Here is a 57,671-nt window from a genome sequence, read left to right on the forward strand (position 1 = left end):
CGGAACCGCCGCCGGACCCTGCGCCCGTACGGCATCGCGGCCGCCTCGGTCCCCCGGCCCGGCGCGTCCCACAGCCCCGCCTCGCGCACCCCGACGACGTTCCCCGGAAGCGGAACCCGGCCCGCCTGCTCCTGACGCCGGCTGCGGCTGAGCGCGTAGACCTCGAACTCGTGGCTGTGCAGCCCGCGCAGCAGCCGGTCGCACCAGCCGGCGACCTCACCCTGCACGTAGGGGTAACCACCCTCGGTGAGCACTGCGACGCGCACGGGCACCCCGTCCCTCTCCTCGGCGAGCCACTGCGCCGAAAGCACCAGTGGCGTGACGGCGAAGACGCTATGCGCGGCGGGAGAAGGCGGTGGACGGTTGTCCGCCGCACCACCGGAAGGGGTGAACCCCCGTGACTTTCCCGGGGGTTGGGCGTTGACGTGCGCCTAGTCGCGCGGGTACGGCCAGGCGTTGGGCCGGCACGTGGCACCGTCGGTGCTGAGGAACTTCGTCTGCTGCATCATCACGGGAGCGAGCGCACCCTGCTCGGGGCAGCCCACATGGCCGTGGCCGAGGCGGTGCCCGACCTCGTGGTTGATGAGCATCTGCCGGTACGCGAAAAGGTGTTCGTCGCCGAAGGTCTTCGCACCCTGCGCCCAGCGGTAGGCGTTGATCACCACGCGCTCGGTGGCCGCCGAGTCGCAGGAGACCTTCTGCTCGCTGGTGTCGAGCCCGGACTTGGCGCACCACACGTCGGTCGTGCGCGGACTGGCGAGGCTGATCACGAAGTCGGCGCGCTCCGAGGAGACGCGCTCGAAGCTGCGCTCGCCGCCGTGCGCCCAACTCCGGTCGTCGTTGAGGGTCTTGTGGACCGCCTCGGTGAAGAGATCCGTGTCCAGCGGCAGCCCCTTCTCGACGTCCACCCGGTACCGCACGACGTTGGCACCGCCGGGCCCCTTCTCGTGGCCGCCGACCGTGCGGAAGCTGCCCGAGCCGGCGAAGTCGGCCGCCAGGGGCACGGGGGCCGCCATCTTCTCCGCGTACGTCGTGGGAGCTGCCCCCTTGGTGTCGCCGGCTCGGGCGGCGCCCGAGCGCGCGGCCTCGTCGACCGTCTCGTCGCTGCGCTGCCCCACGCCTGCGTCGCCGTTGTCGCTCCCGGAGGCGTCGTCGGAGACCTGGCCCGCGACGGTGACGGCGAGGACCGTCGTCACGGCGGCCGCCGCGATGCCGGTGATCGTCCGGCCGCGGGAGGCCCGCCGGGGCGGCGGCACGATCGGTGCGAGCGGCGCCGGCGGCTCCGCGCCCTCGGCGGACGGCTCGGGCTCGTGCCTCGGCGCCGGCGTACGCGGGGGCTGCGGCGCCCTGGGCGGTGCGCCCTGCTGCACGCCGCGGGGCGCACCCGCCGCGAAGACGTCGTCCTGCGGGTCGTCGAAGGCGTCGAGGTACTCCTGCCGCGGGCCCTGCTGGGGCGGGGGATGCGCCGGCGCACCGAGATACGGGCGCACCCGCGGGCGCGGGACGGACTCGTCGTGCTCGGTGTGGTCGCCGCGCACCTGCCCCTGTCCCGGGGTGCCGAAGGCAGGCGAACCGTGCGCCGGGGTCCCCTGCGGTGGGGGCACTTGGGGCACGCCGGCGGGCGGCGTGAACGCCCCGGGGGGCGCGACCCGCGGCGTGCCGGCGGGCGGGGTGACGTCAGCACGCGGCACCCCGTGGGGCGGGGTGCCGGAGACGGGGCGGCCGTAGGTCTGAGGTGCTCTGGGCTGCGGGGCGCCGGCCGCGGTCTCCTCGGACGCCCGGGACTGCTGCCCGGCGCCCGACTGCGGCGTGCCCTTGCGGCTATGGCGTCCCACTAGTCACCTTTCGGGGGTACATGCGTTGACTCCGCAGCCTCGCGGGCGGCGGTACTCGCCGTCAACCGAGCCTGATCCGCGACGAGTTCACGGAAAGCGGCGCCGACGGCCTCGGGGTACTCCATCATGGCGACGTGCCCGGCCTCGGGGAGCTCCAGCAACCGCGAGTCGCGGAAGGCGGCGCTCGCACGGCGCGCCATCCGGAACCCGACGAGCTGGTCGCGGCCTCCGTAGACGAGCAGCGTCGGCGCGAGCACGCGCTCCGCCTGCCGCCACAGCGAGTGCTGCCCACCGAGCGTGTAGGCGTCGACGAGCCCCCTCGTCGAGCGGACCATCGCGTCCCAGAAGTAGGGAAGCCGCTGCCGGCTGCGGTATTCCTCGACCGCGGCGCCGAACGCCCTCGCGTCCACGCGCGACGGGTCGCCGTAGCAGAGCGCGAGGACGTTGCCGACCCGGCGCTCCGGCGTCCAGTCGCGCGAGAGGCGGGCGAAGAGCCCCGCAACGCCCGGCACCGCGAGCAGCGCCGTCGGCAGGGCGCTGCGCTGCGGCGGGAGCTCCGGCAGCGCGGGCGATATCAGCGTCAGGGTGCGCACCAGGTCGGGCCGGAGCGCGGCGACCCTCGTGGCGACGGCGCCGCCGAGGGAGTTGCCGACGAGGTGGACGGGACCGCGCGCCGGCCGCTCCGCGGAGTCGAGGTACCGGACGAGCGCGCGGGCGTGGCCGGAGACCGAGTAGTCGCCGTCGTCGGGCGGCGGCGAGAAACCGAACCCGGGGAGGTCGACGGCCTCGCCCGCGACGGTGCCCGAGACCTCGCCCAGGAGCGCGGACCAGTTGAGCGACGAACCGCCGAGCCCGTGCACGAGGAGCGCGGGCGGCAGCTTCCCGTCGAAGGCACGGGACCGCCGGACGGCCAGGCTGTACCCCGGGAGCCGCACCGTGTGGACGGTCTCGGCCGTGCGCTCGGTGACCGGCGAGGGGATGGGCGCCGACGGTGGCAGCGCGCTGCTCTCCCCGGCCTCTTCGGTTGAGGACATGCGGCAATGTTACGAGAGGGTCACACCTCCTCCCCTCCGGCTCCCCGAACTCGGCACCTCCCTCCCGGCGCCGGGAGGGAGGGCATGCGGATCACGCCGGGCGCTCCTACGCTCGGTGTGCAGGGCGCAGGCCCTGGAAAGGGGAGGTGACATGGCTGTCGATCCGACGGACCCGGACTTCGAGGACATCTACGAGGACGAGAGCGAGGAGGAGATGGACATCGAGGCGCCCGAGGCCGACGCCGCCGAGCAGGCCGCCGAGCTGCTCCGCCAGCGGCAGGAGCCGATCACCGAGCGCGGCGTGACCGAGGCGGACCCGGCCGACGCGGCCGAGCAGGCGGAGGTCGTCGAGGAGACCGACGAGGAGGAGTACCGCTAGCGCGGGGCGTACCCACAAGACGGAGAGCGGCCGGGATGGTCCCGAAAAGGGCAGGTCGGAAGGGGGTCCGAGGGTGCGCGGAGGGAAATTCTCCGCTCGCGACGCACACACTTCGGTTACCCAAAAGTACGATGGCGAGGCGCGCACCCCCGCGCGCAGAGACCAAGGAGGCCGCGTGACAGCCATGGAGCAGACCGAGGCGCGTCCGCGAGGGACGCGTCTGCCCCGACGGGCCAGGCGCACCCAGCTTCTGGGCGCCGCCCAGGAGGTCTTCGTGGCGCACGGATACCACGCGGCGGCCATGGACGACATCGCCGAACGCGCCGGGGTCAGCAAGCCGGTCCTGTACCAGCATTTCCCCGGCAAGCTCGACCTCTACCTCGCGCTTCTCGACCAGCACTGCGAGTCCCTGCTCAACGCCGTACGCACGGCGCTCGCCTCCACTTCGGACAACAAGCAGCGCGTCCTCGCCACGATGGACGCCTACTTCGCGTACGTCGAGGACGAGGGCGGCGCCTTCCGCCTCGTCTTCGAGTCGGACCTCACCAACGAGCCCGCCGTGCGCGAGCGCGTCGACAAGGTGAGCGAGGACTGCGCGAAGGCCGTCAGCGAGGTGATCGGGGAGGACACCAAGCTCCCCGAGGAGCAGGCGATGCTGCTCGCGATGGGGCTCTGCGGTATGGCGCAGATCACCGCGAGGTACTGGCTCAGCGCCGGCCAGCAGCTCCCGCGCGACGCCGCGGCGAAGCTGATCGCCTCCCTCTCGTGGCGCGGCATCGCGGGCTTCCCCATGCAGTAGGCCCCCGCGGGCTCCGCGCCCCGCTCCCGGCCAAGCGCCGTCGGAGCGGGGCGTGTTCGCTGCCGGCGTGCGGGTGCACGCAGCACCCCGGCGCCGCACCGGGCTAATGTTGCCCCGTACGGCGCGGTCAGCCGCGCACACACTGCCCCCAGGGGACCCCAGAGAGTCGGAGGGACATAGCCGTGGAGGTCAAGATCGGCGTGCAGCACGCGCCGCGGGAGATCGTCGTCGAGACCAAGAAGGCTGCTGACGAGGTCGAGAGCGCGGTCACCGCTGCCCTCTCGGGGGACGTCAAGGTGCTCACCCTCGTCGACGAGCACGACCGCAAGGTCCTGGTCCCTTCCGACCGGGTCGCCTACGTCGAGCTCGGCGAGCCGACGGGCCGGAAGGTCGGCTTCGGCACCATCTGAGCACCGTGCCCGCAGGCGCCCCACGTCGAGGCGCAGCCGACGGCGGCGGCCCCGGAATTCACCGGGGCCGCCGCCGTTTCACGTGCGCGCGTCGCGGGGAGGACCCGGGCGACCTGACAGCACGCAGTCCCCCGGGGAGGCCCCACATGTTCTGGGAGGCACTCGGCTCCGCACTGCTCGGAGCAGCAGTCGCCTGTGCGGCGCTGCGCAGGTTCCCGACGCATCTGCCGCAGCCGGCGCTCGTCCTCGCGACGGGCGGCGTCTCCGGCCTCATCGGCGGCCTGATCACCAGGATCGTGCTCGGCTCCGGACACACGCCGTCCGTGCTCGTGGCCGCGCTCGGCGTCTGTGCGGCGCTGCTCTCGCTGCTGCTGAGCGACGGGGAGAGCGGCAGGCGCCCGCGCCGCCCGGCGCAGCGGCAGCCGCTCAGGCAGCCAGGCCCAGCGCAGCCATCCGCTTCGTATGGGCCTCGGTGATCCGCGAGAACATCCGCCCGACCTCGGCGAGGTCGAAGCCGTCGGCGATCCCGCCGACGAGCATGGTGGAGAGCGCGTCCCGCTCGGCGACCACCCGCTGCGCCTGCGAGAGCGCCTCGCCCATGAGCCGCCGCGCCCAGAGCGCGAGGCGTCCGCCCACCCGCGGGTCGGCCTCGATCGCGGCACGCACCTTCTCGACGGCGAAGCTGGAGTGACCCGTGTCGTCGAGGACGGAGAGGACGAGGCCGCGGGTGTCCGAGTCGAGGCGCGCGGCGACCTCCCGGTAGAAGTCGCTGGCGATGGAGTCGCCGACGTACGCCTTGATGAGGCCCTCCAACCAGTCCGAGGGCGCCGTCTGCCGGTGGAACTCGTCGAGCGCGGCGGCGAAGGGCTCCATGGCCGCCGTCGGCTCCGCATCGATCGCCGCCAGGCGCTTCTTGAGCTGCTCGAAGTGGTGGAACTCGGCCGAGGCCATCGACGCGAGTGCCGCCTTGTCCCCGAGCGACGGGGCGAGCTTGGCGTCCTCGGCGAGGCGCTCGAAGGCGGCGAGCTCGCCGTAGGCGAGGGCACCGAGCAGGTCGATCACGGCCGCGCGGTACGTCGGATCGGCGGAGGCGCTCGCCCAGTCCTGGGCGGCGATGCCGGTGGGCGCGGGTTCCGCAGCAGCCGCGGATTGCTCTGCGGTGGTCTTGTCGGACGTCTCCATACCGCGCACGATAGCCCGATACCCTGGGCGCCGAACCCCCGGCCGCCGCCCCGCAGTTCCGGGCCGAGCCACCCGGCACCGCGGCAACCGTGCACACAGCAGGCGTCGTACACAACAGTCGCCCCGGTACACATGCGCGGATTCGCGGTACAGTGATATACGGCTCGCCGTATCGGTGAGCTTCCTTATGAACGCGGATGCCCGGTCGGTGGCACGATCGGCTCCGACCTGACAGCCCTCCGCTGGCTCGCGCTCCCCGCGCGGACCGCGATGGAGGGACCGCTCGCGCGGGAAGGGCGCCTGAGCGAGGGGGCCAGTGGTCCCGCACCGACGACCGTACGCGTACGGCAGCCGACATGCGGTACGACCCTCCTCCCGCTCCACAGGGGACCGCCCCACGTGCCCCGTCCCGCGCGTCACACAGAAGAGGCAACCATCCTGTCCGCCACCTTTCGCGATCTCGGAATCCTTCCCGAGTCGGCCGAGGCCCTCGAGGCCGTCGGCATCACCACACCGTTTCCCATCCAGGAGATGACGCTCCCCGTCGCGCTCGCCGGCAAGGACGTCATCGGCCAGGCGAAGACCGGCACGGGCAAGACGCTCGGGTTCGGGCTGCCGCTGCTGGAGGCCGTCTCCGTCCCCGCCGACGTCGAGTCCGGCCGTGTCGCCGCGGAGAAGCTGTCCGACGCGCCGCAGGCGCTCGTGGTCGTGCCCACCCGCGAGCTGTGCACCCAGGTCACCAACGACCTCCTCACCGCGGGCAAGGCGCGCGATGTCCGGGTCGTCCCGATCTACGGCGGCCGTGCCTACGAGCCGCAGGTCGAGGCGCTCCAGAAGGGCGTCGACATCGTCGTCGGCACCCCCGGGCGGCTGCTCGACCTCGCCGGGCAGCGGAAGCTGCGCCTCTCCGAGGTGCGCGCGCTCGTCCTCGACGAGGCCGACGAAATGCTCGACCTCGGGTTCCTCCCCGACGTCGAACGGATCATCGAGATGCTGCCGACGCGGCGGCAGACGATGCTCTTCTCGGCGACGATGCCGGGGCAGGTCGTCTCGCTCGCCCGCCGCTACATGAGCCAGCCGACGCACATCAGCGCCTCCGAGCCCGACGACGTCGGCAAGACCGTCGCCAACACCGAGCAGCACGTCTTCCGTGCGCACTCGCTCGACAAGGTCGAGATGGTCTCGCGCATCCTCCAGGCCGAGAGCCGCGGACTCGCGATGATCTTCTGCCGTACCAAGCGCACTGCGGCCGACGTCGCAGAGCAGCTCACCCGACGCGGCTTCGCGTCCGGCGCGGTCCACGGCGACCTCGGGCAGGGCGCCAGGGAGCAGGCGCTCCGCGCCTTCCGCAACGGCAAGGTCGACGTGCTCGTCTGCACCGACGTGGCGGCCCGCGGCATCGACGTGGACGGCGTCACGCACGTGATCAACTACCAGTCCCCCGACGACGAGAAGACCTACCTGCACCGCATCGGCCGCACCGGCCGCGCGGGCGCCTCGGGTACGGCCGTCACCCTCGTCGACTGGGACGACATCCCCCGCTGGCAGTTGATCAACAAGGCGTTGGAGCTCGACTTCAACGACCCGCAGGAGACGTACTCCACCTCGGCGCACCTCTACTCGGAGCTCGGCATCCCCGAGGAGACCAAGGGGATACTGCCGCGGACCGAGCGCACCCGCGCCGGGCTCTCCGCCGAGCAGGTCGAGGACCTCGGTGAAACCACGCACGGCAGGAGCGCCAAGCAGCAGGAGGAGCAGCGCCCCGCCCGCGCACGCACCCGGCAGCGCCGCCGCACCCGCAGCGGCGTCCAGGTCGACGAGGGCGGAGAGGCCGCTGCCGAGAGCGAGGGCTCCGGCGAGAGCACGCCGGCCCGCGCCCCCCGGCGCAGGCGGCGCACGCGCGGCGGCCAGCGCCCCGCGGCAGCGGGCTCCGACTCCGCGGCCTCCGCCCCCGACGCCTCCGCCGGCCAGGGCACCGAGGCCGCCTCGGACGCGTCGTCCGAGGGCCAGCCGCGGAAGCCGCGCAGGCGTCGGCGCACCCGGGGCGGTGCGGGCCGGGCGCAGAGCGCCGAGAGCTGACGTACGGGGGCGGGCCCCGGCCCGTCGCCCGCTCGCAAGGGGTGTGCGCGGACCGTGCGCACCCCGTGTGCGCGCCCGGTCACCGAGCGGGTAGCGTCCTGGGCATGAGCAGGCCCCCTTTCCTCGAACTCCCCCCGGGCGCCGAGTCGTTCCGTCTCAGCACTCCGCGCGGGGAGTTCGCCGTGTCGGCCGCCGGGCGGCCGCGGCTCGGCACCGCGCTCCTGGTGCCGGGGTTCACCGGCAGCAAGGAGGACTTCGTCGGGCTGCTGGCGCCGCTAGCCGATGCGGGGTTGCGTGTCGCCGCGCTCGACCAGCGCGGGCAGTACGAGACGCCGGGCCCCGCCGAGGAGACGGCGTACGCGCAGAGCGAGTTGGCTCGCGACGTCCACGCCGTCGCGGAGGCGTTCGGCGGCCCCCTGCATCTGCTGGGGCACTCGCTGGGCGGGCTCGTCTGCCGTGCCGCCGTCCTGGCGGACGCCGCTCCCTTCCGCTCGCTGACGCTGGTGAGCAGCGGGCCGGGGGCCGTGTGCGCCGCGCAGCAGAAGCGGATCGGCCTGCTTCTGGAAGCGCTGCCGGCGCTCGGCATGGCCGAGGTGTGGGACGCGATGGGCCGACTCGATCCGACGGAGGCGCCGTCCGCGGAGACGCCGCCGCGGACCGCCGAGTTCCTCCGTCGTCGCTGGCTCACCACCGTTCCGCAGCAACTCGTCGCCACGGCACGGCAGTTGCGCGACGAACCGGACCGCACGGCGGAGCTCGCCGCCGTCGGGCTACCGCTCCACGTGCTCTCGGGCGAGGAGGACGAGGTCTGGCCCGTCCCCTGGATCGACGCGATGGCCGAGCGGCTCGGCGCCCGCCGGACCGTCGTCGCGGGGACGGGGCACTCGCCCAACGCGGAGCGCCCCCGCGAGACGGCCCGCGCGCTGGCCGCGTTCTGGTCGGACGTCGCGGTCAGCCCTCACCGTTGATGAACCGCGTGATGCCGTTCGCGATCTGCTGCACGGCGATGGCGGAGAGGAGCATCCCGGAGAGCCGGGTGACGAGCACCACGCCGCCGTCCTTGATGACGCGGATGATCAGCAGCGAGTACCGCATCACCAGCCAGAGCACGAGGTGGATGGCGACGATCGCCGACCAGACGGAGAGCTGCCCGGCCCATCCCTCGGCCCGCTGCACCGCGAGGATGACGGAGACGATCGCACCGGGCCCGGCGAGGAGCGGCATGCCGAGGGGGACGAGGGCGACGTTCACCTCCTTCGTCTGCTTCGGCTCGTCGGTCTTGCCCGTGAGGAGGTCGAGCGCGACGAGGAGGAGTAGCAACCCGCCCGCGACCATCAACGCCGGGATCGAGACGTGCAGGTATCCGAGGATCTGCCGGCCGCAGATCCCGAAGAGCACGATGACGCCGAAGGCGACGGAGGCCGCCTGCAACGCGAGGCGGCGCTGCACCTTGACGGGGCGCCCCGAGGTGAGGGCGAGGAAGATCGGGGTGGTCCCGGGCGGGTCCATGATGACGAAAAGGGTGACAAAGACGGACCCGAAGAGGGCGAAGTCGAACACGGCGGTGCCTTGCAGGGTGAGCGGATCGAGCGATCCGGGTGGATCACGGGTGACGCGGCGCGTGCACCCGCGCGCGCCGGCGGCGCGCGAGAGGGAGTGGTCAGCCGGTGACGGGGGCGGTTCCTGAGCCTCGGGCGGCGATCTCGGCGTAGACGTCGGGCGCGGTCTCGAACTCGCCGAGGCGGACCGTCTTGCGGCTGCCGTGGTAGTCGCTGGACCCGGTGGCGAGGAGGCCCAACTCGCCCGCGAGGGCGTGGAGTCGGGCGCGCGTGCCGGGCGGGTGGTCGGCGTGGTCGGCCTCCAGGCCGTCGAGACCCGCCGCCGCCAGCTCTGCTATGGCCTCTTCCGAGACGCACTGTCCGCGCACCGCCGCGAGCGGGTGCGCGAAGACGGAGACACCGCCCGCGGCCTTGACCAGCCGGACGGCCTCGAAAGGGTCGAGCTCGTACTTGCCGACGTACGCGCGCCCGTCGTTGGCGAGCCACTCCGGCGTGAAGGCGTCGGAGACGGTCTCGACGACGCCGAGTTCGACCATGGCGGTGGCGATGTGCGGGCGTCCGACGCTGCCGTCGCCCGCGATCTCGGCGACCCGTTCCCAGGCGAGCGGCACGCCGAGTTCCTGGAGCTTGGAGACCATGCCTTGGGCGCGCGGAATGCGGTCGTCGCGGACGAGTGCGCGGGCGCGGGCGAACCGGGGCTCGGCCGGGTCGAAGAGGTAGGCGAGCAGGTGCAGGCTGATTCCGTCGAGCCGGCAGGAGATCTCGGCACCCGGCACGAGGGTGAGCCCCTCGGGGAGCGCGGCGGTGGCCTCGTCGTGCCCGGCGACGGTGTCGTGGTCGGTGAGCGCGACGACGTCGAGCCCGGCGGCCGCGGCTCCCGCGACGAGTTCGGCCGGGGTGTCCGTGCCGTCGCTCGCGGTGGAGTGCGTGTGCAGGTCGATACGCACGGTGCGGCTCCAACGGTGCTGACGGGACGGAAACTTGCCACCAGCCTAGTGCGCCGCCGACTGTGCCGGACAGCGAGGGTGCCGGCGGCTAGAGGAACCGGGGCGAGAGCGCACCGCAGGGCAGCAGGCCGACCTCGGCACCGGCGTCCCGCAGGTCGGTGAGGACCAGCTCGTCGTGGACGAGCAGCCCCGCGCGCTCCGGCCAGGCGATCGCCCACAGCCACAGCCCTCGCGCCTCGCCCGCGAAGACGGCGCGGTCTTCGGGCGCCTGCGGCAGGTGCCGCAGCAGCGCCGGCCGTCCCGCCGCCAGTACCGCGCCGGGTGCCGACCCCTCGTCGCCCTCCCCCGCCTCGGGGACGGGGACGCCCGCGTAGCCGGCACCCAGACCGACGTCCAACTCCTCGGCGACGAAGAGGAGTTCGGCCGTACCTCCGAGGGGCCCGGGGCCCGAGCAGGCGACGGCCGTCCCCCGCGCGCCGCTGTGGTCGTCGCCGGCAGTGGCGACGCCGGTGAAGAGCCAGCCGACCGGGAGCGGCCAGGGCATCCAGACGGGCACGCGCGCACGCTCGACCGCCACCGCGAGCGCCTCGACGCTCGGCGGGACGACAGGTTGCAGCGGATGCACGCTGCCGTGGGCTTCGCACTGCCAGGTGTCGGCGAAGAGACCGGGCGCCCGCACCCGGCTTCCGCACTTCGGGCAACTGGGTTCGCCCCTCATGGGCCATAACGGTCCTCCGGGGTCGGCACTGCGTCAAGGAGATCACCCGCACCCCTGCCGGGCTACGGGTGTTGTGGTATGCAGCCGTCGGCGGGGAGCCGATGTGCGGTGCTAGGCACGGGAGTTGGGCGTAGGCGGTCCGTCCGTCCGCCAGGTGACGGCGGCTTGCGGGCAGCCGTCCGCGAGGTCGTCGGCGGGGGCGTGCCCGGCCGAGAGCCAGGCGTCGAAGAAGCGTCGCGCACAGGTCGCCGTGGTCCTTCGGACGCTGGGGGCCTCCAGGGTGCCGAAGAGCCGGTCGCGCTCCTCCGGCGTCCAGGGCGCGTCCGCTCCGGAGGCGGCGAGGAGCAGCGCCAGGTCGGTGAAGCTGTAGTGGCCCGCACCGCGCACCTCGATGCGCCGGCCCCAGGCGCGGTGACGGTGCATGAAGGCGTCCCAGGACGGCATCGCGATCGCCTCGGTGATCAGGAGGAAAGGCCGGGTGAGGCCCGAGACCACGGCGGATCCGAAGAGCATCCCGTCGACGCTGGCGCCCGCCACGAAGCGGGGGTCGCCGTGCAGGGCCTCGGCGGCCGCCGAGCCGCCCAGGGAGTGGCCGAAGACGCCCGCGCGTACGGGGCCGCCCGCGCGCCGCAGGCGGGCGAGGGGCGAGGGGCCGCGCGTGCCGCCGAGTACATCGAGGACGAAGCTCAGGTCGGCCGCCCGCAGGTCGGAGTAGGCGCGCAGTTCCTCCGGGTCGCGTGTCATCGGGCCGCCCGGCACGACGCGGCCGTCGGGGAACTCGGCGGGGCTGTCGTGGGTGTGGTCGACGCCGACGACCACGTAGCCGTGGCTGGCGAGGTCCTCGGCGAGGGCGGTGCACAGCTCGGCGGGATCCTGCCGGCCTCCGCCGAAGAGCAGGAGCGGCGCGTCGGGCACCGCGGGGTCCGGCGGGGCGTCGCTCAGGGCGTGCGTCCGGATATCGCTGAGCACTCCGGGCGGCAGGGAGAACCGCTTCTCCGTCAACTGCGCCACGCCTTCCGCGAGGTAGCTGCCAGGGCAGCCGCCGTCGGGACGGGTGGTGGGGAACCATGCCCGGACCATCAACTCGCGCGGACTGGCGCCGTGCGGATCGACGCGCTCCTCGTCCACGAGGTGGTGGCGGCGGGTGCCGACGCAGGACGGTCCGGTCGGTGCGGGCAAGCGCGGTTCTTTGGTCATGCTTCTCCTGAGACGGGCCGGCTGCTCACGGCGGCTGGGTGCCGATCCGCCGGAGTCGGGGCGTAGCGCGCAGCTTCGGGGCCCGGGCGGCTGGGGGGCCGGCGACGCCGGGAGGAGGGCCGCAGGGTTCCGGCGGTGCGGGGTGCCGTGGTGGGGCTTTGCGGGGGCGGCAGTCGGGCGCCCGGCGGGCGGAGTGCGTCTTTCGGGGCGGCAGGGTGCGGCCGGCTTCACCGTCGGCGTCGCGGGGCCCTGCGATGCGACCCGAAGTGGCAGGGAAAAGCACGGGGCAAGGGCGACCCGTAATGTTTCACAAGAAATGAGAAGCCCCCCGAAATTCTCCTCCACGGAAAACTCCATTACCGTACACACGCCTCTTTAAGCCGGTCAAGAGTGAGGGTTCCCGCACGCGCTTACCATGAGGCCCGCATTCCGTTACGCCGACACGAGCACCGGCCGACACTCGGCGTGCGACGGCCAACAGAGAGCCCCGGCATACATCGACATTGACGACATTCCACCCCGCAGCGACGCCCGGAAACCGCTTGCGGCCTCCTTCTGTGTGGGCTAAATTCCCTCGAGTCGTCGCCGGATCAGGACCAACGAATCAGCGGTCCGCGTTCCCTGAGAGAAGCCGTGCGAAGCGGAATCTGCGGAAACTCATATTCCGGCTGCCGATCCGAGCGACTCCGGAAAAGGAGACCAGGATGACCGACGCGTGGGACGAGCAGTTCGAGGAAGCGCTGCGCTCCGTACTGCCCCACATGCCGCGGGACGAGCCGCTCCTCCCGGAGACCGACCTGGCCCGGGCGGGCCTGGACTCCATGACGACCGTCGAGCTCCTGCTCCTCCTGGAGGAGTCCTACCGCATCTCTGTCCCCGACGAGCTGCTCCGGGCCGCCACCTTCGCCACCGCAGGCAGCCTGTGGCAGGCCATAGCCGACGTGCTCGCGGGCGACGCGGCATGACGGACGCCCGGGGAGCCGCAGCCCCGACCTTCACGAACGACCTTTCGTCGCCTGCGAGTTGAGCGGTGCCCCGCTCACACCGCGGGGCCGAGCTGCTGCAGAGTACTCGCAGGTTTCTCCACCACGGCGCGCACCGCCGCCCCGAAGCTCCGGCACAGCGCCTCCGTCTCGTCCGGGGTGAGGACCGCGGGGTCGCACACCGACACCATGGAGAGCGAGTCCCCGAGGCGCACATCCGTGAGGAGCGTGGGACCGGCGTCGCGCGGCTTCGCCAGGCTGAAGCGCCCCTCGTCCCGGGGGATCTCCGCGGGCGCCGTCGTCGACGGCGTGTCCGCACGGAAGTTGAAGCCGCAGCTGAACCGCACGTCCGGCAGACCGTGCGCGGTGGCGGCCGCGGCGCGCTCCCTCGCATAGTCGTCGACGTCGTACGAGGCCAGCGAGTACGCACGCCGGGCGCGGGCGTCCAACGTCCGTGCGTACGCGGCGAATTCCGCCGCCCGGTCGGTCTCCACCAGCAGGGGGACGATCTGCGTCGTACTGCTCACCAGGGAGCGGAGGGCGGGCGAGACCCGGTTGGCCGCCACCAGGTTCACGGCGGAGCGCTCGATCCCCAGGATCGAGTGGAGGCAGAGGCCCCAGCAGGCGAGAAGGAGACTCTGCGGGGTGATCTCGAGCCTCTCGCAGACGGGCCGCACGTGATCGGCGTGGAGGGGCACTTCGAACATGGCGTTGGTCCGCTGCCCTCCCTTGCCCGCGCTGGCCGGTAGCGCACGCAGGTCGGCGGTGCTCAGCGCGTCGAAGAGCCGCCGCCGGTACCCGGCGGCCGCGCTCCGGCGGCCCTCGCCCGCCGGGGAGCGCTGCTCCTCCGCCAGCGTGCGGGGTTGCAGCACCCCGCCCGCAAGCCCGTCGGTGCCCTCCCGCAGGAGGAGGCCGAACTCCCGCGAGAGCAGGTCGAGTGCCCAGCCGTCGACCGTGAGGTGGTGGCCGACGAAGAGCACCCGCGCCGGGCCGCCGGCCGTCTCCTGGACGACGGCCCGCCAGGCGGGTTCCGCGCAGGGGTCGAAGGTGCGCCGGCGCCGCTCGCCCATCAGGTCGGCGGGCGCGCGGACCGACTCGCCGGAGACCGCGACGTGTTCGACCGGCAGGTCGGGCAGCTCCTCCAGGACGGTCTGCCCGGGGACCGCCCCGTCCACGTCCCGGTAGACGGTGCGCAGCGACTCGTGGCGGGCGACGAGGACGCGTAACACGGTGTGTACGCGGTCGCGCGAGGTGCCGGGGGGAAGATCCCAGGACTCGCCCAGGTTGGCCTCGTAGCGAAGCTGCGGCGGGATGCCCTCCATGGTGCGCCACGCGTGCAACTGGCCGTAGGAGAGCGGGGCTTCGGACACCTCGGCTGCCTCTCGTCGTGGGGTGGTCGCGGGCGGGGAGCCGTCACCGCCGGGCGAGGTGCAGGCGGTAGGTCCAGCGCCAGTCGCGCGGCGCGGAGAGCCTGCGGGCGGCGACCTCGCGCAGTGCGTCGAGGCCGATGTCGGCCTCGGTCGTTCCCGAGGCGAGCAGGTTCCCGGTGTCGCCGATGGTGAGCGCACACGTGATCAGCCGGGCCGCGTCGCCCGTCTCCTTCCGATGCAGCTCGCACTCCTGCACCTCCCGGAACAGGCCGGAGGCGGCGAGCAGTTCGTGTGTACCCGGACCGCGCGGGCGCGCGGAGGTGCGGCCCCGGGACCGCGCCTGCCGGACCCGGCGTCGGAACTCCACGAAGGCGTCGTCCACCTCGGGGTCCACCTGCGGCGGCCAGGACGGGTTGTAGACGGCGAGGAGACCGCCGGGGCGCACGATCCGGGCGATCTCGGGGAGTGCCCGAGCGGTGTCGCACCAGTGCAGGGACTGGGAGGCGGTGACGACGTCAGCGCAGGCGTCCGGGAGGCCGGTGGCCTCCGCTGTGGCGTCGCGGACCTCGACAGGTGTGCCGGCGAAACGCCCGGCCGTCACGTGCCGCGAGAGGACGGCCCGCATGTCGGCCGCCGGCTCCACGGCCACCACCCGGGAAGCACGGCCGGCCCACAGGAGCGTGGAGAGGCCGGTGCCCGCCCCCAGATCGACGACGGTGGGCGCCGGGGCGGCGCCTGTTTCGAACAGGAGGTCGACGATCTCGTGAGGGGGGCGGGGGCGGGCCGCGTCGTAGTCGTCGCCGAGTCCTGCGAAGAGGCCGGCTGCGCAGGCGTCCGCAGCCTTGTTCCGGTCAGGCATCGCGCTCCTCGAAAGCAGCGGTCGTCACCGGCCCGATCCGCCGTGGGCGGCGCCGGCCGGCCGTGGGCCGGCGGCCAGGGCGGGTCGTGAGGACAGATCGTACGGGAGCCCGCTCGGCGGCGCCACGATGCCCAACGGGCGCTCGTCGCCGCCGTGTTGGCGTCCGTCGGGGATGCCGGCCCCGTGGGGGCGGCCCGGGGGCCGAAGCGGCCTGCGCCGTGCCGACGCTCGATAGGGTGGAGCGCCTTGTGCAGCCCGTTGCGCGCCGGCTTCCCGCGCAGTCCCATCGCCCTGGAACGGGCCCCCGAGCCCGTGCTCGACGCTCCCGAACCCCTACCGTCCACTCTGCGCGGCCGGCGTCCCGGCACGGACGGCACCGAAGCAGCTCCGGCCTTCTCCCGCAGGACGACCGACGCAAAGAGGGGCAACCATGTTCGACTCGCAAGACTTCTTCGGCGAGGACTACCTGTACTTCCACGAGTACCAGGTCGGCGACGAGCTCACCGAACAGGAAATGCCCGTCATCGAGAGCCTGTTGGGCATCGAGCCGCCGATGCGCGTGCTCGATCTCGGCTGCGGGACCGGCCGCGTGGCCAATCGCCTCGCGCTGTCGGGGAACGACGTGGTCGGCGTCGACGCCAACGGCCACGCTCTCGGTCTGGCCGTCGAGGCCGCCAAGGAGTACGGCGTGCACGTCACGTACGAGCGCCTCGACATGAGGTCCCTCGACGAGGTCGAGGGGTTCGACCGGGCCCTGCTGTGGAGTGTCACCTTCGGCTATTTCTCGGACGCGGAGAACCTCGGTCTGCTGCGCCGGGTGAGACGCTCCCTGCGTCCGGGCGGCAGACTGCTGCTCGAGATCCGGAATCGCGACGCGCTCGTCGGCGACTTCCGCCCCGGCCGCGTGGTGGAGCGCGACGGCGACCTGCTGGTGGACCAGTGCCGCCTCGACCTCGTAACCGGCCGGATGAACTGCATCCGGTTCCTGCTGCGGGACGGCGAACTGAGCCGGCGTCCCTACTCCGTGCGGCTCTACTCGGCGTCGGAGCTCAGGTACTGGCTCGGCGACGCGGGGTTCTCCCATATCGATCTCCACGGCGACAACGGCGGTCCGCTGTCCCTGGAGAGCGACAAGATCCTCGCCGTCGCTCACGTGTGACGGGCGGCTCGGCTCCGACTGCCGTGCCGGATACGGGAGTCGGAGCCGGGCGGTGGACACGGGCCGCGTGCGGCCGTCAGCCGCGACGGCGCCGCCCCCGCGTCCCCGCCTGGCGGCGTTCCGCGCGCCGGCGACCCGCGAGGCGGCTCGTCCCTGTGTCGTCGGGGCTGCCTGTCCCGTTGGGCGCGGTCTCGGACACCAGGCCGTCGAGGAAGGCGGCGAGCGAGGCGACCGTCGGGTGCCGGAAGAGGTCGACCATCGAGAACTCCCGTTTCAGCCCCGCCTCCAGAAGGCTGTGGACGCGCGACATCTGGAGGGAGTGGCCGCCGAGGTCGAAGAAGTTCTCGTCGGTGCCGACCCGGTCGAGGCCGAGGACCTCGCACCAGACCCGCGCGACGAGGCGCTGCGTCCCTTCGGCCGGACCGGCCTCCTCGCGCGGGCGGTCGGCGTCGCGGAGCGCGGAGCGGTCCACCTCGCCGTCGGCCGTGCGCGGGAGGGCGTCGAGGTTTACCAGCCGGCAGTCGACGGGGACGCCGTAGCGGTCGGGCAGCGAGGCGGGGCGGTCGGTGCCGGGAGCGGACTCGGTGTAGGCCGTGAGGCGTTGAGCGGTCCTGGCCGGGGCGTCGAGGCGTCCGCGTATCCACGGCCGGGACGGGTCGAGGCCGACGAGAACGTGCGGCCGGTCATGACGCAGCGCGTGGACCAGCGACCGCAGCCCCTCAGCGCGGCCGAGCGGACGGTAGCCGCGTGCGCGTCCCGGCTCCGCGAGGCCCAGGCCGCGGCTCATCCCCAGCTCGTCCCACATGCTCCAGGCGAGGCTGCGGGCGGCGCCTCCCTTCGCGTACCGGTTGCGGACCAGCGCGTCGAGCGAGGCGTTGGCCGCCGCATAGGCGCTGACCATGGCGCCGCCGAAGGTGCCGTTGACGGAGGAGAAGCCGACGAAGGCGGCGTGCGGTGCGAGGGCGTCGAGGAGGACCCGGGCGCCCCTCGTCTTGGGCGCCATCGCCTCGGCGAGTTCGTCCACCGACTGTTCGAGGAAGGGGCGCTGCCCGAAGACCCCCGCGAGGTGAAGCACCGCCGCGGGTTCGAGGTTCCAGCGGTCGCGGGCCTGCCGCAGCGCCCTGCCCACCTCCTCCTCGCGGCAGACGTCCGCCGCAACGTAGAGGACGTGCTCGCTGCGGGTGCGCAGGGAGCGGTACGCCTGCGCACGCCGGTCGTCGGCGCCTTCGCCCTCCGGCGGCAGCGCGGTGCGGCCGAGGACGAGCAGACGCGCGTCGTACGCGTCCAGCAGGTGGGCGCAGACCTCCGCGCCGAGTCCTCCGAGTCCGCCGGTGACGACGTACAGCGCTCCGCGGGGAAGCGGAGCGGCCGACCGGGGTACGGCCGGCAGCGCGGCGATCCGGGGTACGAGTCTCCGTCCGCCGCGAACCGCCGCCTCCGACTCCCCGCGGCGGGCGCCGAGTTCGCGCAGTACGTGCGGCACCTGCTCCTCCGGCGGCGCCTCGGGCAAATCCAGATGGGAGAAGAGCAGCCAGGGCGCCTCCTGCGCGAAGGCGGCCATCAGCGCGAGCCGCGCCGCACGCCCGCAGTCCACCGCCTCGCCGTCCGCGACCTGCTGGGTGTGCCGGCCCACCACCCGAAGCGTCACCTGCTGTTCGGCACCGCGCCTGGCGGCGACCGCCTGGACGAGGTGGACCAGTGCCGCCGTCTCGACCGGGACGTCCGCACCGGTTTCGTCCCGAGGCGCGTAAGTGGTGAGGTCGACGATCTCGTCCGCCGCGAACCCGTCGGCAGCCAGCGCGTCGAGTAGCCTCTCGTGGTCCTCGGGCCGCTCACCGCGTATCCGGTAGTGGCCGCGGTATTCCCTGGCGTACCCCTCGCCCAGGTCCACCCGCGCGCACCGGCGGCCCTGCGCGGCCAGTCGGTCGGCGAGGGCGCCGGCGAGGCCGGCTGCGTCGGAGAGCAGCAGTACGGGGGCGCCTTCGGAAGCGGCGGGCCCCGGCATCGGCCGGGCGGGCCGCCAGACGCGCTCGTGGAACCAGTTGGGGAGGGTCCGCTCGTTGCCGAGCAGCAGGTCGGTGCGCGCCACGAGGTCGTCGAAGCCGCCTGTGTGGAAGCGCTCGCGCAGCCGGGCGCGCTGGATCTTTCCGATCTCCGTCTTGGGGATTTCCTCGCGGGCGACGGGGAGGACGTGGTGGGGGTTGAGCCCGGTGCGGCCGACCACCCGGGCGCGGACCTCGCGCAGCGCGTCCGCCACCTCGGCGTCGGGCCGCAGGTGGACGAAGAGGGCGAGCACCTCGCCCGGCGAGCTCGGCTCCTGCACGGCACAGGCCGCGGTGAAGGAGTTCTCCACGGCGTCGAGCTCCTCCGCCACCGACTCGATCTCGTGGCAGTAGTAGTTGACGCCGTTGATGATCAGGACGTCCTTCGCACGTCCCGTGATGGTGAGCGAGCCGTTCTCCAGGACGCCCAGGTCTCCCGTCTCGAACCAGCCGTCGGAGGTGAAGGAGGCGCGATTCTCCTCCTCGTTGTCGTCGTAACCCGAGGTGACGGTGGGTCCCTTGACCTGGAGCCTGCCCGCGACGCCTTCGGGCACGGTCTCGCCACCGTCGCCCACGATGCGCATCGCGGTGCCGGGGAGCGGGCGCCCCACGTCGGTGAACTGGTCGCTCTCGCTGGTCGTCGCCAGCGTGAAGGTGTCCGAGTACGTGACGGCGGAAGAGGTCTCGGACATGCCCCACGAAGGGTGCATCGCCGTCTCGGGGAGCCCGAGGGGACGCAGCGCCTGCAGGAACCGCCGGGCGACCCGGGGCATGATCGCCTCCCCCGCGTTCTGGATGAATCGCAGGCAGGAGAGGTTCCAGCCGTTCCCGACAGCCTCCTCGGCCCGGTCGTTGACGAGCCCGAAGGCGAAATTGGGGGCCCAGGTAAGGGTGACCCGGTGCCGGTGGACGGCCTCGAGCCAGCGCAGGGGGTCCTCAAGGACACCCTGAGTGGTGGCGTGGATCTGCTTGCACCCCAGGTAGACGTCGCGCACGTGGAACATGACGACGCCGCCGACGTGGTCGAGCGGCATCCAGTTGAACGTCACGTCGTGGCGGGTGAAGCCGTTGGCGAGGGAGGTGGCCGCGCACCTGGCGAGGATGTTGCGGTGACGCAGCGGTACAGCCTTCGGCCGGCCCGTGCTGCCCGAGGTGAGCAGCAGCACCGCCACGTCCTCCGGGTCTGCGGCGTGGGGAGCCGGGTCCGGTGCGTTGCGACGGAGCTCGTCGAGGACGCCTAGGCGCAGGGCATTCTGCCAGCCGCGGCGCTCGCCGAGGGCCCGCAGCTCTGCGGCGGTCGCCTCGTCGGTCAGCACGGGCGGCCGACCGAGCATGTCGAAGGCGGTGGCCAGACGGTCGACGGCGGTGCTGTCCTGCGCGTAGTCGGGGGCGGGCGCGAGCGGTACGGGCACGAGGCCGCCGAGGACGCAGCCCCAGAACGCGACGAGGAAGTCGTGGTTGTCGGGGCACTGCAGAAGGACGCGCTCGCCCGGTGCGAGCCCCATGGCGCGCACTCCCCGCAGCACGCGTGCGGCTTCGGCGGCGAGTTCGGCGTACTCCGAGGACCGCTCCTTCCCGTGGCGGTCGACGAGGACAAGGCCGCCGTGCCCGTCCTCCGCCGCGCGCCGCAGCGCCTGCGGCAGGGTGCGCACGTCGAGCTCGGGGGGCGGCGCGCCGCCTGCGACGGCCGGGGAGCGCCCCTTTCCGGCCTCCGGCTCGGGCGGGGGCGCGGCTGCGCTGCGCTCCCCGCCGCCCGCGCTGCCCACGTGGACGCGCTCCTCGTCCTCCCCCGCCGTACCGGCGTCCTCGACGAGCACGGCCGACCCCGGCGACTCTCGTTCCCAGCGGGCGGCCAGTTCCTCGTCGAGGACGGGGAGCGCGGCCAGTGCAGACGTGTGCAGGCGGCCGCCGCGGTCGTGGGGCAGGGCGGTCACGGCGCTGAAGGCGCGCGGTACGAGTGGCGCGGGCAGCAGGGCCGCGACGCGCTCCCGCAGCCGCCGCGGGTGGAAGGCGCCGGCGGGGACGACGTACGCGACGAGCTCCTCCACGCCGCCCGTGGTGACGCGGGGCAGGACGGCGCAGGCGCCGACGGACTCGTCGGCGAGGACCGCGCACTCGATGTCGGCGCGCGGGACGTCGAAGCCGTCAAGCCGGACGCGGGACGCGTCGTCGGCGAAGGTGAGACGCCCGTCGGGGAGGCGGCGGCCCTGCCGCCCCGTGGGTCGCGGCGCGGAGGCTCCGTGCGGGGTGACGTGGAGGCTGCCGGGGAGGCCGTCGGGCAGGGGGCACCCGCGCGCATCGGTGACGGTGACGGGGCGGTTGCCGTCGTGTGCCGCCACGAGGTCGCCTTCGGGATACCCGGGACGCGCATGCAGGGCCGCAGTGAAGCCGCCGGCCTCCGGCAGCGCCCACAGCCAGTGGAGTGCGACGCCGCAGGCGCGGTGGAACCGGTCGGCGAGCGCCGGGGTGAGGCGGCCGCCGTCGGTGAGGACCAGGCGCAGCCCCTCGGGCCGGCCCGCCGACTCCGCGTGCGCGACGAGCGCCCCGAGCCGGGTGGGGGGCAGCAGCGCGACGGTGACGCCCAGGTCGTCGACGGCCGCGCCGAGCCCGGCTCCGTCGGAGACCTCGGCCGGGGACACCGCGGCGCCGTGGAGCAGCGGCCACAGCAGAGCGTGGACGGACGCGGCGAGCGGGGCGGCCGTGTGGTGCAGGACCACGTCGCCCGGGGCGAGCGGCGTGCGGTCCTGGAGCCAGTCGGCGGAGTCGCACAGGTCGGCGTGGCGGAGGGCGACGGGGCCGTCGCCGCCCAGGACGACGAACGCCGGGGCATCGCCCCGCGGCGTGTCTCCGGGCGGCGGATCTGCGGGCTCCGCCGAGTCCGGTGCACCGGTGGCGCCGGCGACATCGCCGATCTCGATGACGTCGACGCCGTCGACCGCGTCCGTCCGGCCGTCAGTGAGGAGGGCGTCGACGCCGGCGTCCGCGCTCCACCGCGCGGCGGCGGCGTCGGGCAGCGCGGGGCCCGTCGGTACGCAGACCGCGCCGAGTCGCAACAGCGCCAACGTGGCCACAGCGGACTCGGTCCCCGCGGGCAGCCGCACCCCGACGCGCCGCCCGGCTGCGATGCCCCGGTCGTGCAGTTCCCGGGCCGTGCGGGCGACGCGGTGGGCCAGCGCGGCGTAGTCGAGCTCCGTGCCGTCGCCGGTGACGAGGGCGGTGGCCGACGGCGTCCGCCGCACCTGTGCGGCGAGAGCCTCGGGCACGGACGTCCGAGCGGCCGGACCGCGCGGAACGGTGTGCCCGGCGGCCTCCCCCAACGGCAGTTCGGCCAGGGGACTTTCGGGGGCGCGGACGGCTTCGGCCAGCAGGCGGCCCAGGTGGTCGGTGAGGAGACGCACGGTGGCGCCGTCGAAGAGGTCGGTGCTGTACACGACCGCTCCGTGCAGCCTGTCCGTGTCCTCCCAGAGGTGGAACTCCAGGTCGAACCGCGTGGACTCGCGGGGCAGCGCCTCGGCGCGCAGCTCGGCGCCCGGCAGGGCGAACTCCGTGCGGGGCGGGTTCTGCAGCGCGAAGAGGACCTGGAAGAGCGGGTTGCGACCCGGGTCGCGCTCCGGCTGGAGGTGCTCGACGAGCTTGTCGAGGGGCACGTCCTGGTGGGAGTAGGCATCCGTACACGTCTGCCGTGTGCGGCGCAGCAGCTCGGCGTAGCACGGCTCGCCCGACACGTCGGTGCGCAGCGGCAGCGTGTTGACGAAGAGGCCGAGGAGGGACTCCGTCTCCGTCTGGTCCCGGCCCGCGACGGGGGAGCCGATCAGGATGTCCTCCTGCCCCGAGTAGCGGTGGAGCAGCGCGGCGACGCCCGCAAGGAGCGCCATGAAGAGCGTCGCCCCGTGCGCGCGTGCCGTCTCGCGCAGCCGGGCAGCGAGGGTGCCAGGGATGTCGAAGTCGACGCGGGCGCCGCGGAAGCTCTGCACTTCGGGGCGGGTGCGGTCCGTCGGCATCTCCAGCAGGGGCAGGTCGCCGTTGAGGCGCTCGCTCCAGTGGGCGAGCAGGCGGTCGAGCTCGCCCCCGCCGAGGCGGGCGCGCTGCCACTCGGCGAAGTCCGCGTACTGGATCTCCAGGGGTTCGAGCCCCGTCGGCTCCCCGGTCAGGTGATGGCGGTAGAAGGCCGCAAGCTCCCGCGTGAGAACGTTCAGCGACCAGCCGTCGGTGACGATGTGGTGGAGACACAGCAGGAGCAGGTGGCGGTCGGGCGCCGTGGTGAGCAGGGCCGCCCGGAACAGCGGCCCCTCGGCGAGGTCGAACGGTCGGGCCACCCACTCCCGTGCCCGCTCCTGCTCCTGCTCCGCCGTCACCTCCGCGGCCTCCAGCTCGACGGTGCCGGAGGCAGCGACCATCTGGACCGGTTCGTCGTCCCGCGCGGCGAAGGTGGTGCGGAGGATCTCGTGGCGGGCGACGGCGTCGTCGAGGGCCGCTCGCAGGGCGCCGCGGTCCACGTCGCCGGTGAGGCGCAGGGCCAGGGGGATGTTGTAGAAGGGGTTGCCCCGCTCCAGGCGGTGGAAGAACCACATGCGCTGCTGGGCGTAGGAGGCGGGAAAGTGCAACTCGCCTTCTTGCGCCGGGACTTCGGCGGCGAGGGTGGAGGACTGGTCGTGGTCGGCCGGAGGCACGGCTACTCCGTTCCGTCGTTGCTGAGGGGAAGGGCCGCCGCGGAGCGGCGGGCGCTGGGGCGGATGCGCGGGGCCGCTGAGGACGCGCTCTCCTCCAGTACGGGGATCAGCTCGGCGACCGTCGGGGTCTCGAAGATCCGGCGCATCGGCAGGTCGGCGCCGACGGCGTCGCGCAGCCGGGCCGTCAACTGCATGGCGAGCAGGGACTCGCCGCCGAGGTCGAAGAAGTTGTCCTGGACACCGATCCCGTCGATGCCCAGGACCTCCTCCCAGACCCGTACGACGTCCTTCTCGCGGTCCGTGCTGGGAGGCGCGTACGGCACCGAGAGGTCGGGCCGCCGGTTGAAGGGCCTCGCGGGGGCCGGGACCACGGCGGCGCCCCCGGGGCCATCGGGGCGGCGGGCGGCCATGAGGGCGTGGTCGGCCTCCCCGCCTTCGGTGAACGCGGTGACGTCGGCGAAGCCTTCGTCGGTGAGCAGTCGGGTCCACTGGTCGGGGGCGAGGAGCGGCGAGTGCGTGCGCACGTCGTCGTCGAAGTACCACCAGCCCTCGTAGAGGCCGGTCGTCATCAGCGACCAGCGCTGCTGGCGCGTCGCCTCCAGCAGCAGGACAATTCCGTCGGGCACGAGCAGGGAGCCGGCGTTGCGGACGGCGCGGCGCACGTCGGGTGTGGCGTGCAGGACGTTGAAGGCCAGGACGAGGTCGAAACCGCCGGGGGGATAGCCCTGTTCGGCCGGGTCGCGCGTGATGTCGAGGACCCCGAACTCCATGCCCTCGAACCCTTCTTCGCGCGCCCGGCGCTGCCCGTCGAGCGCGAACGAGCGGCCGAGGTCGGTGAAGTGGTACTCGGTCCCCGGCACCCCACGCAGCTCCTCGGCCACGCTCCAGGTGAGGTAGCCGCGTCCGGCGCCGATCTCGAGGATGCGGACGGGCCGGCGGCCTGCCTCCTTCGCGAGGCGGGCCGCCGTCTCGGCGACGAGGCGGCGGTGGAGCGGGATGTCGCTGAAAGCGAGGCGGCGGTCGATGAGGGCGCGCTGGCGCTCGTCTGAGCCGTCGGGCAGCAGCACCTCGGTGCCGGCCGTCGTGCCGTCGAGTACCTGCCGGTAGTGGCGCACGCAGTGTTCGAGGAAGGCCAAGTCCTCGGCCTGGTCCGGGTGGGCGTCGAGGATCTCCCGGGTGAGCGCGGCGGGCGCGGGCACTTCGGCCAGGGCGTCGGTGAAGCGCAGCCGCGGCCCGTCGGCCGTCAGGATGCCGTCGTCGGTGAGCATCCGCAGCAGCGCGTCCACGAAGGGCCGGTAGGCGGGGACGGTGCGGAAGGCGGTGTGCACCTCCTCGGCCGTGACGGCGGCGCCGGGGGCGGCGTCGATCCCCGCCTCGCCCAGGACGGCGCACACGTGGGCCGTGGCGAGCCGGTCGAGGAGCCCCGTCAGCCGCGCGGGCAGGCGGCGGGCCGCGTACTCCGCGCGCAGCCGCTCCTGGTCGCCAGCCATCCGCGGGAGCTGCGCGGAGAGGGCGACGGGAAAGGACCCGCGGTCGCCGGAGGCGGGCGGAGCCGCCGCGCCCGTCGGGCGGTGCGGCGCGATCCAGTGGCGGCGGCGCGCGAACGGGTAGCCGGGCAAGGGCACGCGCCGGGGCGGCAGTTCGGGGGCGAGGGCCGGGAGGTCGACGCCGGCGCCGTACGTCCAGAGCCGTCCGACGGTGTCGAGCAGGGCGCGGCGGTCCGGCTCCTCGGCGCGGGGGTGGCGCATCGCGGGCAGCACCCGGGTGCCGGGGCCGGCCTGTGCGCGTACCAGGCCGGTGAGTGCGCGTCCGGGCCCGACTTCGAGGAGAACGGGACTCCCCTCGCCGAGCAGGGTCCGCAGCCCGTCGCCGAAGCGGACGGGCTCCCTGGTGTGACGCACCCAGGACGCGGGGGAAGCGGCCTCCTGCGGGGTGATCCAGGTGCCCGTCAGGTTGGAGACGTACGGGATGCCGGGCGTCTGGAGGGGGACGGCCGACAGGGCCGCCTCGTAGTCGCCGAGAATCGGGTCGAGCAGGGAGGAGTGGGCCGCAGCGCCGAAGCGGATGCGGCGGTGGTCCACGCCGTCGCGCAGCAGCTTTCGTTCGGCGCGGTCCAGCGCCTCCTGCGGTCCCGCGAGGACGCAGGAGTGCGGGCCGTTGACGGCGGCCAGCGAGAGGCCGTCCCCGAGCAGCAGGGAGGCCGCGTCCTCGTCCAGGTCGACGCCGAGCATGCCGCCGCGGCCCGCTGACCGCGCGAAGAGCTCCTCGCGGCGGACCACCAGCGGCAGGACGTCCTCCAGCGAGACCACCCCCGCGAGGCACGCCGCCGTGTACTCGCCGAGGCTGTGGCCCAGCAGGGCGGCGGGGCGGACGCCCCAGGACATCAGGAGCGTCGCCAGGGCGTACTCGGTGGCGAGCAGGGTGGGGAAGACGCCGCCGGTCGTCGACGGGCGGTCCCGGCCGTAGAGCATGTCCCTGAGATCGTGCTCGAGGACGGGCCGCAGGATCTCCGCGCACCTGTCGACCGCCGCGCGGTAGACCGGCTCGGTGTCGTACAGTTCGCGTCCCATGCCCGGGTGTTGGGACCCCGCACCGGGCAGCAGGAAGACCACCTGCGGGTCAACCTCCGCCTCGGCGGCCGGGGCGCCGTGCGCGGAGGAAAGCTGACGGGACGCCTCGTCGAGGTCCCCGGCGACGACGCTGCGGCGGTACGGATGGACGCGCCGGCCGGCCCGGAGCGTGTGGGCGACCGCGGCGAGCGGCGCCCCCGGACGCGCCCGGAGGTGGTCGCCGAGCTCGGCGGTGACCGCGTCGAGCGCCTCGGGGGTGCGCGCCGAGAGTGCCAGGAGTTCCGCACCGCGCGGTGCGGGCTCCGGGCGTGCGGCGGGAGGCGCCTCCTCCAGTACGACGTGGGCGTTGGTCCCGCCGATGCCGAGCGAGCTGACGCCGGCTCGGCGCGGGCGCCCCTCGTTCTCCCAGGGGCGGCTCTCGGCGGGCACGTAGAACGGGCTGTCCTCCAGGCCGAGGAGCGGGTTCGGCGTGCGGTAGTGGAGCGTCGGGGGGATGGTGCGGTGCTCCAGCGTCAGCACGGCCTTGAGCAGTCCGGCGATGCCGGCGGCCGCGTCTGTGTGGCCGATGTTGCTCTTCACCGAGCCGAGGGCGCAGTAGTTCCTGCGTGCGGTGGTGCCGGCGAAGGCGCGGTGGAGCCCGGCCGTCTCGATCGGGTCGCCGACAGGGGTGCCGGTGCCGTGGGCCTCGACGTAGCCCACGGTTTCCGCGTCCACGCCGGCGAGCGCCATGGCCGTGACGATCACCTCGGCCTGCCCGGCGGTACTGGGCGCGGCGAAGCCGACCTTGCGGTCGCCGTCGTTGTTGACGGCGCTGCCCTTGATGACGGCGTGGATGTGGTCGCCGTCGGCGAGTGCGTCCTCGAGGCGTTTGACGAGGACGGCGCCGAGCCCCTCGCCGGGCGTCATCCCGGTGGCGTCGGCGTCGAAGGGGCGGCAGTGGCCGTCGTGCGAGAACGGGCCGTCCTCGACGTACCGGTACCCCTGGCGCAGCGCGGGGTTGAGCGCGACGCCGCCCGCGAGGGCCATGTCGCAGCGGTGGGCGATCAGGTCCTGGCACGCCATGTGCACGGCGACGAGCGACGTGGAGCAGGCGGTCTGCACCGCCACGCTGGGCCCTGTGAGGCCGAGTTCGTAGGAGACGCGGGTGGCGAGTGTGCTGTTGACGTTGCCGAGCTGGGCGTGGTGCAGCGCGACGGTGTCACTGCCCCGCAGCCGGGGGTGGACGTGGTCCAGCAGGTAGCGGCTCAGGACGCCGCCCGCGTAGACGCCGACGGGACCGGTGGCGACGCCGGGTCCGTATCCGGCCCGCTCCAGGGTGTGGTGGGCGCACTGGAGGAACAACCGCTGCTGCGGATCGAGGAGTTCGGCCTCGGCGGGCGGGTAGCCGAAGTACTCGGCGTCGAACTCGTCGATGCCCTCTACCACCGAGGCGGCCTTGACCAGGTACGGGTCGTCCCACCCTGCGGGGTCGCCGCCGGCCGCCAGGTAGTCGCCCTCCTTGAGCGGCGCCACCGACTCCCGGCCCTCGACGAGGTTCGCCCAGAAGGCATCGAGGTCACGGGCACCGGGGAAGCGTCCGGCCATGCCGACGATCGCCACGTCCGTTCCCCGGTCGAAGTGGTCCTCGCCGCCGTCCGTGTCGTGTGCCCAGTCGCTCGTCATGCGTCTCACCGCGTCCTTTCGCCTGGCGTCCGGTCCCGCTGCTGTGCCGTCCGTCCGGCGTCCGCCACACGCTTCGCCGCCCGGCGCTGCTGGATGGCGCGCTGCCGCACGAGGTCGAGCGCGTGCGGGTCGGCGGCCTCGGAGCCGCGTGCCAGCCAGGCGGCGAGGGAGGCCACGGTGGGGTGGTCGTAGAGCTCGATCAGCGGGACGTCGTGTCCGAGCCTGCGGTGGTAGAGCGTCTGGGCGCGGGCGAGGAGGAGGGAGTTGCCGCCCAGGTCGAAGAAGTTGTGACGGGCTCCGACGTCGGTCCTGCCAAGGAGTTCGGCCCAGATGGCGGCGATGTCGCGTTCGAGGCCGCTGCCGAGCGGTTCGGAGACCGGCGCGGTCGGCGCCTTCGCGGGGCGGGGTGCGGCGAGCAGCGCCTTGCGGTCCGTCTTGCCTGCGCTGGTGAGCGGCAGCGCCTCGACGAGATGCAGCTCCTCCGGCATGCCGTAGTGCGGCAGCCGGCCCGCCAGCCAGTCGGAGAGCTCCGCGGCGGTGGCGTCCTGCTCGGTGACACACCAGGCCGCGAGGCGGTCGCCGCCCGGCTCCCCGGTGCGCACGAGCACGGCCGCCTGGCGCACGGCGGGGTGGGAGGTGAGTGCCTTCTCCACCTCGCCGAGCTCGATCCGGAAGCCGCGCACCTTGACCTGGTCGTCCCTGCGCCCCGCGAATTCGATGCCGCCGTCGGTCCGGTAGCGGCCGAGGTCGCCCGTCCGGTAGAGCCGGCCGCCCGGTACGTCGGCGAACGGATCGGGGACGAAGGCCTCGGCCGTCCGCCGCGGGTCGCCGTAATACCCCCTCGCCAGCGGCATGCCCCCGAGGTACAGCTCGCCGACGACGCCCACGGGGACGGGGTGCATCCGTCCGTCGAGGAGGTGCACACGGGCGTTCGGGTTGGGCCGGCCGATCGTGACGACGGCTCCGTCCTCGCTCTCCCTGAAGACTCGGCAGCTCACGCCGATGGTGGCCTCTGCGGGCCCGTAACCGTGGTACATGGTCGCGTCGAGACGGGCACGGAAGCGGCGGTACAGCTCCGGCGTGAGCGCCTCGCCGCCGCACCAGAGGTGCCGGATCGAACCTGCCGTCTCGGCGATGTCGTCGCGCTCCAGCAGGACGTCGAGCATGGAGGCGACGATGTAGAGGAAGGTGACGCCCTCCCTGGCGATGACGTCGGCGAGGTGTGCGACGTCGCCGTGGGCGCCCGGGTCCGCAAGCACCAGCCGGGCGCCGCTGACGAGGGGGAGGAAGATCTCGTTGACGGAGATGTCGAAGCCCATCGGGGCCTTGTGGAGCACGCGGTCCTCCGCTGTCATGCGCAGCAGCCCGGACTGCCACACCAGGCGCTGGGAGATCGCCTGGTGGCGGATCACCACCCCTTTGGGCACGCCCGTGGAGCCCGAGGTGTGGATGACGTAGGCAGTGTTCTCCATGTCGACGCGGACGGGGCCGGCGGCCGGGGGCCCGGCGTGGGGTTCTGCCAAGTCGAGTACCGGGGCGTCCAGTCGGGGCGGGAGCTGCGCGGTACGGCGGTCGGTCACGACGAGGACGGGGCGGACGTCGTCGACGAGGGACTTGAGGCGCAGGGCTGGCAGCGAAGGCTCCAGCGGCACGAAGGCGCCGCCGGCCTTCAGGATCGCCAGCAGGGCCACCACGAGCGCCGGCGAGCGTACGAGGTGGACGCCCACGAGCCGCTCGGGTCCGACCCCCGAAGCCGAGAGCCGGCCGGCGAGTTCGGTCGCCCGGCTCTCCAACTCCCGGTAGGTCAGCATCTCGTCGCGCGCCACGACCGCGACGCTGTCGGGGGTGCGCTCGGCCTGCTCCCTGACGAGCTCGTGCAGCGGCCGGGTCTCGGCGGGCTCGTCGTAGGAACGGCTCCACTCCGCAGCCGCCCGCTCCTCCGGCTCCGTCAGCACCGGCAGGACGCCCAGCGGAGCGGTGGGACGGGCGGTCGCTCGGCGGAGGAGGGCGAGCAGATGCCCGAGCAACCGCTCGACCGCCGGCGGCGAGTAGAGGTCGGCTCGCGCGGTGAGGCCGAAAGCGATGCCGTCGGCGGTCTCCCGCGCCTCCAGGACGAGGGGGAAGCGCGCCGTGCCGTTGTGGTGCGGGTGCTCCTCGATGAGCGCACCAGGTGCCGACTCCCGGCGCGGCTTCTCGGTGACGAACGAGAACACCGCGTCGAACAGCGCGGCTTGCCCCACCGCTCCGGCCGGCCGGAGCGTTTCGACGACCCGGTCGAAGGGGAGGTCCTGGTACCCGAAGGCGTCGGCGCAGGTGTCGCGGGTGCGCAGGACGAGGTCTCGGAAGGTCGGGTCGCCGCCGAGGTCGGTGCGGAGCACCACGGTGTTGCCGAAGTTGCCGATGGTCTCCTCGAACGCGGAGCGGGCCCGGTTGACGACCGGCGAGCCCACGGCGACGTCCTCCTCGCCGGTCCACCGATGCAGCAGCGCCTGGTAGGCGGCGAGGAGCACCGTGTACAGCGAGACACCGCACTCCCGGGCGAGCGACCGCACCGCCCGGCTCTCCTCCCGGTCCAGCACGGCGTCGCTGCGGACGCCGTCACCGGGGGCGGCCCCAGGGCGCAGATCCGGGTCCACCGGCAGTGCGAGGGACGGCGGCGGAGGCAGCAACCGCTCGCGCCAGTGGGCGAGTTGATCCTCCCAGGCGCCCGCCTTGCACTGCCGCTGCTCCCACCGCGCGAACTCCGCGTACTGCGCCGCGCGGCGGCCGGACGACGTGCCCGTGCGGCCCTCGGGGTCCGCGTAGCGCGCGGTCAGCTCGTCGAAGAACCGGCCCCAGGAGGTGTCGTCGAAGGCGATGTGGTGCACCGTCACGCTGAGCAGGTGGTCGTCGTCCGCGAGCCGGAAGAGGTGGCAGCGGATCGGCGGCTCCTTGTCGAGGCGGAAGGGCCGGCGTCCCTGTTCCTCGACGGCCCGATCCGCCTCGGCGCTCCGGGCCGGCTCCGGGACCTCGCCGAGGTCGGTGAGCGGCAGCGGGACCTCGGCCGGTGCGAGGACCCGGCGTACGGGCGCCCCGGCATCGTCGGCGGGGTAGACGGTCCGCAGGATGTCGTGGGCGCCCGCGAGGCCGGTGAGCGCCGACTCCAGTGCGGCCCTGTCCAGTACGCCGGTGAACCGCAGGCCCCCGCACAGGTTGTAGGTGATGTCGTCGGGCCGCAGTTGGCGGAGGAGCCACATGCGCTGCTCGGCCGAGGACAGGGGCGCGGGCCCCGCGCCCTCCACGGCGTCCCCTGCGGCCGGCTCCGGTACGCGCACTCCGGCTTCCGCCAGCAGCAGCCGGGTGAGTTCTCGGCGCTGTTCCTCGGCTGAGGATTCCGTCTCTTCTTCGGTGCTCGTCACTGCTACGGGTCCCCTGATTCCTGGCTCGTGACAGCATGTCGAATGCGCGCGAAAACTCCGGTGGACTTCTCGGAATCACGCTCGGCGGATGAGGCGTGGATTCGCTCTCACCGGCCGCGACCGAACGTAACAGCGCGCCACACGGGGGTCGTCCACCCCCGGTAGCCATTACCGTCTCCAACCGTGGTTCCGCCTTGTCTGCGCTCCCTTGTCGGAATCAGGGGCCGAATGTACGCTCACGACTCCTCGGGAAGACCGAACATTTTCACGTGCGGAAACCCGGGTGCGGTGAGAGACGGGCGTGGACCGCGAGGAGAGGAATCGTGACGGCCAATACGACGGGTTCTCGCGGCTGCATACGCGGACACAGGGGGCGTGCGGGCGCACCACGTCTGGTGTGCTTCCCGCACGCGGGGGGAGGCGCCAGTTCGTACCAGGAATGGGTGACGCGGCTGCTGCCCGACGCCGAGGTGCTCGTGGTGCAGTACCCGGGACGCGAGGACCGCTTCGGGGAGCCCCACGCCCCGGACATGGCGGCGCTGGCCGACGAGATCGCCGCGGACCTGCCGATGTCGGCCGACCGGCCGTTGGTGCTGTTCGGGCACAGCATGGGGTCGACCGTCGCGTTCGAGGTGGCGCGCCGGATCGAGCGGCTTTGCCCCGGCGGGCTGGCGCGGCTGTGCGTCTCGGGGCGCCCGGCGCCGCACGCGGCCCGTGCCACCGCGGTGCACCTGCTCTCCGACGACGATCTCCTCGCCGACCTCCGCGCGTTGGCAGGCACCTCCGAGACGCTCCTCGACAACCTGGAGTTCCGCTCGCTGTTCCTTCCGGCGATCCGGAACGACTACCGGCTCATCGAGACCTACCGGCCGGAGCCGGGCGCCGGCATCGCCGCACCGATCTCCGGGTTCTGCGGCGCCGACGACCCGCACGTGCGGCCCGAGGAGATGCACCGCTGGGGCGAGGCGACCACGAGCGGGTTCGGTCTGCAGGTCTTCTCCGGAGGCCACTTCTACCTCCACGACCACGCGGCCGAGATCGTGCACGAGGTGGCGTGCCGGCTCGGTGCGACGGACGACCCGGTGTCCGGCTGAGCGCATGCGGGGACGGCCGTCAGGCGGTGGGGGCGTGCTCCGCCATCCCGCCCGCGACGCCCCGCTCGTAGGCGAGGATCACCGCGTCGACGCGGTTGCGCAGCGCGAGCTTGCGGCAGATGCGGTTGAAGTGGGACTTGACCGTCGCCTCCGAGAGCACCAGGACATCGGCGATCTGCTGGTTGGTCAGTCCCTGCGCGACCATCTGGAAGACCTGCATCTCACGGCGGGTGAGCTGCGAGAGCTCGGCGCACGGCCGGGGAGCGGCGGCGCGGTGTGTCGTGTCGCGCAGCACCTTGAGCACCTGCCCGACGATCCCCGGACTCATTGCGGCGCCGCCCTCCGCCACGTCCCTGACCCCGGAGACGATCTTCTCCGAGGAGCCATGCTTGAAGAGGAACCCCCGCGCTCCGACGCGGGCAGCGGCGGGAACCCAGTTGTCGTCGAGGCCGCCCTCGGCGGCGAGCAGCACGACGGCGACGGGCTCCGGCGCGTCCTCGACCAGGCGGCGCACGACCTCCAGGATGTCGGGGCCAGGCAGCCGGGCGTCCATCACGACGACGTCCGGCCGGTGGACCCGGGCCGCCTCCAGCAGCGAACTGCCGTTGTCCGCCTCGCCCTTCACCTGGAACGCGGCGTCGCTCTCGAAGAGGGCGCGCAGTCCGCGACGCACGAGAGGCTGCTCGTCGGCGAGCACCAGGCCGACGGAGAGATCGCCGGCGGCCGACCGGGCGTGCGGCCTTTTGAGCGCTTCGTACCGATCCGTCCATCGCATAGCATTCCCCCGTCTTCAGGACTTTCGGCAGGCAGGTGACAGTGCGCCCAGCTACGCACCCTTACTGAAACAGAAGGCCCTTCTTCGCCTCACAGCATATGACAGGCCCCTTCGAAACCGAGTATGATTCTCGGTTTGGCGTGATCTTTTTTCGCGTGGCGGAATGCCCTGCAAGCCGATCAAGAAAATCCGGGTGCAATGTCGACAGCGGCGCCTTATCAACCATTCAAGATCGCAGCAGGATTGGTCGCGTGCACGCATGTTTCAGCCATACCGAAAACGACTCGGCGCCGCGCTTGACAGTGCGCCCATATCTTCCCGCAGGCGCTCCGCGGCCATGAGTGCGCACCGCGCCCCGTGAATGGCATTGTCAGGCTCTCAGGCCCACTGGATCGCGCCCAGTGCCGCCCGGTCAACCTCTCCGTCCGAGGTGCACGGCAGGGACTCCAGCAGGACGAAGCGTCCGGGCACCGGTACGTCGGAAGCGCCGGCACGCACGTGCTCGCGGAGCTTGGCGGGGCTGAGGTTCTCCACGCGTCCGTACCACGGCCGACTCACGGGGCTCCGCGGCGGGGCGGGCGCGTCGGGGAAGCGGACGTCGACCGCGCCGGGAGCGTCCCGGCGGACCAGCACCGCGTCGAAGGCGCCGTCCGGCAGCGAGCGGGCCCAGCTCAGCCGGACCGCGTAGGGCAGGTCGTCGCCGAGCGCCCAGACCTCCTCCGGCTCGACCGCCTCGCCCGCGGCCTGCGACGCGGCGCTCCGCACCTCGCCCACCGTCCCCGGGCGGTCCGCACGGGCGAGGAGTTCGGCCGCTACGTGGTCGGCGAGCACTCTGGCGTTGGGGACACCGAGCAGGCCGACGCCCGCCGGGCGTTCGGCCGTCAGATGCCGCCTGAGGTCGTCCGCGCTCCAGCGATCCTGCTTCCAGGGCCGCCAGTCGGGGACGGCCGCCTCCTCCCCCGGCAGTTTGTCGAGCCGTATCACCGCGTCGTAGCGGAACCGGTTCATCTCCGTTCTGCGCAGCCCGCGGCGCGGCAGCACCGCGACGTGGGCCACGCGCGGCAAACGCTCGACGAGACCGGTGAAATAGCAGGGGTCTATGAGGAGTTCGGTGCCGGTGCAGCAGCGGCGCTCGACGAGCCCCTGCACCTTCTCGCCCGACGCCCGCTCCGGTGCCCTCGACAGCTCGAGACCGGCGGCGAACGCCCGGTGCACCGCCGCCGAGCGCACGTCGCCGAGGAAGAGGTACCCGCCCTCGTCCACGACGTCGGCGGCCTGGCGCACCACCGTGTCGAGGTACTCCTCGTCGGGGAAGTACTGGGACACCGAGTTGGCGACGAAGCCGTCGACGGACCCGGGAGCCGCGAACGAGAGATCGTCTGCGGGCGCCTGGCGCAGTTCGACGCCGGACGGGGGCCGGTGGCCGAAGGCGGTACGGATGCGCTCCAGCGCCCCCGCCGAGACGTCGCTCGCCACGTAGCGCTCGACGCCGCCCGCCAGCCGGTGGAGCAACAGGCCCGTCCCGCAGCCCACTTCGAGCAGGCGCCGGGCCCCGAGCCCCGCGATGCGGCGCACCGTGCCGTCGACCCAGGCCCCCATCTCCTCCGCCGTCAGTTCGGCGCCGGTGTAGCTGCTGAACCAGCCCCGGGTGTCGAACGTCGGGTCCTCCGGCTCCGGTTGGGCGTAGACGTGGTCGTAGACGCCCTGCCACTCCGCCACGTACTGCCGTCCCAGCTCGGCGGCGTCGTCCGCGACGGCCTCGTTGCGCCGCGGGACCACGTAGGCCGTGCACGAGCCCCCCTCGCCAAGCACGACCGCGCGGTCGACCCCGGGGTGCGCCAGGAGGACCCGCTCCACCTCGCCGCCCTGTGCACCGGTACCGAAAACAGGCATACGGGTCCCCTTTTCTCTGTCCTGCACCGAGCCGAATTCGCGCACATGCTACTCACCTGGCTAGTCTGCGAAAAGATGCACACCAGGAACCCCGAGAATGCATCCGGCGTTGGAGAGGGCCGCATCTTCTGCACTCGCGGGCGCAGCGACGAATACCTACCCTGGTTGGACGACTTCCGCGGTCCGCGTTGCTACCGTCCTGGCCCGATGCCACCCGGACGAGAAAGACACAGCGGAGGGACTACCGTCGGGATGACTGAGATGTCGGAAATTTGCATGGGTGACATCCCCGAATGGGGCTCCGCTTGTGTGCGTGAATTAAGGGAGGTCCTGCTCTCGGCAGAATCCCCTTTCCCCTGTACTTTCGCGGTCGCGGGCGTCAAGCGCGACGGTCTGCGTTTCGGGTTCGTGGATTCACTCGACGACGAGAAGACCTGGGGGCGGCTGGGCGATCTGCTCACCGGCTACCTGGAGCGGTACCGCGATCTGGGGCGCGAAACGTCGCTGGTGGTCTTCTTCAGGCAGGAGGGGGAAGTCCGGTCGCTGTCCGAGTACAACGAGCGGTTCTGGTCGGTGCTCCAGCACCTGCACGACACGGACACCCGGCCGTGGCCGGCCGAGGTTCCCCGGGACTCGGACGAGGCGTGGTGGGAGTTCAGCTTCGGCGGCACGCCGATCTTCGTCGTCTGCAACACGCCTGCACACCGGCTGCGCCGCAGCCGGCACAGCCCGGTCTTCTTCATCACCTTCCAACCCCGGTGGGTCTTCGAAGAGTTGGGCGCCGACACCCCGGCGGGAGCGGCGGCGCGGCGCACCATCCGCAAGCGGCTCCACCGCTACGACGCCGTCCCCGCCTCCCCCGAACTGGGGTCGTACGGCGACCCGGACAACCGGGAGTGGCGCCAGTACTTCCTCCCCGACGGCGCGGACGAGGCAGGGGCCGAGCAGACCCGCTGCCCCTTCCGGCACCGTGCGGCCGACGGCGCCGTGGCCCGTCAGCCGACGGGCGAGTCGAGCACCAGCCGGCGGACGCCGAAGATGGTCGGCGAGTCGTAGTAGACCGGAGTCTCGGCGAAGTTCAGCTCCTTGCACCGCTCCAGCAGCATCGACAGTGCGATCCTCGCCTCCATGCGGCCGAGCGGGGCACCGATGCAGAAGTGGATGCCGTGCCCGAAAGAGAGGTGCGGGTTCGGAGTCCTGGTGATGTCGAACCTCTCCGGTTCGGAGAACTGGCGCTCGTCGTGGTTGGCCGACAGCACCCAGCTCGCCACCATCGTGTCGGCCGGGACGTCGACGCCGCCGAGCGAGGTCGCACGGCTGGTGAGGCGGTACATCAGCGGCGCCGGCGGACTGTAGCGCAGTACCTCCTCCACGGCGCCCGGCACCGCGTCGGGGTCGCTGCGCACCGCCGCGAGGGCCGCGGGGTCGGCGTCGAGGCACAGCAGGCTGTTCCCCAGCAGCAGCGTCGTGCTGATGTGCCCGGCGAGCAGCAGCATGAGGGCGATGGTGAACACCTCTGTCTCGCTGAGGCGTTCGCCGTCGACCTCGGCCGCCACCAGCCGGCTCAGCACGTCGTCCGACGGGTGGCGCCGGCGGTGCGCCGCGTGGTCGAGGATGTAGGACTCCATCTCCAGCAAAAGTGCGTCCATGGTCGCGGGCACCTGGAGCCGGGACGAGTCGACGGCCCCCGCATCGTGGTTGGCCGAGACCAGGGCGTCGGCCCAGGCGCGGAACCTGGCGTGGTCGGACGCGGGGACGCCCAGCAGCCGGGCGATGACGGTGACCGGCAGCGGGTTGAACATGGAGCTCACCATCTCGACCTCGTCGCGGCCCTCCATCGCGTCGAGGAGGTCCGCCGTGATCTGGACGACGGCGCCTTCGAGTTCGAGCACGGCACGCGGACTCAACGCCTGTGAGACCAGTTTGCGCAGCTTGTGGTGCCGGGGCGGGTCGGTGACGCTCAGGTGCCCTTCCAGCAGGTTCGGCACCGGGCGCTGCCCCGGCGGGGTCTCCTGGGGCGGGACCAGCCTGGCGAAGTCGGACGAGAAAGTCTCCGGATCACGCAGCATCTGCTGCGTCTCGGCGAAACCGAATACCTCGCAGCTTCCGCTCTCCTCGTCCCACCGCACTGGGTTCTTCCGGCGGTTTTCGGCCAACCAGTCCCGTAAAACCCTGCCTCCTTCGGCCGTACTCGAAGGAGGCGCAGTCTGGGGCTCGTACATTCTCGATATTCCTTTCCTCCGGTCACGGTCCCGTCGGCGACTGATCATTCGCAGTCGCGGAACGTCAGCCTACCCGAGCCCCATGTGCTCAACTCATGGTTGTGCTCGGTCTTTCCAACCCTGGTTTGACGACGCTGGTCAGAACCGCTTGCTAGCTTCCCTCAAGCTTCAGATGGTCGGGGAAGTACACCGCAGACGCCCGAGGAAAGGGAAATTCATGCCCCCTGTGTCGCGCATAAAAAGCACCGTGGACGACCCCAACGGGATAGTGCGGCGATACGCGGCGAACTCTCCTCTCCGGAGCGCCACGGCCGAGGAGTTGGTCAACGACGACAATCCCTTCCGCCGCCCCGTCCGCCCGCACGACCTCGGGTTCCTGGACTACGGGAAGCCGCTCACCGCGGAGCTCGTCCTCCGGCTCAGCTCCCTGCTCGGCCACCGGATGCTCCGCACCGTCCACGACACCGACCTGCTGTTCCTGCCGAGCGGCGGCGAGGGCCACCCGAGCCGGGAGGACGCCGACGCCTTCCGCTCGACGGAGAACCGCCTCAACGGGCAGCAGGCGGCAGGGGTGTTGGAGCACCACCTCTTCGACTGGCTGGCTGACGAGCACACTCCGCTCGACGGCCCGCTCACCGGGCTCGTCGCCCACGTGCAGGCGGTGCTGGAGGAGCGGCGCGCAGCCCCGAGCCGGGCGCTCGATGTCGCCCGCTCGTGCCGGCATCGCAAGCAGGCGGCGACGTTCGCCCTCGTCCAGCTGACCGCGGACCGGCCCGCCGCCCAGAGCGCCGTCGCACGGACCCTGCTCGGCGACTACGACACCGCGCACCCCGCCCTGCGCGGCCTGCTGCTGGAGGACTACACGGATCGGGCCGCGCGGGCCGCCGACTACCGGCGGCTCCTCACCGACGTGGACCTCTCCGCGGAGCCGTACGCCTACTGGCAGTTTCTGCTCTCGTCCTCCTTCGCCGGCGCCAACCACCTGCACACGGTGGCGCACGACCACGGCCGCCTGTCGGAGTTCCTCGGCGCCTGGGTGTACCGGCGCATCGAGGAGGCCGTCACAGCCGGCGGGTACGCCGAGATGGTCCGCGAGGCGTACGGCAACTCGGACCCGGCCTACTTCACCGGCGCTCCCCCGGTCACGGGCGAGAGCCTGGCGGCGCTGACGCGGCAGCTCCTCGAGCCGCTGCTGCAGCGGTTCGGCTCGGAGGCATCGGTCTCCTTCCACCGCGGCTTCGAGGACGCGCGGCGACTGGCCGCGGTCGCGGACGGGGACCTGGCCGTCCAACTCGACTGGGCGGACCGGCTCGACGAGTACAAGGTCAAGGCCGAGAAGCTCGACGCCATGATCAAGGAGAACGCCCTCGAAGTGGACCTGGAGACCTTCGTCGAGTCCCACGAGGAGACCTCCACCACGCACGTGCACGACGACCACAGGCTCGTCGTGGTCGAGGTCGGGCAGATGCACTTCTGGAACAACGTCGGCGAGATGATCCCCATGGACGAGGGCGACAAGCTGCTCATCCCCGCCGAGCGGCTCCACGGCTCGATGGTCCGTTCCGGCACCTGCACCTACCACCAGCCGGTCATCACGGAGGACCTGCTCAGCCAGGTCTGACGGCCCCGTTCCGCACGCCCCTCCCAGCCCTGCCCGGGCGGGAGGGGCACCTCCCGCCCGGCACTTCGCGAAGGATCTCCGGTGACCAACGAGCAACGCGGCGGCCCCTTCCGGGTGGTCGTCAACCACGAAGAGCAGTACTCGCTGTGGCCGACAGACCGCGAGAACGCCCCGGGTTGGGGCGACGAGGGCACGGTCGGCGACCGGGAGACGTGCCTGCTGCGCATCGAGGAGATCTGGCGGGACATGCGGCCGGCCTCGCTGCGCGCCCGCATGGCACGGGAGGGTAAGGAAGGGGCGGCCGACGAATGACCGACCACGACATCGCGGCCGGGGACCGGATCGCGGTCATCGGCTTCTCCGGACGGTTCCCCGGAGCCTCCTCGGAAGAGGGGTTCTGGGACCTGCTGCGCTCCGGAGGGGAAGCCCACACCGACCTCACCGACGAGCAGCTCCGCGCGGCCGGCGTGACCGAGGAGCTCCTGGCCGACCCGCACCTGGTGCGCCGCCGCCCCCTCCTGGACGGCGTGGAGCTGTTCGACGCCGCCTTCTTCGGCAACACCCCGCGCGAGGCCGAACTCACCGACCCGCAGCAGCGGTTGTTCCTGGAGTGCTCCTGGGAGGCGCTGGAGTCGGCGGCCCACGACTCCGCCCGCTTCGACGGCACCGTCGGCGTCTTCGGCGGCGGGGGGCCCACCTCGTACTGGCAGCGGCACCTCTCGGCCGACCCCGGCTACCTGCGCGAAGTCGGGGAGTTCCAGGCGCTGTTGGGGAACGAGAAGGACTTCACAGCACCGCGGGTCTCCTACCGCCTCGACCTGAGGGGCGCGAGCGTCACCGTGCAGACGGGCTGCTCGTCCTCGCTGGTGGCGGTGCACATGGCGGTTCAGAGCCTACTGAGCGGCGAATCGGACCTGGCGCTCGCCGGCGGCTCCACGGTCTACTTCCCCCAGCACGCCGGCTACCTGCACCACGAGGGCGGCGTGAACTCGCCGGACGGCCGCTGCCGGGCGTTCGCCGAGGACGCGAACGGCACGGTGCCGGGCGACGGCGTCGGGGTGGTGGCGCTCAGGCGTCTCGACGACGCACTCGCCGACGGGGACCACGTGCACGGCGTCCTGCTGGGCACCGCCGTCAACAATGACGGGGCGCACAAGGCGGGTTTCACCGCACCGAGCGTCCCGGGACAGGCGGCGGTGGTCGCCGAGGCGCTCGCCGTTGCCGGCGCCTCGGCGGAGTCGATCTCGTACGTCGAGACGCACGGCACCGGCACCCCGCTCGGCGACGGCATCGAGGTCGCGGCCCTGACGGAAGCCTTCGGCACCGACAAGCGGGGCTACTGCACCCTCGGCTCGCTGAAGCCGAACATCGGCCACACGGACACGGCAGCCGGCGTCCTCGGGCTGATCAAGATCCTGCTCGCGCTGCGCCACGGGGAGATTCCGCCCGTCGCCAACTGCACCGTGCCGAACCCGCAGATCGACTTCCCGAGCACGCCCTTCCGCGTCGACTCCCGCCCCACCCCGTGGCCGCGGAGCGGCGCACCGCGCAGGGCTGGCGTCAGCTCCTTCAGCGTCGGCGGCACCAACGCGCACGTCGTCGTCGAGGAGCCGCCGCCCACCGCACCTCCGGCTCCCTCGGGGACCTCGCAGCTCCTGGTCCTCTCGGCACGTACGGATGCGGCGCTGCAACGCTCGGCCGCCGCGCTCGCCGATGCCCTCGCCGACGGCGACTCCCCGGACCTGGCGGACGCGTCGCACACGCTCCGCGTCGGCCGGCGGGCCTTCGCCCGGCGGATGGCCCTCGTGTGCCGGGAGCGCACAGAGGCGGGGGCGGCCCTCGACGGGACGGGGGTCACGCCCGTCTCCGTGGGCCGCGCCGATCCGGAAGGCCCGGCTCCCGACGTCGCGTTCCTCTTCCCCGGGCAGGGCAGCCAGCACCCCGGGATGGGCCGCGGCCTGTACGCGACGGAGCCCTCCTACCGCGCGATCGTCGACGAGTGCGCCGAGTCGCTCGCCCCCGCCCTGGGCGAGGACCTGCGGAAGGTGCTGTTCCCGGAGGCGGACGGCGCCGCGGACGCCGCCGAGCGGCTTACCTCGACCCGGCTGGCACAGCCCGCGCTCTTCGTCACCCAGTACGCGCTCGCCCGGCTCCTCGGGGAGTGGGGCGTGCGCCCCGCGGCGCTTCTCGGGCACAGCGTCGGGGAGTTCACCGCCGCCTGCCTCTCCGGGGTGCTGTCCCTGCCCGACGCGCTGCACGCGGTCGCGATGCGCGGGGAGCTGGTCCAGGGCTGCGCGAGCGGCGCCATGGTCTCCGTGCCCCTCGCGGCCGAGCGGGTGCGCCGGCTCCTCTCGGACGCGCCGGAACTCGCCGTCGCGGCGGTCAACGGCCCCGAGCGCACCGTCGTCTCCGGGCCGCGGGACGCCGTCGAGGACCTGGCGCAGCGGCTCACCGCCGAGGGGAACAGGACCACCCTGCTGCACACCTCCCACGCCTTCCACTCGCCGATGGTGGAGCCGGCCGTCCCCGCGCTCACCGAGGCGATGGCGGCGCTGCCGCTGCACGCACCCCGCCTCCCGTACGTCTCGAACTTGACCGGCGCCTGGATCACCGAGGAGCAGGCCACGGACCCCGCCTACTGGGGGCGGCAGCTCCGCGAACCGGTGCAGTTCGACGCCGGCCTCCGCCTCCTGCGGCGGACACCCGGCCGGCTTCTCCTGGAGACCGGCCCCGGAACCGCCCTGCGCTCCCTCGCCGCCGCAGGAGGCGGCCCCGGTGTGCCGCCGGTGATCCCGACCCTCGGCGCACGGCACGACGCGGCGGACGCCGGCCCCCTGCTGGAGGCCGTCGGCCAGCTCTGGACGCGCGGCGCCGACGTGGACCTGGCGGCGCTCTCCGAGACGGGAGCCCGCCGGGTGCCGCTGCCGACCTACCCCTTCGACAGGCAACGATTCTTCGTCGACCCGCCGGCGCCCGCGGCACGCCCCGACGAGCAGCGGCAGGACGCCTCCCCCGGTCCCGTAGCACCCTCCGTGGAACTCGCGCGCTACGACCGTCCCGAGCTGCCGGTCGCCTACACGCCTCCGCGCACCCCCCTGGAGGAGACGCTCGTCGGCGTGTGGGAGGGGGCCATGGGGGTCTCCCCGGTGGGCGCGCACGACAACTTCTTCGACCTCGGCGGGCATTCACTGCTCGCCGCCCAGGTCGTCGCCCGCGTGCAGCAGGCGTTCCCCGTCGACGTGACCGTGACCGAGCTGCTCTCCGAGGCGCAGACCGTCGCAGGTATGGCCGTGTCCGTCGAGCGACGGCTGCACGAGAAGCTCGCAGCGATGTCGGACGAGGAGGCAGCACGGCTCCTGGCCGAGTGACCGCCCGGCACCCGGAACAACGCGGTCATCCCGAACTAGCGGAGGTCGACGCCCACATGGTCCCACCCCTCTCCGACGACGCGGAGCTCTCCGCGGCGAAGGCACGGCTGATGGAGAAGTGGCTGGCCGGCGGCGCGCAGCCGCAGGCCCCCGCCGTCCGCCGTGCCGACCGCCCAGGGCCCGCCCCGCTCTCCTTCCCGCAGGAGCGGCTCTGGTTCCTCGCACAGCTCCACCCCGGCAGCTCGTACCACAACATGGTCGAGACGCTCCGCCTCCGCGGACGCCTCGACCGGCACGCCCTGCACCGCTCGCTGGAGCAGGTCGTACGCCGCCATGACGCGCTGCGCACCGTCTTCGACGTCCACGAGGGCGAACCGCGCCAGACGGTCCTCGAAGAACAGCCGCTCGTCCTCACCACGGACCCGGACCCGGTCTCCGAGGACCGGGCGGTCGAGCTGCTGCGCGAGGAGTCGCAGGGTCCCTTCGACCTGACGACGGGGCCGCTGATCCGGTTCCGTCTGACACCGCTCGGGCCGCAGGATCACGCCCTGGCCGTGACGATGCACCACCTCGTCGGCGACGGCATGTCGATGGGTATCCTCTTCCGTGAACTCTTCGCGCTGTACGGGGCGCACACCGGAGGGCCCGAGCCGGCGCTACCCGAACTGCCCGTGCGCTACACGGACTTCGCCAGGTGGCAGCGGAAGCTGCTGCGCGGCGAGGAGCTGCGCAGGCGGGTCGACCACTGGCGCACGACGCTGCACGAGCCGCTGCCCACTCTCGACCGGCTCACCGACCGGCCGCGCCGGGGAAGCACCAGCCTCCGGGCGATCAGCCGGCCCTTCGCCCTCTCGGCGTCCGTCTCCCAGGGGCTGCGGAACCTCGCCCGCGACCGTCAGGCGACGCCCTTCATGGTCCTCCTCGCGGGCTTCAAGGCTCTCGTCCACCGCCGCACCGGAGACGAGGACCTCGTCACCGGTTCCGTCGTGCACGGCCGCGACCATCCCGAGGTGGAGCACCTCGTGGGCTTCTTCGCTAACACCCTGGCTCTGCGCACCGACCTCTCGGGCGGCCCCTCCTTCACCGAGCTGCTCGAACGGGTCCGCCTGACCTGCCTGGAGGCGTACGCACACCGGGACACTCCGTTCGAGGCCGTAGCCGCCGAGCTGCGCCCCGGGCGGAACGGCGGGGACAACCCGCTCTTCCAGGCAGCCGTGGTCGGGGAGGACCCCGCGGGGACCGCGCGGATGGGCGAACTGGAGGTCGGCGCCTTCGACTTCGGCCTCGACACCTCCGAGTTCGACCTCGTGCTGCACTACTGGGAGACCGACGGCCGGATCGAGGGCGGCGTACGCGGCAGCGCGGACCTCTTCGACGCCGGGTCCGTCGACCTCTTCACGGCGCAACTGGAGCAGCTCTTCGGCGAGGTGGTCCGAGACCCCGAGCAGCGGGTCGCCGCCCTACCGGTCTCTCTCGCCGGCACGGCACCGCCCGCTTCCTCGCCCGGCGGCCCGGGGGAGACGTCCTCGCACGGGGACGGGACCCCGGCTGAGGCCGCCCCGCTCACCCCGACCGAGGAGGCGGTTGCGGCGGTCTGGCGCGAGGTGCTCGGGACCCGGGACATCGCTCCGGACGAGGACTTCTTCGAGGTGGGCGGGCACTCGCTGCGCGCGGTCCGCGTCCTGCTGCGGCTGCGGGAGCGCCTCGGGGTGGATCTGCCGGTGCAGACCTTCTTCGCGGCGCCCACGGTGAGCGCGCTCGCCGCCGAGTTCGACCGGGCGACCGGCGGCGCGGTGCACGAGGCGGCCGAGCCGGAGGGAGACGACGCGGCCCCGCTCCTCGCAGACGCCGTCCTCCCGGCGGAGATCTCCTGCCCGAGCAGCACGCCGCACGCCGACGCGTCCCTGCCCAAGCACATCCTCCTCACCGGCGTCGACAGCTTCCTCGGCGCACACCTCCTCGCGGCGCTGCTGGAGGCGACCGGCGCCCGGGTGCACTGCCTCGTCGACGCCGCGGGGCCTGCCGAGGCCGAGCAGACACTGGCCCGGGCGCTCGCCCGGTACGGGGCCGAAGCCGCGGAGGAGCGCGTCACGGTGCTGCCCGGCAGCCTCCGCGAACCGCTGCTCGGCCTGTCCCCGATCGCCTTCGCCCGCCTCGCCGAGCGGATCGACGCGATCCACCACACCGGCTGCGAGGCCAACCTCGCCCTGCCCTACGAGCAGTTGAGGCCGGCGAACGCGGGCGGGACGACGGAAGTGCTGCGGCTCGCCGCCCGCGGACGCGTCAAACCGGTGCACTACGTCTCCTCCCCCGGCGTCCTCTTCCCGCGCGACGCCGCCCCCGGACTGCTCCGGACGGACGGGCGGGTCCCTGCCGGCTCGGTCCTGCCCTCCGGGTACGTGCGCAGCCGCTGGGTCGCCGAGGAACTCGTCGAGGAAGCGCGGAGGCGGGGGCTGCCGGCCTCCGTTTACCGGCCCGGCCGGCTCGGTGGGCACTCCGCGACGGGCGCCGGCGACCCGGACTCCGCCTTCTGGCAATTCCTCCGGGCCTGCGTGGCGCTGGAGGCGGTGCCCCGCTTCGGCCCGGACGCCGACCTGGACATCGTCCCCGTCGACTACGCAGCCGGCGCAGTGGCCGCCCTCTCACTGCGGCCCCAAGCCCTGGGCGGTACGTACCACTTGGCGCATCCCGTCCGCACGCGGTTCGACGCGGTCGTCGGCCGGCTGCGCGCGGCCGGTTACCCGCTCACCGAGATCCCGCCGGAGGACTGGTCGCGCCGGGTGGCGGCGGACGCCCTCGCCACCGGGCTCGACGGGGACGAGACGTCGACTGCGGTGGCCGCGCTGACGAGCTCCTCACGGGCCATGCCCGATTTCGGCAGCCTGCGGCTGGACGTCGGCGGCACGGTCGCCGCGCTCGCCGGCAGCGGCGTCGAGTGCCCGATGGTCGATGGGCCGCTGCTCGACCGCTTCCTGGGCCACCTCCTCGACGCGGGTCTGCTCCCGCCCCCGTCCGGCGGCGGGACGTCGTGCTCGCCGGCTTCACGATCGGAGAACCTCGTATGAGCGCCGACCGCACCGCGATGCCGACCGGACCGCTTCTGCCTACGGAACCCGCCGCGCACGAAGGGCCGTTGCACCAAGAGCGTGCCGTGCCGGAAGCGGACCGGTGGCGGCGGGTCGCGCGGCGCGCGGCCTCCTCCGGAACGGACGCGTCGGCGGTGCTGCACGCCAGCGTCGTCGAGGTGCTGGGGATGTGGGCGCAGGACCCCGGGTTCACCGTGCGGCTCCGCTCGGCGAGCGGCTGCCTGCTGATGGACGCGGACGTCCACGGGGATGGGGGCTTTCTGGGACGTGCGGCGGCGCTCCGCGCGGCGTCCCGTCCCGCGGCTACGGCGCCGGTCCCGCTCGTCGACTGCGTGGACGCAGTCGACGGCCCGCCCGTCGCAGCGCCGGACCAAGGCCCACCCGCCCTCACCGTCCGCCTCGTTCCGCACGGCGAGGGGATCGCCGCCGAGTGGGAGAGCCCTGCCTCCGCGTACGGCGGCGTGCTGGCGGACATGGCCACCTCATGGCTCGACCTGCTCGGCGTCCTCGCCGAGGACGAGGACGCCTGGACCGCGCCGGGTTCGCCGGTCCGCCTTCCTGCGGCCCACGCACGGCAGTTGGCCGAGATGAACGACACCGCCGCGCCCGTGCCCGACGGCCTGCTCCACGAGGCCGTCGCCCGTGCCGCGGCGCTGCACCCGGAGCGGATCGCGGTCGTCGCGGGTGACACGAGGATGTGCTACGCGGAGTTGGCGCGGCGCAGCCGCCGCATCGGCCGGCGCCTGCGCGCGCTGGGGGCGCGCGCCGGGACGCTGGTCGCCGTGTGCATGGAGAAGGGGTGGGAGCAGCCCGTCGGAATGCTGGGCGTGCTGGAGTCGGGCGCCGCGTGGGTGCCGGTCGACCCGGGCCTGCCCGAGGACCGCCGCACGCACCTGCTGGCGGCGTCGGGCGCCGAAGTGGTGCTGACGCAGCGCTCGTTGGCCGGCCGGCCGGGATGGCCCGACGGGACGACGGTGCTCGCGGTGGACGACGAGGAGGAGTGGGCCAGCGTCGACGACGGGCCGCTCCCCCCGGCGCAGGGCCCCGGCGACGTGGCCTACGTACTCTTCACCTCGGGCTCGACGGGCCGCCCGAAGGGGGTGATGGTCTCCCACCGCGGCGCCCTGAACACCGTGCTCGACGTCGGCGCACGGTACGGCGTGACGTGCGAGGACCGGTTCATCGGCCTCTCCGCGATGAGCTTCGACCTGTCGCTGTGGGACATGTTCGGCGCGCTGTGCTCGGGCGCTGCCCTCGTCCTGCCCTCCCCCGGCACCGAGCGCGACCCCGCCCACTGGCTCGACCTCGTGCGCCGTGAGGGCATCACCACGTGGATGGGTGCGCCCGCCCTCTTCGAGCTCTTCTGCGAACAGGTCGAGCAGGACCCGGAGCCCTGGGCCGACTCGCTCCGGCTGGTGATCCTCGGCGGCGACTGGATTCCGCTCTCGCTGCCGGACCGCGCCCTGGAGATCGCCCCCGACGTACGGTTCGTCGGCCTCGGCGGAAACACCGAGGCATCGATCCTCTCCTGCACCTACGACGTCGACCGGGTCGACCCCGCCTGGCAGAGCATCCCCTACGGCCGGCCGCTCGCCAACCAGACGCTCCACGTCCTCGACGCGGCGCTGCGGCCCCGGCCGGTGGGCGTACCCGGCGACCTGTACATCGGGGGCACCGGCGTCGCCCTCGGGTACTGGCGCGACCCCGAGCGGACGGCGGCGGCCTTCCTCGACCACCCGGAGACCGGAGAGCGGCTGTACCGCACGGGCGACCTCGGCCGCGTCCTGCCGGACGGGAATGTGGAGTTCCTTGGCCGCGAGGACTTCCAAGTGAAGGTCGGCGGCCACCGCATCGAGACGGGCGAGATAGAGACGGCGCTGCGCGCACACGCCGCGGTGGAGGCCGCCGTCGTCACGGCGCTCCCCCGCGAGGACGGCGAATTGGGCAACCAGGCGCTCGCCGGATACGTGACCCCGACCGCCGGGAAACGGCCCGACGCGCAGGAGCTGCGTGCGCACCTCGCCGACCGGCTCCCGGCCTACATGGTCCCCGCGCACCTGCTGGTCCTGGAGACGCTGCCGCTCACCGGGCACGGAAAGGTGGACCGCCAGGCCCTCCCCCGCCCGGGCGCGCACGCCGAGGACGACGGACCCGACGGCTCGCGCACCCCGACGCAGGCGCTCGTCGCCGAGCTGTGGTCGGAGGTGCTGGGCGTCGAGCGTGCGGGTCCCGACGACTCCTTCTTCGAGCTGGGCGGCAACTCGCTGCTCGGCATCCGCGTCATGAACAGGCTCCGGCAGCGCCTCGGCCTCGATCTGGACGCCCACAGCCTCTTCCGGCACCGGACGGTGGCCGAACTCGCCCTCGCCATCGACCGGGAACGCGCGGAGGACGCGCCGCAAGGCGGCGAATTGCCCGCCGTGCAGCCCGACTTGGCAGCGGCGCACGAGCCGTTCCGGCTCACCGACCAGCAGCAGGCGTACTGCGTCGGCCGGACGGGCTCTCTCGCCTCGGGCAACGTCTCGGCCCACATGTACCTGGAGTTCGAGGGCCGGAACCTGGACGTCGACCGGTTCCGGGACGCCTGGCAGCGGGTCGTGGAGCGCCACCCGATGCTGCGCGCCGTGGTGCGGCCCGAGACGATGACGCAGCAGGTGCTTCAGTCCGTACCGCGGTACGAGATGCCGGTGGTCGATCTGCGCGGGCTCGACGAGGAAGCGGCCCACGCGGAGCTCGCGGAGATCCGCGAGCGGTACTCGCACGAGGTGCGCCCCGTCGACACCTGGCCGCTCTTCGACGTGGTGGTGGCCCGCCTGGACGAGGGGCGCTTCCGGGCGCACTTCAGCATCGACGCGCTCTGCGCCGACTTCGCCAGCGTCCGCCTCCTCTTCGACGACCTCTCCCGCTGCTACGCCGACCCGCAGACCCCGCTCGCCCCGCCCGCACTCGCCTACCGGGACTACGTACTCGCCGTGTCGAAGCTCCCCGACACCGAGCGGTACCGACGCTCCCTCGAGTACTGGGAGCAGCGGCTCCCCTCCCTGCCCCCGGCGCCCGACCTGCCCCTGATGCGCAATCCGGGAAGCGTGACGGACCCCAGGTTCGTCCGGCGCTCGGTGCGCCTGGACGCCCCGCGGTGGAAGCGGCTCGTCGACCGCGCGAGCGCGGCCGGCCTCACCCCCGCCGGGCTGCTGCTCGCCGTCTACGCGGAGGCGCTGGAGCCCTGGGCGCGGAGCCCGCACTTCACCCTCAACGTGACCAACTTGAACCGGCTGCCCGTGCACCCCGAAGTCGACGCCACAGTGGGAGAGTTCGCGTCGTTCGCACTGGTCGGAGTCGACGGTTCGGGCACGGAGGAGTTCGTCGTCCGTGCCCGCGGCGTACAGGAGCAGCTCTGGACCGACCTGAGCCACAGCCAGGTGAGCGGCGTCCACCTCCTCAGGGAACTGATGCGGCTCCGCAAGGGATTCGACGGAGCCCTGATGCCGGTGGTCTTCACCAGCGCCGTGCCGCTGGGCGACGGCGCGAGCACGCTGCTGGAGGGGAAGCTGCGCCAGACGTACGGCATCACGCAGACCCCGCAGGTGTGGATGGACCTGCTGACCGAGGTCCAGGACGGCGAACTCGTCGTCAACTGGGACGTGGCGGAGGCGCTGTTCGCGCCGGAGATGCTGGACGGCGTCTTCGGCGCGATGCGCACGCTGCTCACCCGCCTCGCCGACGACGAGGACGCGTGGTCGGAGCCTGCGCCGCTCGGGACCGCGGCGGAGGCGCCGCTCGGCGAAGGCGCGCGGCGGGAGGTACCCGACCTGCTCGTACAGGACCTCTTCCTGGAGCAGGTGGCCCGCGGCCCCGAGCAGGTCGCCGTCGTCGCGGCCGACCGGACCCTGAGCTACGCCGAACTCCACGCGGAGGCGTGCCGCGTCGCCCACTGGCTGCGGGAACACGGGGCCCTCCCCTCCGGACCGGTCGGCATCCTGATGGAGAAAGGCTGGCAGCAGATCGCCGCAGCCTTCGGCGCCCTCTACGCGGGCGCCCCCTACCTGCCCGTCGACCCGGAGGTGAGCGCGCGCCGCACGCAGGAGCTGCTCGGACACTGCGGCGTCGAACTGGTCCTCACCCAGCAGACGCTGGCGGAGAAGGCCGGCCACCGGCGTGTCCTGTGCGTCGACGGCCTCCCACCGGACCCCGCTCACGACGGAACGCCGCCCGAGCCCGCGACCGGCCCCTCCGAGCTCGCCTACGTGCTCTTCACCTCCGGCTCCTCCGGCCGGCCCAAGGGCGTGATGATCGAGCACCGCGGGGTGGTGAACGCCCTGCGCGAGACGATCGAGACGTTCGGCATCGGGCCGGGGGACCGCGCCCTCGCACTGACCGCGCTCCACCACGACATGTCCGTCTTCGACGTCTTCGGAGTGCTGGGCGCGGGCGGAACGCTGGTGGTCCCGCATGCCGAGGCCCGCCGGGAGGCGGGGCACTGGGCAAGGCTCATGGCCGATCACCGGGTGACCGTGTGGAACTCTGTACCGGCCATGATGGAGATGCTTCTGGAGCGACTCGGCCCGGAAGACGGCCCGCTGGCCGACCTGCGTCTCGCCTTCCTCGGCGGCGACCGGCTGCCGCTCGACTCCGTCCGCAGGCTCACCGAGAGCGCGGGCGTGGAGGTCGTGAGCGTGGGCGGGCCCACCGAGACGACGCTGTGGAACATCTGGCACCGGGTCGGGGAACTCGCTCCGGACCGCCGCAGCGTCCCCTACGGCGCTCCGATCGCCAACACTCGCTACCGCATCCTGGACGAGCGGATGCGCGACCGTCCCGTCTGGGCGACCGGGGAGATGTACTGCGCGGGTGTCGGCCTGGCGCGCGGCTACTGGGACGACCCGGAGCGCACCGCCGCCTCGTTCGTCACCGACCCGGACACCGGGGAGCGGCTGTACCGCACCGGCGACCTCGGACGGTTCCTGCCGGACGGCACGATCGAGTTCATGGGCCGTGCCGACTTCCAGATCAAGGTGAACGGACACCGGATCGAGCCGGGCGAGGTGGAGGCCGCACTGCTGTCCCACCCGGAGGTGGCGGGCGCCGCGGTGACCGGGCAGCCGCGCGCGGACGGCGCCGGGCACCGCGGTCTGAACGGGTACGTCGTACCGGCGCCTGCGGGCGCGCGGCGGCAGCCCGCCGACCTGGCGGCGGCGCTCCGCGACCACCTGCGGGAGGCGCTGTCCGCCCACATGGTGCCGTCCGTCTTCGTCGTCCTCGACGCGCTGCCGCTCAACGCCAACGGCAAGGTCGACCGCCAAGCGCTGCCCGCACCGCGCGCCGACTCCGCCGGCGCCCCCGCGTCGCCGTCCTCCGCGGTCGCGGAAGTGTGCGCGACGGTGTGGGCGGACGTGCTCGGCGTCGAGAAGGTCCACGAGCACGCCAACTTCTTCGAGCTGGGCGGGGACTCCGTGCTCGCCACCCGCATCGTCAGACGGCTGCGCGAGATTTTCCTGTCCGAACGCGTCTCCCTGCGCACGGTGTTCCTGACGCACACGGTGGCCGAGTTGGCGGCGACGCTGGTGGCCGAGGAGGACTCCCCCGGGCAGGCGGAGGCGGCGGCGGCCGTCCATCTGCAGATCGCGCGGATGTCCCCGGACGAGATCGCACGGGAGCTGTCGGCCCGCCGGGCCACGGCGAGAGGCGGTGCACGATGAGCACGTCGTCCCGGCGGCTGCCGCTCCACGTGCGGGTGGCCCGTCAGGCGGCCCTGACGCCGCACGCGGAGGCGGTCACGAGCGGCCGCGAGCGCCTCACCTACGAGGAGTTGGAGGAGGCGGCGCAGGCACTCGCCGGCCGCCTGAGCACCCTCGGCGCCGGGCCCGAGAGGCTCGTCGGCATCTGCCTGGGGCGCTCGCCGTGGATGATCGTCGCCATGCTCGCGGTGCTGAAGACCGGCGCCGCCTATGTGCCGCTCGACCCCGCGTTCCCCGACGAGCGCCTCCGGTTCATGCTCGACGACAGCGGCACGGAGCTCATGGTGAGCGACGAGGCGCACAGGGGCGGCCTCACCGGCCAGGACGTCGCCGTGGTCTCGCTCGACCGGGACTGGGGAGACTTCGCCGGGGCGGCCGGCTCCGCGGCTCCGGCGGACGACTGCCCCTCGCGGCTCGCGTACGTCCTCTACACGTCCGGTTCGACGGGACGCCCCAAGGGCGTCGCCGTGGAGCACCGCAGCGCAGCGGCCTTCCTCGACTGGGTGCTCGACCGCTTCACCCCCGGCGAGCTCCGCTACACCCTGGCCTCGACGTCGATGTGCTTCGACCTCTCCGTCTTCGAGCTGTTCGGCCCGCTCGCCGCGGGCGGGACCGTCGTGGTGGCGGAGACCGTCTTCCACCTACCGTCCGCCGACCGGCCGGTCACGCTGGTCAACACCGTGCCCAGCCTGCTCGTCGAGCTGCTGGCGGCGGAGCCGCTGCCCGCCTCCGTCGTCACGGTCAACCTGGCGGGGGAGGCGCTGCCTGCCGCCCTGGCGAGGGACCTGTACGCGACGGGCACCGTCGAGCGCGTCCACAACCTCTACGGCCCGTCGGAGGACACCACCTACTCGACGTGGAGCCTCGTCGAGCGCGGTGCCGCTAAGCCCCTCATCGGACGGCCCGTCACCGGCACCACCGCCCATGTCCTGGGACCCGACGGCCGGCCGGTGCCCGACGGCACGGCAGGGGAACTCCACCTGGGCGGCGAAGGGCTGGCCCGCGGCTACCTCCGTCGCCCCGCCCTCACCGCTGAGCGCTTCGTGCCCGACCCGTTCTCCGGCACGCCCGGCGCCCGTCTGTACCGGACGGGCGACCTGGCGCGGAAGCTGCCCGGCGGCGAACTCGACTATCTCGGCCGGGCCGACCAGCAGGTGAAGGTCCGCGGTCTGCGGATCGAGCCCGGCGAGATCGAGAGCGTCCTCGCGGAGCACCCCTCGGTCCGCCAGGCCGCGGTGGTGGCGCGCGGGGACACGGCCGACACGGCCCGGCTGGTCGCCTACGTCGTGGGGAAGGCCGCGACCGATCCGTCCGAGCTGCGGCGCCACCTGTCCAAGCGGCTTCCGCCTTACATGGTGCCCGAAGTATTTCTTCCGGTGAAGGCGATCCCGCTCACTGTAAACGGAAAAGTCGACGTCAAGGCTCTGGCCTCCACTTCCGAGTGAAGCGCGAGCCGCCTCCGCCCCGCTCACGGGCAGCCGGTACCGTCAACTCGCCCACGACACGGTGGACTTACGAGGAATCACATCGGTAAGGTGACCCTTACTCCGAGGTCGGCGACAGCGCACGGAAACGGCTTCGGAAACCATTCCCATTGCGCTCGGCACGGCTTGTAACCGGTCGCCGTTCATCACCGGAAGAGGTTGTCGTGAGTGGCACGAATACCAAAGCGAGCCGCGAGGCGCGGATCGTTCTCGTTATCACCGTAATTGCTTCGGCTCTGCTGGTAATCGATGTCACAATCGTCTCCGTCGCCCTGCCGGAGATCCAATCCGACCTGGGAGGGTCGCTCTCCGCTCTCCAGTGGGTGATCATCGGCTACACCGTCACCTTCGGCGCCTTCCAGCAGACGGCCGGCTCCCTTTCGGACCGGCTGGGTCGCAAGTCGATGTTCATGAGCGGAATTACGCTCTTCACGCTCGCCTCGCTGGCGTGCGGCATCGCGCCCGACGCCCTGTTCCTCGACGCCGCGCGCTGCGTGCAGGGGGTGGGAGCCGCCTTCGTGCTGGCCAACGCGATGCCGCTGATCGCCCAGGTATTCGACGGCCAGAGCCGGAACATGGCGATCGCCGTCTGGGGCACCACCCTCGGTGCCTGCGGTGCCGTCGCCCCTGTCATCGGCGGACTGCTCGTCGACCTGACGGAGTGGCGCTACCTCTTCCTGATCAACGTGCCGATCGGCGTGGCCGCGCTCGTACTGTGCCGCAACCGGCTGCCCGCCGACACCCGGAACGGGAGCGCCGCGCGCATCGACTGGACGGGGGCCGGCCTCCTCGTCGTCACCCTCGGCCTGATCAACTTCGCGCTCACCCGCGGCGAGGACCAGGGCTGGAGCAGCTCGATCACCGTCGTCCAGCTCGTGCTCTCCGCGTTCCTGCTCCTCGGCTTCGTCCTCCTGGAGCGGAGGGTGGCGGCTCCCACGCTGGACCTGACGCTCTTCAAGGTGCCGACCTTCGTCGCGGCGACGCTGATCTCCTTCTTCTCCCGCTTCGCCACGGTCGGCGGCTCGGTGTACTACATCCTGTACTTCCAGAGCAGTCGGGGTCTGAGTCCGTTGCAGACGGGCCTGTTCATGATGGCGATCTTCGGCCCGCAGCTCGGTATGGGGCTGGTCGCGGGGAAGTTGCAGGCGAAGTACTCGCCGTCCCACATCATCGCGGTCGGGTTCGGCGTCCTGGCGATCGGCGGACTCGCCATGTCCTGGGCGTTCAACAGGGACAACAGCATCTGGCTCGCCCTGCCGGGGCTGCTGCTGTGGGGCGTCGGCGGCGGGCTCGCCGGCAGCCCGTCCATGTCCCTCGCGGTGAACGTGGTGCCGAAGGAGCGGGCCGGCATGGCGTCCGGCGCGATCAACAGCCTCTTCATGTTCGGGGCCGGCATCGGTGCCGCCGTCTTCGGCCTGCTCTTCCGGACCCGGATCTCCGATCAGGCCCACAGGGAGCTGCAGTTGGACTCCGGCGACCACGAATCCGTCGTCTCCGCCGCCGCGCAGGGGAACATCACACGCGCCCTCGAGCACGTACCCGGGGAGGTCACCGCGCAGGTGCGCCGCACCCTGGAGTCTGCGATCGCCGATGGCGCCGCGAGCGTGATGCTCTGGGCCGCGGTGATCTGCGTGGGCACGGCGGCCATCTCCCTTGCCTTGGTGCGGCAGAAGGACCTGCTCAACGGCGCTCCGGAGAAGGACAAGAGCGAGGACACGGCGGAGGCGGAGCCGGCCTGACCCCGGTGCGGCGGCCCCCCGCGGGGCCGCCGCACGGCCCGCCGCAACCCGCGAGCCCGCAGCCACGTCAGGAGACCGCATGCAGTCCGCCGGCCGACAACCCCGCCTGCGTCTCCTGGTGTTGGGCGGTACCGGCTTCGTCTCCGGAGCGGTCGCAGCGGAAGCCGTGACCCGGGGTCACGACGTCACCTGCGTGGCCCGCGGCACCGGAACGCCGCCGCCCGAAGGCGCCCGGCTCTTCCGCGCCGATCGAAACGAGCCCGCCGCACTCGCCGGCCTGAAGGACTCCCGCTTCGACGCAGCAGTCGAGACGGCGACCCTCGCACTGCCCTGGGTCGGCGACGCCCTGCGCACGCTGGCTGCCGACCACTGGACGTTCGTCTCGTCGATCAGCGTCTACGCCGACACCTGGACGCCCGGCCAGACGGCGCACTCCGGTCGGCTGCGTCCCGCACTCCCTTCCGACACCGCCCGCTACGACCCGGAACGCGATCCGGAGCCCTCCCAGGCACGGTACGGCGGAGTGAAAGTCGCCTGTGAGCGGCTGATCGGGGAAGCGACCGACGACCGCGCACTCATCGTCCGGCCGGGTCTGCTAGTGGGGCCGGGAGACGACGTGAGTCCCTTCGGCTACTGGCCGGTGCGGATGGCCCGGGGCGCTACCGCGGCCGTTCCGCCCGCGGTGTCCGCGGACGGGGTCCCCCTGCCGGCACAGTGCCTCGACGTCCGCGACCTCGCCGCGTGGATCGTCGACGGGGCGGAGGAACGCACGGCCGGGACGTTCGACGCGGCCGGACCGCCCCTCGCGCTCCCGACGCTGCTGCAGGAGATCGCCGAGGCCGTGGGCGCCCCCACCCTCGAAACGGTGGAGGTGCCCGAGGAGACGCTCCACGAGGCCGGCGTCAACCCCTGGACGGGCCCCGGTTCGCTGCCGCTGTGGCCGCCACGCGCCCTGTACGGCGTCCTGTCACGCGACGTCTCCGCGTCCCTCGCGGCCGGGCTGCGGGCCCGTCCGATCGGCGAGACGGCCGGGGACGTACTCAGGGACCGCCTGGAGCGCGGTGCAGGGAAGGGCCTCGCGGCCGGCCTGACGCCGGTCGCCGAAGCGTCGCTGCTGCACCTGCTGGGGTATTGAGCGCGCACGCAACTCCCTTACTGCCACCCGCAGTTGGAAGAGGCGATGCCATCCACGGGTGGCATACATCCAGCCATCGGCGGCTGTACGTTCGGCCCACTCGTGCCGTTCCCACCCAGTCGCCTGGAGACGCCTTGGCCCCGCACGCCTCGCCGCTACCCGCCGCCGCCCGGCTTCCCTCGCTCACCGGCCTGCGGTTCGTCGCCGCCTTCGCGGTCTTCGCCTCGCACACGTACCTGGCGCTCTGGTTCGACGGCACCTGGGAGAACAACACTCCGGCCATGGTCGCGCTGATCACCGCGCGCTCCGGCGTCGGCTTCTTCTTCATACTGAGCGGGTTCGTGCTCGCCTGGTCGGCGCGTGCCGAGGACACCGCCGTCTCGTTCTGGCGACGCCGGGCCGTGAAGATCTACCCCACCCACGTCGTCACCTGGCTCGCCGCGCTCGTGCTCATCCACCAGGCCGGCGGGCAGGTCAGGGGCGGACAGGCGGTCCCCAACCTGTTGCTCGTCCAGGCATGGGTGCCGGTGGAGGACGTCTACGACAGCATCAACGGCGTCTCCTGGTCGCTCTCCTGCGAGGCGTTCTTCTACCTTTGCTTCCCCCTCCTCTTCCACCTGGTGAGACGCATCCCCCGCGCCCGGCTGTGGAGTTGGGCGGCCGGCACGCTCGCGACGGTGGTCCTGCTGCCGCTCCTCGCCACGACGGCCTTCGCGTCGGAGCCGCACTTCTTCGACTTTCCCGTGAGCCTCCACCAGTACTGGTTCGTCTACGCGTTCCCCCTCACGCGGCTGCTGGAGTTCGTGCTCGGGATGGTGCTGGCCAGGGCCCTGCTGGAGAGTGCACGCGCCGCGGTGCGGTTCCGCCATGCCGTGCCGGCGCTGGCGGTCGGGTACCCGCTCGCCGTCCAGGTGCCCTTCCTGTACGCGATAACCGCCGTGCTGGTCCTGCCGATGAGCCTGCTGGTCCTCGCGGGAGCCGGCGCGGACATCCGGGGCTCCCGCTCGTGGGTGCGCAGCCGGCCCATGGTATGGCTGGGGAACGTCTCCTTCGCGCTCTACATGGTGCACATGCTCGTGCTGGAGAACGTGTACCGGCTGATCGACGAGGACCACACGGCCTCGACGCCCGTACGGGCGGGCTCGACCGTGCTGCTCTTCGCCCTCTCCCTCCTCGCCGCCTGGGCGGTGCACACCCTCGTCGAACGCCCCCTCACCCGCCGCTGGGGCGCGGCCCGACTGCCGGAGCCCGACGCCGCGCCTCCTGAGGAGCAGGGCGGGCGCGGAGACGGGCGCGCCCCGCTGAGCCGCGCGGGCGAAGCCCGCTCCGGCCCGCCCGACGGGATGTGACCGCCGGGTTCCGGTGCCCCTCAACGTGCGCGGGACTCGCTGAAGCGCGACTCCCCGTGCGCGTCCTCGCAGTGCCCGACGGCCGTCGCGGCCCGAGCGGGGCCGTCCGGCGGGAGTGCGTGTGCGTGGTCGACGTCGAGGGTCGCGTGCTTGATCCCGTACTCGTCCCGGAGCTGGGCCTGGAGGGTTCTGCGCAGGGCGTGGCAGTCGCCTCCCGGCTCCACCAGGACGTGCGCGGAGAAGAGGACGTCGCCCGAGGTGAGCTCCCAGACGTGCAGGTCGTGGACCTCCACGACGCCTTCGTGTCCGACCATGCTCCGGCCGACGTCGTCCGGGTCCACGCCGGGAGGGGCGCCCTCCAGGAAGATCCGCCCGGAGGCGCGGACGAGCGACAGCCCGGACCTGACCATGAGCACCACCACGACGAGGGAGGCGAGGGCGTCCGCCTCGGCGAAGCCCGTCAGCATCACGGCGGCGCCGGAGACCGCCGTGGCGATGAAGCCGTAGAGGTCGGTGAGGATGTGCTGGAAAGCCCCCTCGACGTTGAGCGAGGAGCGGTTGGCCTTGGACATGCACCACACGGCGGCGATGTTCACCACCACGCCCACCAGGGCGGTCACCAGCACCAGGGCGCCGCCGACCTCGGGCGGGTGCAGCAGTCTCTCCACGCTCTCGTACGCCAGCCAGGCGGAGAGCAGGAGGAGGGTGAGGCCGTTGGCGAGCGCCGAGAGGATCTCCGCCCGCTTCAGTCCGTAGGTGTACCGCCCTCGGACAGGCAGTTCCGCCAATTTCACTGCCAGCAGGGCCAGTGCGATCGCCGCGGCGTCGGAAAGCATGTGGGCCGCGTCGGAAAGCAGCGCCATCGACTGGGCGGCGAAAGCGACAACGACTTCCACCGCCATGAAGACGACGATCAGCCCGAGGGCGAGGGAAAGCCAGCGGCGGTCGGCTCCCGCTGCCACTCCGTGCTGGTGTCCGCCGTGGCCCGCGCCATGCGCATGCCCCTCGTGCCTGTGCCCCCGCTTCATGGAATTCCCATCGCTCCGTGAACTGGACGGGGAAATTGAAGCGCAGAGCGGAAGAAATAGCAAAGGCTGCAACGGATACGGTTATCAAGAGCCTCATTCTTCGGCGAAAATCGTTTCTGCGCACCTCGCAATAGCCACCGCGCATCCGTTCCCGTATGGCTGGAATCAATCGCACTGTTCCACGGAAAAACCCCGCCGCCTCAGCCGCCGGGCACCCCGAGTGCACACCGCGCAGCCGCTCCAGGAGGATGGTCCCCCGCGCGTGCCGGATCGAGGAGGGCGGCTTGAGA

Annotated in this window: 37 protein-coding genes (2 of these 37 cut by a window edge); 20 read left to right on the top strand and 17 right to left on the bottom strand. The window is 72.8% G+C overall.

Translation table 11 applies throughout. From position 1 onward, the window contains the following. The 3 genes from F603_RS0106260 to F603_RS0106270 all read right to left on the bottom strand — a co-directional run. A protein-coding gene (locus tag F603_RS0106260) for a DUF3492 domain-containing protein (protein WP_019545155.1) crosses the window boundary here: on the bottom strand, nt 1-272 show its 5' portion. 1,522 nt of this gene lie to the left of the window's left edge; 272 of the gene's 1,794 nt are visible here — the first part of the coding sequence; it begins with the start codon at nt 270-272; the stop codon falls past the left edge of the window. 159 nt (nt 273-431) lie between these two features. Next, nucleotides 432-1,835: a DUF3152 domain-containing protein gene (locus F603_RS0106265; RefSeq protein WP_019545156.1), complete on the bottom strand. Its 1,404-nt coding sequence runs from the start codon at nt 1,833-1,835 to the stop codon at nt 432-434. Continuing rightward, on the bottom strand, nt 1,835-2,869 hold the full coding sequence (locus F603_RS0106270; RefSeq protein WP_019545157.1) for an alpha/beta fold hydrolase: 1,035 nt from the start codon (nt 2,867-2,869) through the stop codon (nt 1,835-1,837). The genes F603_RS0106265 and F603_RS0106270 overlap by 1 nt, the downstream gene beginning before the upstream one ends. A 151-nt stretch (nt 2,870-3,020) precedes the next feature. On the opposite strand from F603_RS0106270, the gene F603_RS0106275 reads away from it, so the two are divergent. The 4 genes from F603_RS0106275 (at nt 3,021) to F603_RS0106290 (ending at nt 4,933) form a co-directional block, all read left to right on the top strand. Beyond that, a complete protein-coding gene (locus tag F603_RS0106275) occupies nt 3,021-3,248 on the top strand; it encodes a hypothetical protein (protein ID WP_019545158.1) in 228 nt (75 codons plus the stop codon). 175 nt (nt 3,249-3,423) lie between these two features. Next, nucleotides 3,424-4,047 (top strand): TetR family transcriptional regulator, encoded by a 624-nt coding sequence (locus F603_RS0106280; protein WP_026328182.1) that lies wholly within the window; start codon nt 3,424-3,426, stop codon nt 4,045-4,047. Nucleotides 4,048-4,229: 182 nt separating this feature from the next. Next, complete coding sequence (locus tag F603_RS0106285; protein ID WP_016907560.1) at nt 4,230-4,457, top strand: DUF3107 domain-containing protein; 228 nt, start codon at nt 4,230-4,232, stop codon at nt 4,455-4,457. Nucleotides 4,458-4,603: 146 nt separating this feature from the next. Next, the gene (locus F603_RS0106290) at nt 4,604-4,933 is read left to right on the top strand and encodes a hypothetical protein (protein ID WP_019545160.1); all 330 of its coding nucleotides are present in this window, start codon (nt 4,604-4,606) and stop codon (nt 4,931-4,933) included. Here the strand turns inward: F603_RS0106290 and F603_RS0106295 are convergent. Then, on the bottom strand, nt 4,884-5,639 hold the full coding sequence (locus F603_RS0106295; protein WP_019545161.1) for a ferritin-like fold-containing protein: 756 nt from the start codon (nt 5,637-5,639) through the stop codon (nt 4,884-4,886). The two genes, F603_RS0106290 and F603_RS0106295, sit on opposite strands and share 50 nt — an antisense overlap. Nucleotides 5,640-6,170: 531 nt before the next feature. Between F603_RS0106295 and F603_RS0106300 the strand changes: the two genes are divergently transcribed. Next, nucleotides 6,171-7,718, top strand: a complete 1,548-nt coding sequence (locus tag F603_RS0106300) for a DEAD/DEAH box helicase (RefSeq protein WP_245600699.1) — start codon at nt 6,171-6,173, stop codon at nt 7,716-7,718. Nucleotides 7,719-7,822: 104 nt separating this feature from the next. Further along, nucleotides 7,823-8,686 (top strand): alpha/beta fold hydrolase, encoded by an 864-nt coding sequence (locus F603_RS0106305; RefSeq protein ID WP_019545163.1) that lies wholly within the window; start codon nt 7,823-7,825, stop codon nt 8,684-8,686. On the opposite strand, the gene F603_RS0106310 is transcribed toward F603_RS0106305, so the two are convergent. The 4 genes from F603_RS0106310 to F603_RS31660 all read right to left on the bottom strand — a co-directional run bounded on the left by F603_RS0106310 (nt 8,670) and on the right by F603_RS31660 (nt 12,139). After that, nucleotides 8,670-9,278, bottom strand: coding sequence for a MarC family protein (locus F603_RS0106310; protein ID WP_019545164.1), 609 nt, complete (start codon nt 9,276-9,278; stop codon nt 8,670-8,672). The two genes, F603_RS0106305 and F603_RS0106310, sit on opposite strands and share 17 nt — an antisense overlap. A 100-nt stretch (nt 9,279-9,378) precedes the next feature. Next, nucleotides 9,379-10,224 carry a PHP domain-containing protein gene (locus F603_RS0106315; protein WP_019545165.1) on the bottom strand — a complete coding sequence of 282 codons (846 nt, stop codon included), beginning with the start codon at nt 10,222-10,224 and terminating at the stop codon, nt 9,379-9,381. 88 nt (nt 10,225-10,312) lie between these two features. Continuing rightward, nucleotides 10,313-10,942: a DUF6758 family protein gene (locus F603_RS0106320; protein WP_026328183.1), complete on the bottom strand. Its 630-nt coding sequence runs from the start codon at nt 10,940-10,942 to the stop codon at nt 10,313-10,315. A gap of 111 nt (nt 10,943-11,053) precedes the next feature. Then, the gene (locus F603_RS31660; protein ID WP_019545167.1) at nt 11,054-12,139 is read right to left on the bottom strand and encodes an alpha/beta hydrolase family protein; all 1,086 of its coding nucleotides are present in this window, start codon (nt 12,137-12,139) and stop codon (nt 11,054-11,056) included. A 704-nt stretch (nt 12,140-12,843) separates the two neighbouring features. Between F603_RS31660 and F603_RS0106330 the strand changes: the two genes are divergently transcribed. Beyond that, nucleotides 12,844-13,104: a phosphopantetheine-binding protein gene (locus F603_RS0106330; RefSeq protein ID WP_019545168.1), complete on the top strand. Its 261-nt coding sequence runs from the start codon at nt 12,844-12,846 to the stop codon at nt 13,102-13,104. Nucleotides 13,105-13,178: 74 nt separating this feature from the next. Here the strand turns inward: F603_RS0106330 and F603_RS0106335 are convergent, their stop codons facing one another. Together F603_RS0106335 and F603_RS0106340 are read right to left on the bottom strand one after the other, a co-directional pair. Continuing rightward, nucleotides 13,179-14,492 (bottom strand): condensation domain-containing protein, encoded by a 1,314-nt coding sequence (locus F603_RS0106335; RefSeq protein WP_019545169.1) that lies wholly within the window; start codon nt 14,490-14,492, stop codon nt 13,179-13,181. Between the two features lie 43 nt (nt 14,493-14,535). Next, nucleotides 14,536-15,351 (bottom strand): class I SAM-dependent methyltransferase, encoded by an 816-nt coding sequence (locus F603_RS0106340; protein ID WP_019545170.1) that lies wholly within the window; start codon nt 15,349-15,351, stop codon nt 14,536-14,538. A gap of 430 nt (nt 15,352-15,781) precedes the next feature. Between F603_RS0106340 and F603_RS0106345 the strand changes: the two genes are divergently transcribed. Next, nucleotides 15,782-16,510: a class I SAM-dependent methyltransferase gene (locus tag F603_RS0106345; protein ID WP_019545171.1), complete on the top strand. Its 729-nt coding sequence runs from the start codon at nt 15,782-15,784 to the stop codon at nt 16,508-16,510. Nucleotides 16,511-16,586: 76 nt separating this feature from the next. On the opposite strand, the gene F603_RS33370 is transcribed toward F603_RS0106345, so the two are convergent. From F603_RS33370 to F603_RS31675, 3 genes are read right to left on the bottom strand one after another with little or no spacing between them, the layout of a single operon-like run. After that, entirely contained in the window at nt 16,587-23,222 is a 6,636-nt protein-coding gene (locus tag F603_RS33370) for an SDR family NAD(P)-dependent oxidoreductase (RefSeq protein ID WP_019545172.1), read from the bottom strand. A gap of 2 nt (nt 23,223-23,224) precedes the next feature. Then, a complete protein-coding gene (locus F603_RS33375) occupies nt 23,225-27,454 on the bottom strand; it encodes a type I polyketide synthase (RefSeq protein ID WP_019545173.1) in 4,230 nt (1,409 codons plus the stop codon). Between the two features lie 5 nt (nt 27,455-27,459). Further along, nucleotides 27,460-30,852, bottom strand: coding sequence for a non-ribosomal peptide synthetase (locus F603_RS31675; protein ID WP_019545174.1), 3,393 nt, complete (start codon nt 30,850-30,852; stop codon nt 27,460-27,462). A 323-nt stretch (nt 30,853-31,175) separates the two neighbouring features. Between F603_RS31675 and F603_RS0106365 the strand changes: the two genes are divergently transcribed. Beyond that, nucleotides 31,176-31,946 (top strand): thioesterase II family protein, encoded by a 771-nt coding sequence (locus F603_RS0106365; RefSeq protein ID WP_026328184.1) that lies wholly within the window; start codon nt 31,176-31,178, stop codon nt 31,944-31,946. A 19-nt stretch (nt 31,947-31,965) separates the two neighbouring features. Here F603_RS0106365 and F603_RS0106370 read toward each other — a convergent pair whose 3' ends face one another. After that, a complete protein-coding gene (locus tag F603_RS0106370) occupies nt 31,966-32,721 on the bottom strand; it encodes a LuxR C-terminal-related transcriptional regulator (RefSeq protein ID WP_019545176.1) in 756 nt (251 codons plus the stop codon). Between the two features lie 378 nt (nt 32,722-33,099). Next, complete coding sequence (locus tag F603_RS0106375) at nt 33,100-34,614, bottom strand: class I SAM-dependent methyltransferase (RefSeq protein ID WP_019545177.1); 1,515 nt, start codon at nt 34,612-34,614, stop codon at nt 33,100-33,102. A 276-nt stretch (nt 34,615-34,890) separates the two neighbouring features. Here F603_RS0106375 and F603_RS31680 point away from each other — a divergent pair, with 276 nt between their 5' ends. Then, the gene (locus F603_RS31680; RefSeq protein WP_078503566.1) at nt 34,891-35,670 is read left to right on the top strand and encodes a YqcI/YcgG family protein; all 780 of its coding nucleotides are present in this window, start codon (nt 34,891-34,893) and stop codon (nt 35,668-35,670) included. Here F603_RS31680 and F603_RS31685 read toward each other — a convergent pair. After that, nucleotides 35,610-36,836: a cytochrome P450 gene (locus F603_RS31685; RefSeq protein WP_158678613.1), complete on the bottom strand. Its 1,227-nt coding sequence runs from the start codon at nt 36,834-36,836 to the stop codon at nt 35,610-35,612. The genes F603_RS31680 and F603_RS31685 overlap by 61 nt on opposite strands. 247 nt (nt 36,837-37,083) lie before the next feature. Here F603_RS31685 and F603_RS31690 point away from each other — a divergent pair, with 247 nt between their 5' ends. The 9 genes from F603_RS31690 to F603_RS0106430 all read left to right on the top strand — a co-directional run bounded on the left by F603_RS31690 (nt 37,084) and on the right by F603_RS0106430 (nt 56,353). Continuing rightward, on the top strand, nt 37,084-38,457 hold the full coding sequence (locus F603_RS31690) for a cupin domain-containing protein (protein WP_158678614.1): 1,374 nt from the start codon (nt 37,084-37,086) through the stop codon (nt 38,455-38,457). An 81-nt stretch (nt 38,458-38,538) separates the two neighbouring features. Then, nucleotides 38,539-38,769 carry an MbtH family protein gene (locus tag F603_RS0106395; protein WP_019545181.1) on the top strand — a complete coding sequence of 77 codons (231 nt, stop codon included), beginning with the start codon at nt 38,539-38,541 and terminating at the stop codon, nt 38,767-38,769. Beyond that, complete coding sequence (locus F603_RS0106400) at nt 38,766-41,825, top strand: type I polyketide synthase (RefSeq protein WP_019545182.1); 3,060 nt, start codon at nt 38,766-38,768, stop codon at nt 41,823-41,825. The genes F603_RS0106395 and F603_RS0106400 overlap by 4 nt, the downstream gene beginning before the upstream one ends. Nucleotides 41,826-41,881: 56 nt before the next feature. Beyond that, on the top strand, nt 41,882-44,890 hold the full coding sequence (locus tag F603_RS0106405) for a thioester reductase domain-containing protein (RefSeq protein ID WP_158678615.1): 3,009 nt from the start codon (nt 41,882-41,884) through the stop codon (nt 44,888-44,890). Continuing rightward, entirely contained in the window at nt 44,887-50,607 is a 5,721-nt protein-coding gene (locus F603_RS0106410) for a non-ribosomal peptide synthetase (RefSeq protein ID WP_019545184.1), read from the top strand. Before F603_RS0106405 ends, F603_RS0106410 begins: the two co-directional genes overlap by 4 nt. After that, entirely contained in the window at nt 50,604-52,091 is a 1,488-nt protein-coding gene (locus F603_RS0106415) for an amino acid adenylation domain-containing protein (protein ID WP_019545185.1), read from the top strand. Before F603_RS0106410 ends, F603_RS0106415 begins: the two co-directional genes overlap by 4 nt. A 203-nt stretch (nt 52,092-52,294) precedes the next feature. Further along, entirely contained in the window at nt 52,295-53,869 is a 1,575-nt protein-coding gene (locus F603_RS0106420) for an MFS transporter (protein ID WP_211231021.1), read from the top strand. A gap of 79 nt (nt 53,870-53,948) precedes the next feature. Then, nucleotides 53,949-55,004: an NAD-dependent epimerase/dehydratase family protein gene (locus tag F603_RS0106425; protein WP_019545187.1), complete on the top strand. Its 1,056-nt coding sequence runs from the start codon at nt 53,949-53,951 to the stop codon at nt 55,002-55,004. Between the two features lie 134 nt (nt 55,005-55,138). Then, the gene (locus tag F603_RS0106430; RefSeq protein WP_019545188.1) at nt 55,139-56,353 is read left to right on the top strand and encodes an acyltransferase family protein; all 1,215 of its coding nucleotides are present in this window, start codon (nt 55,139-55,141) and stop codon (nt 56,351-56,353) included. A gap of 20 nt (nt 56,354-56,373) precedes the next feature. On the opposite strand, the gene F603_RS0106435 is transcribed toward F603_RS0106430, so the two are convergent. Further along, nucleotides 56,374-57,315, bottom strand: a complete 942-nt coding sequence (locus F603_RS0106435; protein WP_019545189.1) for a cation diffusion facilitator family transporter — start codon at nt 57,313-57,315, stop codon at nt 56,374-56,376. Between the two features lie 350 nt (nt 57,316-57,665). On the opposite strand from F603_RS0106435, the gene F603_RS0106440 reads away from it, so the two are divergent. Continuing rightward, on the top strand, nt 57,666-57,671 hold the 5' portion of the coding sequence (locus F603_RS0106440; RefSeq protein ID WP_106431266.1) for an MOSC domain-containing protein. 750 nt of this gene lie beyond the right edge of the window; 6 of the gene's 756 nt are visible here — the first part of the coding sequence; the start codon lies at nt 57,666-57,668; its stop codon lies off the right edge, out of view.

This window comes from Streptomyces sulphureus DSM 40104, from assembly GCF_000381025.1.
GTDB classification, from domain to species: Bacteria; Actinomycetota; Actinomycetes; order Streptomycetales; family Streptomycetaceae; genus Streptomyces; species Streptomyces sulphureus.

Bases quoted from the DNA above. Each gene is read 5' to 3' on its own strand.
- F603_RS0106270 (WP_019545157.1), bottom strand. From the start codon at position 2,869: ATGTCCTCAACCGAAGAGGCCGGGGAGAGCAGCGCGCTGCCACCGTCG.
- F603_RS0106275 (WP_019545158.1), top strand. From the start codon at position 3,021: ATGGCTGTCGATCCGACGGACCCGGACTTCGAGGACATCTACGAGGAC.
- F603_RS0106290 (WP_019545160.1), top strand. From the start codon at position 4,604: ATGTTCTGGGAGGCACTCGGCTCCGCACTGCTCGGAGCAGCAGTCGCC.
- F603_RS0106295 (WP_019545161.1), bottom strand. From the start codon at position 5,639: ATGGAGACGTCCGACAAGACCACCGCAGAGCAATCCGCGGCTGCTGCG.
- F603_RS0106300 (WP_245600699.1), top strand. From the start codon at position 6,171: ATGACGCTCCCCGTCGCGCTCGCCGGCAAGGACGTCATCGGCCAGGCG.
- F603_RS0106305 (WP_019545163.1), top strand. From the start codon at position 7,823: ATGAGCAGGCCCCCTTTCCTCGAACTCCCCCCGGGCGCCGAGTCGTTC.
- F603_RS0106320 (WP_026328183.1), bottom strand. From the start codon at position 10,942: ATGAGGGGCGAACCCAGTTGCCCGAAGTGCGGAAGCCGGGTGCGGGCG.
- F603_RS31660 (WP_019545167.1), bottom strand. From the start codon at position 12,139: ATGACCAAAGAACCGCGCTTGCCCGCACCGACCGGACCGTCCTGCGTC.
- F603_RS0106330 (WP_019545168.1), top strand. From the start codon at position 12,844: ATGACCGACGCGTGGGACGAGCAGTTCGAGGAAGCGCTGCGCTCCGTA.
- F603_RS0106340 (WP_019545170.1), bottom strand. From the start codon at position 15,351: ATGCCTGACCGGAACAAGGCTGCGGACGCCTGCGCAGCCGGCCTCTTC.
- F603_RS0106345 (WP_019545171.1), top strand. From the start codon at position 15,782: ATGTTCGACTCGCAAGACTTCTTCGGCGAGGACTACCTGTACTTCCAC.
- F603_RS33375 (WP_019545173.1), bottom strand. From the start codon at position 27,454: ATGACGAGCGACTGGGCACACGACACGGACGGCGGCGAGGACCACTTC.
- F603_RS0106370 (WP_019545176.1), bottom strand. From the start codon at position 32,721: ATGCGATGGACGGATCGGTACGAAGCGCTCAAAAGGCCGCACGCCCGG.
- F603_RS0106375 (WP_019545177.1), bottom strand. From the start codon at position 34,614: ATGCCTGTTTTCGGTACCGGTGCACAGGGCGGCGAGGTGGAGCGGGTC.
- F603_RS31680 (WP_078503566.1), top strand. From the start codon at position 34,891: ATGGGTGACATCCCCGAATGGGGCTCCGCTTGTGTGCGTGAATTAAGG.
- F603_RS31685 (WP_158678613.1), bottom strand. From the start codon at position 36,836: ATGTACGAGCCCCAGACTGCGCCTCCTTCGAGTACGGCCGAAGGAGGC.
- F603_RS0106400 (WP_019545182.1), top strand. From the start codon at position 38,766: ATGACCGACCACGACATCGCGGCCGGGGACCGGATCGCGGTCATCGGC.
- F603_RS0106405 (WP_158678615.1), top strand. From the start codon at position 41,882: ATGGTCCCACCCCTCTCCGACGACGCGGAGCTCTCCGCGGCGAAGGCA.
- F603_RS0106410 (WP_019545184.1), top strand. From the start codon at position 44,887: ATGAGCGCCGACCGCACCGCGATGCCGACCGGACCGCTTCTGCCTACG.
- F603_RS0106415 (WP_019545185.1), top strand. From the start codon at position 50,604: ATGAGCACGTCGTCCCGGCGGCTGCCGCTCCACGTGCGGGTGGCCCGT.
- F603_RS0106425 (WP_019545187.1), top strand. From the start codon at position 53,949: ATGCAGTCCGCCGGCCGACAACCCCGCCTGCGTCTCCTGGTGTTGGGC.